Raw genomic sequence first — 54,128 nt, forward strand, 5'->3', positions numbered from 1 at the left:
GGCGCGTACGACGAGCTCGTCGATTTCTACGCAGAAGACGTGGTCATCGAGATACCTTTTGCCCCGCCCGGTTTTCCGCGGGTTTCGGACGGCGGCCGGGAGGAGTTCCGGGCCCGTACCAAGACGATCGAGGGCCTGTGGACGATTGATGGCATCGACCCGGTACGAATCCACGAGACCGCCGATCCGGAGGTCGTCATCGCCGAATTCACTATGCACCGGACAGTCACCGCGACCGGGAAGCCGATGAGCGGTGACTACATCATGGTGATAACAGTCCGGGACGGCCTGATCGCACATTCTCGCGACTACGCCAATCCGATGGCGAGCGCGGTGGCATTCGGTCGGCTACAGGAACTGGTTGACGCGTACGAAAGTCAGTGATGTTCCAAAAAAAAAGGCGAGGGTGACGTTTGAGCAATCAAACGTCACCCTCGCTGCGGGGATTTTCTATCGAGCGGCAGGCGGCAGTGGTGCCGCCGAGTCGCTGGCCGGCGGAGGTGCCGGCGAGTCGGTGGCCGGCGGCGGCGCCGGGGAGTCCGAAGTGGACGGTGGCGGCGGCGAGGCCGGCGGGCACGGGCTGCCCGGGGCCGACGGCGGTGCACTCACGGGCGGAGCACTGACCGGCGGGGCCGAGACGGGTGGGGCACTCACCGGCGGTGCACTCACCGGCGGAACGCTCTCGGGCGGCGCTGGCGGTGCGCTGACCGGCGGCGCCGACGGGTCGTCGCTGTCCCGGAGCCTTGGCATCGCGGACGCCGGGGTGCTGTCGGTCGGCGCCGGAGCCGCCGTGTCAGTCGGTGGTGGTACGGGGCAAGGCTGGCACGCGCCGGGTGGCGGGCAGGGGTCGTACGCCGCTCCCGCGCGGGACATTCCCGCGCCGACGAGTGCCGCCAGCACCACAGACGCGCCGGCCACCACAGTGATGGACGTGACGATCCTGGGCCACCGCTTTCGTTCCGTGCCTTCCATCGGTCCTCCCTGGTTCTCGGTCTGGATACGTCGGCCGCCGCACGCTCAAAACACGCTTACCGCAGCTCACAGCCATATCCTTGACCAGGTCAGCGTCCCATTAGTACCGATTTCTGGCAAATTGTCCTTATCCCATTAGTCCCATTGACCCGTACCGCCTCACCCGACACGCGCTTAGCGGCTCAGGGTCGTCTCGTGCTCCATTCGGGACAGCTTGGCGGGATTGCGTACGGCGTAAAGGCCGGTGATGAGTCCGTCGTCGACACGTACCGCGATGACGGTGTCGATCTCGCCGTCGAGGTGCAGGAGCAGCGCCGGGCAACCGTTGACCTGCGCCGGCCGCAGCGACATCGTGGTGGCGATCCGCCCCAGCCCGGCCGCCAGCAGCCGGCCCACCTTGTCGGCGCCGACAATCGGCAGGCGTACGGCCTGTACGACGCCGCCACCGTCGCCCAGGAAAACCACGTCGTCGGGCGCGAGGACGTCCAGCAGCTGTTGCAGATCGCCGGTTTCCACCGCCCGCTGGAACGCCTCGAACGCGTCCTTGGTCTCGGCCCGGGAAACCGCCCCACGCGGCCGGCGCGCGGCGACGTGTTCGCGGGCCCGATGGGCGATCTGGCGAACCGAAGCCGCGTTCTTGTCGACCGCTTCGGCGATCTCCTCGTACCCCAGCCCGAACACCTCACGCAGCACGAACACCGCCCGCTCGGTGGGCGTGAGGGTCTCCAGCACCAGCAGCATCGCCATCGAAAGGCTGTCCGCCAACTCGACGTCCTCGGCCACGTCGGGGGTGGTCAGCAGTGGCTCGGGCAGCCACGGGCCGACGTACGACTCCTTCGGCGGCGACCCAGCGTCCGCAACCGTCCGAGCGCCTGCCGGGTGGTGATCCGGACCAGGTACGCGCGCTGGTTCCGGACGGTGTCGAGATCGACGCCGGCCCAGCGCAGCCAGGTTTCCTGAAGGACGTCCTCGGCGTCAGCGGCCGAGCCGAGCATCTCGTACGCGACGGTGAACAGCAGATTGCGGTGCTCAACGAATGCCTCGGTGGCCCCATCCATAAGTGGCTCCTTCGCTTTCCCATCAGACGCCGAGCACCAGCGTCTTGTGACAGTGGCGTAGGTCACCGTCACAACCGTCGAACAGCCGGCATCTCATGTTCGTCCACCGCACACAAAGACCACGAGTGAGGACGAGTCATGGACCCCCGATTCAACCTGTTCGACAACGAGCTCGCCGCCAAGTTCGGCAAGCGGTTCGCCAACACCAGCATGGTCATCGGCCAGTCGCCGCTGCCCAAGTCGACCCAGGCGCTGGTCAGCCTGCGGGCCAGCCAGATCAACGGCTGTGGCTTCTGCACCGACATGCACACCAAGGACGCGCGGCGGCCGCCGGCGAGACCGCGGTCCGGCTCCACCTGGTCGCCGCCTGGCGGGAGGCCACTGTGTTCACCGACGCCGAGCGGGCCGCGCTGGCGCTCACAGAGGAGGGCACTCGGATCGCGGATGCCCACGTCGGCGTGTCCGACGAGACCTGGGCGCAGGTACGCAAGCACTACGACGATGACAGAGACCGCCGCGCTGCTGTGCCTGGTCGCGCTGATCAACGCGGCTAACAGACTCAACGTCATGGTGCGTACGCCGGCGGGTTCGTACCAGCCGGGGATGTTCGACACTCTGGTCAGCTGACCGGATCATGGTGCCGCCGAAACGCCGCCGGCGGCATCCCGCAGGTGGTGGTGAACGCCGTATAGAAGCGGCTGATAGAGCCAAAACCCGACCGAGTGGCCACCCGCTCGATCGGTAGGTCGGTGGTGACCAGGAGGCGGCGGGCCTCGGCGAGCCGCCGCCGAACCAGGTAGTCACCGATCGTCATGTGCATGACCTTGCGGAACTGCGGCATCGCGTAGTTGGAATGCAGGCGTACGGCGGCGGCGATGTCGGCGATCGTGAGCGGCTCCCGGAAGTGTTCGGCGATGTGCCGGACCATCGCGACGACCTGGCGCAGCGTCGGGTCCGCCCCGGAATACTGGCGTACGGGCTGGCCGACCGTACCCAGCGCGAGGCGACGGACCCGCGCCTGGACCTCCAGCAACGCGATCTGCCGGCGCTCGACCTCGGCGCTGGCCAGGTCCGCAGCCCATTGGGTGAAATGCGACGGATCCGTGGGGGTGGCGGCCGCCGGCGCGGACACCAGCGGGACGCCGGACAGCAGGCGGGTGACCAGCTGATCCGGCAGTCCCCAGCCCAGGAACGTCTCGAACGGGACGTAGATCCAGTGCGCGCGGGTCGCGGAATTCGCCACCAGCTGATGGGGCACGGCGGCCCAGAACGCGGCCAGCAGCCAGCCAGGCCCGACCTCGACCGGGACGCCACCGAACAGGTAGAGCATCGTGCCGCCGTCGGCCACCAGGTTGAGCTCCAGGTCATCGTGCTGGTGGGCGGCATGCATCACGGCCGGCTCGCCGGCCCACCCGACCAGTCCCCCGGACGCGACCTGAGGATCCAAGACCTTCTCGCTTTCATCGCTGAAGACTTCGCGGATCATAGGCTCCTAGCGTCAAGGGCGTCCACGATTCGTTCCCCAGCGAGGAGCTCAGCGTGTTTTCTCTTGCTGTCGTTGGAGCTGGCCAGTTCGCCGGCCAGTTCGCGCGGCTGTGGCGCCTACATCCGGGTGTGGGCGACATTTTCGCGACCGACCTGTTGCCCGAGCGCGCCGAGCGACTGGTCGCCGACCATGGTTTGGCCGGGGCCTTGCCGTCATTCGACGTGGTGCTGGACTCCGAGGTCGACGCGGTGGCGATCTTCACCCAACGCTGGTTGCACGGCCCGCTGGTCGTACGGGCACTACGGGCCGGCAAACACGTCTATTCCGCGGTGCCGATGGCGGTGACGGAACAGGAGATCGCGGACATCATCGACGCCGTACGCGACACGGGTCTGACGTACATGATGGGCGAGACCAGCCACTACAACCCGGCGACCGTGCATGCCCGCAACCAGGTCGCGGCGGGTGCGTTCGGACGGCTTTTCTACGCCGAAGGCGACTACATCCACGACATGGATCTCGGATTTTACGAGGCGTACCAATACAGCGGCGGCGAGCAGTGGAAGTCAACCGCGAGCTATCCGCCGCTGATGTATCCGACGCATTCCATCGGCGGCATTCTCGGTGCCTGGCAGACGTACGCGACCAGTGTGTCCGCGATCGGTGTCGTGGACCAGCGCGGCGACGGCGTCTTCGACCAGAAAGTCAGCATGTTCGAGAACGACTTTTCCAACGCCACCGGACTTTTCGAGGTAGCCGGCGGCGGATCCTTTCGTACGAACGAATTCCGCCGGGTCGGCTATCCGTCTCTCACATCAGGGAATCCCGTTTTCGGTTCTTCGGCACCGAGGGCAGCATGGAGCAGTTGGCGACAGTCAGCCTCTGGCAGGACAAGAACGGCGTCGAGGACATCACCGATCAGCTTTTGCCCAGTGCCGTACGAGATGTCAACGACCCCTCCCTCGCCCACGTCGCGCCCGCTCTGCGCGACGCCTTCACGTCGGGCTCCGCACCCGTACACGACCGGTCGCGGTTGCCCACGGAATTCGCCACCGCGGGCAACGGCCACGAAGGCAGCCATCATTTCCTCGCCGACGATTTCGTGACGGCGGTGAACACCCGATCGTTGCCGCCAGTCAACGCCTGGGTTTCGGCCCGCTACACCTTGCCGGGCATCATCGCGCACCAGTCAGCGCTCAAAGGCGGCGTCCGCCTGGACATCCCGGAGTTCGGCGAAGCCCCTGCCTGACCTACCCGAGGTCGACGGTGACTCGAGAGTCGGCGCCGGTGGCGCCGCCGCGCGTACGAGGACGGAATGTTCGAGGGCGGTTGCCCGATAGAGCCGGTAAAGCCCTGAATCACGCAGCTCAGCGAGGGTGAAATGTTTCTCGCGCGGAAGTCGGCGGTGGTAGATCGCGGCCGCTTCCTCGATTTCGTCGTCGGGCACTTTTGTGGCTCGCGCGCTGAGGTACACGGCTTCGGCCTGCCCGATGGGTACCCGCGAGTCGTAGATCGCCATGCTGACCTGCGGACGCAGAGCGATGTTGCGGGAATGCCGGGTGTCCGGTCCGGAGACCCAGAAGAATTCGCGACAGTCCTGATGGGAAAAGAAAATGGGGCTAACCCACGGCGTTCCGTCCGCGTCGGCGGTGCCCAACGCCAAGTATTTATGGTCGGCGATCAGTTCACGTACACGGTCCGCGGTGGTCACATGACTACCGGCAGCGAGTGCCATCGCTCCTCCTTCGGTTGGTACGCCGACGATCTCCGCCACCGGGCGTACCGGCATCTGTGGCACCACGGATTCTGCCCCAATCTGTCGGTGGCCGGCCAGCGACTCCGCGACCACGCCGGCTTCCAGCTGCTGCGCGCCGCGTCGCGATGAGTTTTGTGGTCGGTGGCAGTCTGTTCCACTGTCGACGATCACCGGAGGGTTCCATGGGCAAGGTCTTCACCCACATGACGATGTCGCTAGACGGATATATCGCCCAGCCAGATGACCAAGTTGGGGAGTTGTTCGAGTGGTACGACGCCGGCGAGGTGGTGGTGCCCAGCGGCAACGAGGGAATCGGGTTCGCCCTTGATCCGGCGAGCGCCGAAATGCTCAGCGACATCATCGCGAACACCGGCGTACTGGTCGCGGGTCGGCACCTTTTCGACATCACCAACGGCTGGGGGGAGACCACCACCCCGTCGGCGCGCCGGTCGTGGTCGTGACGCACTCACTGCCGTCCGACGCGGGCAAGTGGCCCCGGGCGACTTTCGTCAACGGTGTCGGGGCGGCCGTCGACCGAGCCAAGGAGATCGCCGGCGACAAGAATGTCTGCATCGCGAGCACGACGGTCGCCCGGCAGGCGCTGGAACTCGGCCTGGTCGACGAAGTGTGGGTGAGTCTCGCACCGGTCATTTTCGGGGAAGGTATCCGCTATTTCGGCGCGCTGGCCGGCGGCCACCAACTGCTCGAGGATCCGACCGTCATTCAGGGCAAGCGCGCCGTACACCTGCGCTATCCCGTACGCCGGTGATCTTGTCGTTGTCGACTCCCCTGCATCTGGTTCAACAGGCTCCTGGTTCCAGGCGTAGCCCGGGAGCCAGAAGTCAGCTGGGTTGCCACAGCTCGAGCCGATTGCCCTCCGGATCGGTGACCCAGCCGAACTGCCCGACACCCTCCATCTCCTGAGTTTCCTCGGCCACGTCCGCGCCCTTGGCGCGCAACTGAGCGAGCATCGCGGCCAAGTCACGGACCCGGAAGTTGAGCATCGTGCGTTGGTCGCGAGAACCGAAATAGTCTGTCCCGGACTCGAAAAGTCGCGAAGACCGTCTCCCCGGCCTCCGGACGCCAGATGCCGTTCTCGTCGGTGTCCAAGCCCAGGCAGTCGCGATACCAGGCACCCAGCGCCGCCGGATCGGTGGCCCGGAGGAAGTATCCGCCAATTCCCAGCACATGTTCCATGTCAGTATCATGCCAGGACCGCGCTCGTACGATGAAGCGACACATAGCCGGGTTGTGTTGTGCTTAGGCCTTGAACGCGCACGCTCTACGTTTTGTTGGGGGCATTGAGAAAATGAGCATGTCCTGATAGGCGAAACGCGGTCAAACTGTCAGTGGTGACGGTAGAATTAGTGTCATGGCCGCTGGCGAGGAAGTCCCCACTCCAGAGCTCTGGATGTGTCGCCCCCGGCAACTGGCCGACCTGCTGCGCGAAGCTGAACAGGACGTCCGGCGCCGGCAAGCGCGGGTGCTGGATATTGTCGCGGCGATTCACCAGAACAAGGTCGGGAAGGCTCTCGGGCACGAAACCACCATCGGCATCGGCATGCTCCAAGACAACCTGCTGCTATCGCCCACCGAAGCCGGTCGACGTCTCAAACGAGCCCTGAACCTGTGCAACAGCGAAACCCTCACCGGTGAAACACTCGCACCCAAGCTTGGCATTGTCAGTGAATCCATGCGTCGAGACGAGCTCGCGGACTCCCAAATCGACACCATCATCGGCATCGTCAACAAACTCCCCGCCCGCGTCAACATCAAAGAACGCGAAGACGCAGAGACTTCCCTGGTGGAACACGCGAAAAGCTACCCCGCCCGCCGGCTCGTCGAACTCGGCCAACGCATCCACGACCACCTCGACCCCGACGGCCCCGCACCACCGAACCGAACGCGAAAACGAGAAACCCAGGCGCGAACTAAACCTGCACACCGGGAGAGACGGACGGCTGAACTTCAGCGGCTCCTTCGACGGCGAAACCGGCACCCTGTTCAGCGAGATCCTCAGCCCCCTAGCCAAACCTCGTCCCGCCGAAGACGGCCGCCCCGACCAACGATCAGTTTCCCAACGCAATGGCGACGCACTCGCCGATGCGCTGAACCTCATCGCGGACTCCGGGAAACTCCCCATCCAAGGACAAGAACGCCCCCACCTCACCATCACCATCACCATCACCATCACCATGGACTGGGAACTACTCCGCGAACGCCTCGGAGTCGCATACGCGCACACCGGCACCGCCATCTCCCCCGAATCCGGCCGCCGCCTCGCCTGCGAAGCCGACATCATCCCCATGATCCTGGGCCGCAACAGCGTACCGCTCAATGTCGGACGCACCGAACGACTCATCCCCATACAACTCCGCAAAGCGCTGATAGCGCGAGACAAAGGCTGCGCCAAATGCGGCAGACCACCCCGCTGGTGCCGCGCCGCCACCACGTGGTCCACTGGGCCGACGGTGGCCATACATGCCTAGAAAACTGCGTACTTCTCTGCGACGCCTGCCATCGCCTCATCCATCACAGCGACTGGGAAGTACGCATCATCGACGGAACCGTCGAATTCATACCGCCAGCGTACAGAGACCCCGAACGAAGACCCATCCGCGGCATTAACCAACTCGCCGCATAAATACACCCGGCCGCCAGGCACCACCACGCCCGGCGGCCCAGACCCTGCAAACGGGGAGGATGGACCGACTCAAACCCCTTACTGTAAGAGCATTTTCCCCATGGGTACGACAAGTCATTGGTTCGCGGTTTCGGCGACTGTGCGGTAATAGGTACGAGCGTCATCCAACACCGCGACCAACTCACCGAGGCGCTCGTCGCGTGTCTCCGGCGCGAAGTGGCCGTGCTCAGTGGCAAACGCCTGCAATGTGTCGAGAAAATCCAGGCACCAGCTGGCGTCCGCCAGTCGCGCGACCCGACGACCGGCGATATCCACGTATATCGGCGATGTATGCGCCAACACGCTGCTGTCCAGCACGTCCAGGTGCTTCGGGCCACGGGCGATCGCGGCATACCAGCCCGGCTTGTCCACTGTGGACTCGAAAGTGAGCTCGCCGGATTCTCCAGCCGCCAATACGCCGTCCGGTCCGACGATCGTCAGCTCCTTTACGCCCGGACCAGTGACGGTCGCGGTCATCGTCAGCCGGTCGCCAGATCCGAGATCCAGCACGTCGCCCGGGCCATGGCCATTGACCGCGAACGTCAGCCACGGACCGTTGGTGACGATCGTACGGCCGGCCCGAATGGCGGTTTGAAAGGCGGCTACCGACAGTTGTTCGTCGCCGAGATGGGCATAGACCCGCGCCCAGCCGGGCGGGTTGGACGCTACCACCGGGCCGTGCGAGAAGGACAGAAACACGTCCGTACCCGCCGTGGCCGCGAGCCGGATACCGCAGGAAAGCAGCCGGTGGTAAAGGAAAATCGCGCCTTCGTGCATCAACGGCGACAACACGTCCACCGAGTCGACGACACCGAGCGCCGCGTCCGCGACGAGCTCGCGCGCCTCCACCGACCGTGGGTAGCCAAAGAACTGGTCGGTCGACCAGTCCGGCGGAAATGCCGAATGCGACGGATGCGCATATCCGACGGTCGCGGAAAGGGACCGCAGTTCCTCGCTCGCGCGCGGCCTTGTTGGGTGGCCAATCATCAGCGTGCTCGGTGCCTTCGAAACCGGAGAAATACTTTTTCGGCGGCGCGGTCACGCCGAGCCCATGGACGTGTCCGAGCAGGTTGTTCCGGTATTCCACACCCATCCTCGCCACCGCGTCACTCGACGACCAGGGCAGGTCGACACCGGCGAAGGATTCGAGCATTTCCCGGTCGTAGACGTGTGCGCCATGGAAGTTTCCGGCCACCAGGTTCATCAGATGTAGACCTTCGCCGACCTGCATTCGGGCCGCATCCCGCGGATGACAGACCAGATCGCCACTGTAGTTCTGGTGAACGTGCAGATCGCCGCCGTACCAGCCGCCCGCCGCCGGATCGATCAGCCGGTGCGGCTCACAGTCCACCGGTACGGTCTGGCCCGGCTCCGGTCGAACCTCGATTTCGGTACGGTCAAACTCCATCCCGCGCGTACAGACGACACGTAGGTCATCGACCGGGACGCCAAGAGTGACGGTGCCGGCATGGAAAAACGGCCGATGATGGATGTCCCATTTCTTCAGGACGTCGTCCGGAAACCAGGCGCCACCAGTCGAGTCGGTCACCGACCAGCGAGCACATTGCGAGGCGGAGAGCCGCAGCTCGGCCGCCGTGCACGGACGTACCGCATCCGTCACGTCCAGTTGCACCCCGCCGAACCGGACGACCAGAATATTTTCCACGTCTGTGACGACAATAGCCGCGGCACGCGGCGCGATCGTCACGTCCTGGCCAGCCACCGCAAGCGTGATTTCCCGATCCAGAGCCGAATCCACGATGACATCGATCTGTCGCCGGTGGCCGGCGATCACCGGGCGCGCCGGCCCACAGCGCGCGGCGAGAACCCCGGACTCGCTCACACCGACCACCACGATCCCGGCCGGAACCTGGGTCACCGATCAACTGCCGAACCGCCGCCGCCGAGTCTCCGCCGGTCTGTTCAAGGGCCTCAAAAAATGGCCCGATCAGTGAGAACCGTGCCCACCGGAAAATATCCGGCATGACCTCATCGCCCCAGTCCCAGCCGTTGCGGTCCCGCAGACGCCGATAGTGGGCCAGCGCCTCGATGACCTCCGCCGGCAGATCGAGCGTCATGGTTTCGTGGCAGCACATGATCCGACCCTGTCAGAACAACCGCGATATCGCACGCATGCTGTCAGTGCAGGGCGAGGGCGATGTCCCCTTCGCTGGTGGGGCCGCAGGTCCGATCGCCCGAACTGATCCGCCGCGCCAAAACACCGGCCGCCTGCGCCCCGACGTCGTCCTGGACGACCTCATCGTCAGCACGAATGGCGGCCTCCCGGCGCTTTGTCGTACTCATGCTCCAAGCGTGCCAAACCTCATTGACGGAGACTGAACAGATGGCTACCGACGAGGAGTTGTTCCACGCATTGCTGGCGCTCGACCATTCCCGGCAGCCGCCGTGGGGACCGTTGCACGGCGCGGTGGTCGCGGCGTACGTCCTCCAGCACGAGACGGCGACGCGGATCCCGCGCGACGACCAACGGTTGGAGACACTGCGTGCCTTCGTCGGCGGGCGGCTCGGGGAATTCACCGCGGGCTTGGTACGGCGCAATTCCCATCGCCGTCCCCCAAGCGCCAAGCGGACAGCGTCGGCAGAGCTGGTCGGGCCGCCGCGAGGCTTCACCGTCACGATCGCGGACGTGGCGGTCGACGGCACCTTCCCGGCTGACGGCTACGAGGACCGCCTTCGCGCTTGGGCCACCGACGTACTGAGCGCTTGGTCAGGATGACGATGAAGCGGCCAGGCAGCGCATTCGCGGCAGTGATCAGTCGGTGCAGATGGTCCCGCGGGCGGGCAGCTCGCGATCGATGAGGTAGTCGTTCATGGCGTTCTGAACGCACGCGGAGAACAGGAACATCGAGTAGTCATCGCCGTCCCGGGTCAGTACGACGCTGCCAGGCAGCTGGCGTGACAGGCCCAAGGCCCAGGTGTACGCGGTCGAGGACTGGTGTGTCGACTGGATGATCAGTGCGGGTGCGCGCGCCGCGCGCCGGAGTCGTGTGGGGCCGGTCCGCGGGCACGGGCCAGCCCAGGCAGCCCGCCATGGTGGTCCAGCCCGCGACCGCACCACCCAGGTGTGGAGACAGCTGGGCGGCGAGCCGTTCGAGCTGGTCCAGCTGCCGGTAGGAGGTGGCGACGGGCGGGGTGTCCAGGCAGGCGTGAGTTTGCGCCTCGACCCGATTGAGGGTCTTGTCCTGGACGACAGTGAAGGCGCTGGCGTCGCCGTTCAGTGCGGCGAGAATCGCGGTGGCGAGTCGCGGCCACTGCGGAAACCTGATGTTCAGGTAGTCCTGTACGGCCGCGCGGATGTCCTCACCGGACAGCGCGCGCCGCGAATCGCTGGTGGGGATCGGGTGCCGGTCGGCCTTCCGCGACGAGTCGGTCGAACAGACCCGCCACATCCTGGCCGGCCAGTGCGCAGGTTCCGGTGGTCTGCGTACGGCACCAGTCGGCAAATCGGTCGAACGACTCCTCGGCCGTACGGATTTCGGTGGTCAGGCGGTCAAGTGGCGACAGGTTGTCCGCCAACGCGCTGTCGGCGATCATCGTTCGCAACCGGCCGGGGTAGAGCTGAGCGTACGTCTTGCCCAGCAAGGTGCTGTAGCCGATGCCGTACCAGCTCACCTGGCGCTCACCAAGCCCGACGCGGACGGCCTCCACGTCACGAGCCGCACTGACAATATCCAGATGAGCCAGCAAGGCCTGCTGCGACTTTCCGCACGAGGCCGCCAGCGCCCTGTTGTTGGCCTCCAACACCTCGAACTGCGCCTCGCTGCGCGGAAAGTAGGTCACGCCAGGTCCGCGTTGTGGCCGGCCGGCGCAGGTGGTCGGGTCGCTGTGGCCGACACCTCGCGGGTCGACCGCGACGAGGTCGAACCGCTGGGCCATGGCGGAATTGCCGACGCCGAATTGCAGCGCGTAGCCCAGTTGCTCGATGCTCGACCCGCCCGCGACGTCGTTGAGCAGCAGGCTGCCGATCCGGTGCGCCTGATCGCCGGCCTTTCGGCGTACCAGGGAGAGTTCGGTCTCCCCAGACCGGGGACGCGTCCAGTCCACCGGTACGCGCAGGGTGCCGCAGTCCAGTCCGGCCAGGTCCTGCTGGGTGCAGGACTGCCACCCGATTCGCTCGGGCGCCGGTGGCACGTGCGCGGTCGCCGGCGATGACGCGGTCATCGCCAGTGCGATGGCCATTCCGGCCGCGGCCAGGGTCGCGATCTTCATACGATTTCTCCTACTGTGATGTGAGTGGTTGACCACTCACTTATCGGTCAGAAAGAAGGCCGCCGAAGCGGCTTCGGGGTTGATCAGAAGTGCCGGATGCCCGCTCCGAGGGTCTTCGCCCACGGGGCGTCCACCGCCGCGGTATCCAAGGCGATCAGCAGGTTGCACAGCAGTCCGACCGCGAAGAACCGCTGGATCTCGGGGTCGGCGGCACCGGAAACGGCCCGTACATATTCGACCTGCTTGGCGTAGTAGGCCCGGACCGCGTCGCGAATCGCGGGCTCGCTGGTGGCACAGTTCGCCTGCATGAGCACCATCAGCAGGTCCCGGTCGGCGATCAGCCGCGCGTACGCCTGCCCCAACGCGTCGAGCACCTCGGCGGGGCCGCTGCCCCGCGCGGCGGCCGCCGCGGTGGCGAAGCACTCGGACATGCGCAACGAGCAGTGCCCGATCACCTCGACGAACAGCGATTCCTTGTCCGGGAAGAGCCGATACACGTACGCCTGCGAGATGCCGGCCCGAGCAGCGACCTCACTGGTTGTCGTTCCGTAATATCCCTTCGCCGCGAAAGCGTGGATCGCCGTCCGCAGCACGGTCTCGCGACGTTCGTCCGCGGTGGACAACTGGCGGGACGTTGATCCTCTCGGCATGTGAGTAATAAACCACTCACACCTTGCCGAAGTCAACCTATCGCTCCGGTCAGTGGGGTAGTGCCGTCAAAACCACCGCGCGAGCATCGACCAGGACGAGGAGTAGCGACTTGGCCGTGCATTTGCCGTAGACAGCCGTACAACACCGGATACAGCTAGCGCCAGTCGAACGTAGGCTCGACTGGCGCTTGCCGTATCTCGGCTGGTCAGCGCCATATTCGCGCTGGTCAAACCCTGCTTCACAGCTTGTAGCCCCGACGGGATTCGAACCCGTGCTACCGCCTTGAGAGGGCGGCGTCCTAGGCCGCTAGACGACGGGGCCCTAGAACCAACTCCACACGTGCCCCCGGCACCGATACTGCCGGTGCCGGGTGGTGGTTCCCTGGTGGAACCGGAACCGCTGGGGTACCAGGACTCGAACCTAGACTAACAGGGCCAGAACCTGCCGGGCTGCCAATTACCCCATACCCCAATGCGCTTTTCAGCGCCCTGACTGCGCTGTGAACAATACCGGACGGTGTTCCAGCCTTCCAAAGCGGGGCGCCGTGACGCGGGACTCAGCTCTGCGCGCGGCGCAGCCGCGACAGGCTGCGGTCGCGGCCGAGCAACTCCATGGATTCGAAGAGCGGCGGCGAGATCGTACGACCGGTGACAGCCACCCGGATCGGCGTATATGCCTTGCGGGGCTTGAGGCCCAGGCCGTCGATCAGGGCCGCTGAAAGGGCCCCTTCGACGGCGGCGGTGTCCCAGGTCTGCAGCGGCTCCAGGGCCGCGACGGCGGCGGCGAGTACGGGCTGGGCGTCAGTGCCGAGGTTCTTCGCGGCCACCTCCGGGGCCGGTGCCGCGTCCTCGTCGCTGACGAAAAGGAAGCTGAGCATCGTGACGGCATCGGACAGGGTGACGATCCGCTCGGCGACCAGCGGGGGTGGCGGCGGCCAGCACGGCCGGGTCGTACGTCAGGCCGGCGGCCGTCAGGTGGGTCCGCAGGCGGCTGGCGAGGTCGTCGACGGAGAGCAGCCGGATGTGCTGGGCGTTGATCGCCTCGGCCTTCTTCTCGTCGAAGCGGGCCGGGTTGGGGCTGATGCCGGTGCCGTCGAAGGCGGCGGTCAGCTCGGCGGGGCTGAACACGTCGCGGTCCGGGCCGATCGACCAGCCGAGCAGCGCGAGGTAGTTGATCAGGCCTTCTGGTACGAATCCGCGCTCGCGGTAATACCACAGGTTGGTCTGCTCGTCGCGTTTGGACAGCTTCTTGTTGCCTTCACCGCGGACCAACGGCAGGTGCCCGTACGTCGGCATAACCGTCGCTACACCGATGTCGGCAAGCGCGCGATAGAGACCGATCTGGCGAGGGGGGGTGGACGGCAGCAGGTCCTCACCGCGCATGATGTGGGTGATCCGCATCATCGCGTCGTCGACCGGATTCGTCAGCGTGTAAAGCGGCTTCCCGTTCGCGCGTACGAGCACCGGGTCCGGCACCGACCCGGCCGGGAAGGTCACGTCACCGCGAACCATGTCGACCCACGAGATGTCCTGGTCGGGCATCCGCAACCGCAGCACCGCCTCGCGGCCCTCGCCCTGGTACGCGGCTCGCTGCGACTCGGTCAGCTGCCGGTCGAAGTTGTCGTAGCCGAGCTTGGGGTCGCGACCGGCGGCACGGTGCCGGGCCTCGACCTCCTCGTTGGTCGAATACGCCTCGTAGACGTGACCGGCGGCCCGCAGCTTGGCGACCACGTCGGCGTAGATCTCGGAGCGCTCACTCTGCCGGTACGGCCCGTACGAGCCGCCCAGCTCCGGGCCTTCGTCCCAGTCCATGCCGAGCCAGCGGAGCGCTTCCAGCAGCTCCTGATACGACTCCTCGGAGTCGCGGGCGGCATCGGTGTCCTCGATCCGGAACACCAGCTGGCCGCCGTGATGGCGGGCGAAGGCCCAGTTGAAGAGGCACGTACGCATCATGCCGATGTGCGGGTGGCCAGTGGGCGACGGGGAGAAGCGGACCCGTACCGCGGGATCAGTAGTCATAGCCTCCCTAGCCTAACGAGCGGAGGCGTACTAGCTTTAGCGGTGTGTAATTCAACACAGGCTGAATTAAGTGAGGTGGCCAAGTGACTGATTGCATCGTGGTAGGAGGCGGCCCAGCCGGAATGATGCTGGGACTCCTGCTGGCCCGCGCCGGCGTCGGGGTGACCGTGCTGGAGAAGCACGGCGACTTCCTACGTGACTTCCGTGGCGACACCGTGCACGCCTCGACGCTGACCCTGTTGGACGAGCTGGGGCTCGGTGAGCGGTTCGCCGCGCTCCCGCACCGGCACATGTCCAAGATGAGCCTCACGTACACCGGAACGGTCGCGACGCTGGCGGACTTCAGCCTGCTCAAGGGGCCACACAAGCACATCGCGATGGTGCCGCAGTGGGATCTGCTGGACCTGCTCGCGGATGAGGCGGGCACCGAGCCAACCTTCGAGCTGCGGATGAACACCGAGGTCACCGAGCTGATCACGGCAGGCGAGAAGGTGCTGGGCGTACGGTTCAAGACCGCCGACGGCGAGACCGGCGAGCTCCGGGCGCCGCTCACGGTCAGCTGCGAAGGCCGGCATTCCAGGTTGCGCCGGGGCGCTGTCCGCGACTACCCCGTACCGATGGATGTCTGGTGGTTCCGGCTGCCGCGGCTGACCGACGACATCGACGGCGGGGTCATGAGTTTCACCACCGGCCACGCGATCGTGGCCTTCGATCGGGGCGACTACTTCCAGGCCGCTTACATGATCCCCAAGGGCTCCGACGCCGAGCTGCGGGCGAGGGGCCTGCCCTGGTTCCGGGAGACCGTCAAGGAGCTGTTCCCGTGGACCCGCGACCAGCTGGACACCATCACCAGCTGGGACGACGTGAAGTTCCTCAACGCCAAGCTGGACCTGCTGAAGACCTGGTACGCGGACGGGCTGCTGTGCATCGGCGACGCGGCGCACGCGATGTCACCGGCTGGTGGCGTGGGCATCAACCTCGCGATCCAGGACGCGGTCGCGGCCGCCGCCATCCTGGCCGGCCCGCTGCGCCGCGGCACGGTGTCCACCGGAGACCTCGCGCGAGTGCAACGCCGCCGGACCTACCCGACAGTGGCCACCCAGGCCGTCCAACGGCTGATGCACCGCGTCGCGATCAACCACGCGCTGACCGGCGCCATCGGCGACAAACCGCCAGCGCCCGTACGGCTGATCTCCCGGACGCCACTTCTGCGGCGGCTGCCGGGCGAGATCGTCGGCCTGGGCTTTCGGCCCGAACACATCCCCGCCTTCGCCCGCCGGAAGCCAGACCAGCTGTCCCGCTGACGATGCCCTTTTGTCCGCTTTGGGTGGTCGGGTCTTCGCGGGTGGGGGCGAGATTGTCGTCGAGTGTGGGACTTTGTTCCGCGCTCGACGTCGAGTGTGGGTTAAAGTCCCGCACTCGGCGTCGGGCCTGTGACTGGCGGGGCTGATGTGGCACCGCGGCCAAACGCGCTAGCGGCGGACGGCGACGGCGATCGCGACGACGGACACCGCGAGTTGGGCCAGCAGCAGGTTCGGGTTGACCTCGCCGAGGCCGACCGCGATCCAGGCCGGCAGCGTCACGAGGGCGGCCACGTCCAGGCCGGTGACCAGCCACAACGGCGGGCCGGTGGGGATCAGGCCCATCGGGGTGGACAGCACCGGCAGGTCGTTGCGGACCGGGCCGCGGCTGGCCGCCCGGATCGCGCCGAGCGCCCAGCCGGGCGCGGCCAGCAGGCCCATCAACATCCACAACAACAACGGCCCATGCAGCAGTGCGCCGAGCACCGCGGTCGTACCGATCCCCCACAACGCCCCGATGATCGCCGGCACAATCATCCGAACGCTGCGCAGCGAGGTCTTCGGCACCGCAGCAGCAGCGCGCGCGAGGCCCGCCGCGTTGGCCTCCCGGCCGGCCGGTCCGGTGGTCAGGCCGGCCGCCCAGGTGCCGGTCAGCAGCAACACCAGCCCGGCGAAGATCGCGGACGGCCGGCTGCCGCCGGTCAGCGCGAGCGCGAGGCCGGGGCCGAGCGCGATGACCACGGATGCGGCGAAGCGGTCCAGCCGGCGCCGGAGTACGAGCAGATCCTGGCCCACCAGCGCGGTCAGGCCGCGCCACTTCGGCAGCCGGCCACGCGGCCGGCGACGGCCCACCCGGCGGGCCTCGGCGGCCGGCGCGAGCGCGCCCGGGTCCAGCACGGTGGCCGCGCCGACGATGATCGCCGTACGCGCCGAAGCGTCGGCGACCGCACCATGGCGTACGCGCGGCGCCACCAGCACCAGCGCGACCACCGCGGCCGCGGCCAGCAACAGGGCGCCGACCAGGCCAATCAGGGCCCCAGAGCCGCCGTGCGCGGCGAGCACGAACCACCCCCAGGGTCCTGACCAGTCGAGCACGTCCCGCACCGAGCCGAGCACCGAAGCCGACGGCAGCAACACCGCCGCGGCCGCGATCACGCCGATGCCGGAGAGAGCAGCCCGCCGACACCGCTGCCGATCCGCTCGGCCGCCTCACCGACGTACTGCAACACCACCCCGATAGCGACCAGCGCGAGGCCGGTCGCGATCCCGAGCGCGCCCACCGCGACCACACCCACCGGCGTGATCGGCGGCGACACCGCGGCGACGACGCAGGCCACGGTGGCCATGAAGATGGCCGACACCATCGACACCGCGAGCAGCCGGCCGAAGAACAGGCCACCGCGCCGGACCGGCGCCCGCAGCAGCCACGCGACCTCGACCGACGGCAGCCAGATCGGCCCAATCCGCAGCAGTACGCGCAGAATGGCGCCGGTGATCGCCATCGCGGCGGCCGGCGCGACCACGCTGGAGAACACCCGCGCCACTCCGGCGGCGGCTGTCGTCCCACTGAGCACGACGTCGAAGAACCCGAAAATCGTCTGCCCGAAGACAAGCAGCGCGATGCCGACCACGACGATCGCGTAGTAGATCGCGCCGGCGATCTTGATGATCGAGCGCTGTTCGTTCTGGTACGCGTGGATCTGCCGGCGGACCTGCCGGGCCGAGACCGGCGCGACCACGGGGACGTCGACCACCGTCACTCCGACACCTGGTCCAGCGACCGTACGCGCGCGCCCACGCCGTCTATCAGCGTCTTGTCGTGGCTGGCAAGCAGCAGCGCCGCGCCCGCCTTGACCCGCTCCGCCAGCAACTCGGCGAGGATCGGCCGGATGTCGGTGTCCAGCCGCTGCTCCGGCTCGTCCAGCATCAGCACCTTGGACGGCCGGCAGAGCGCGGTCGCCAACATCAGCCGCTGCCGCTGGCCGGACGACAACACGGCTGGTACGACGTCGGCCCGCTCGGTCAACCCAAAGGCTTCCAGCAGGTCAGCGGGCCGTGGGATGTCGTCGGGCACGGGCGCGTGGACGGCTCGGAGCAGCTCCAGGTGCTCGATCACGGTGAGGTCCGGATACCAGGCCTCGTCGCCGAGCAGCATCACCACGTCCCGCCACAGCGCCGGTCCGGTGCGGGCCGGGTCGACGCCGGCCACCCGGACGGTCCCAGAATCGGGCTGCAGCAGGCCGCCGATGCAGCGCAGCAGCGTCGACTTGCCGCTGCCGTTGCGGCCGACCAGCGACACCGCCTGCCCGTACTCGACCCGGACCCCGACCTTGTTGAGCACCGGCGTACCGCCGAACGAGACGACGACTCCGGACGCCTCGATGGCCGCCGGTGGGCCGGCGGGCTTGCGCGTACGGGCCTTAGGCATGGGCCACCACCGGGTTGGTGAGCGATCCGATGCCCTCCACCTCCACTGTGACCTTCTGGCCCGCTTCGATCGGGCCGACGCCGGCCGGCGTACCTGTTAACAGGACATCGCCCGGCAATAACGTCATCACCGAGGACACATATGCGATCAGGGTGCCGATGTCGAAGATGAACTGGCTCGTACGCCCGTCCTGCTTGATCTCACCGTCGACGCTCGCGGTCACCCGCAGATCCGACGGGTCGACAGACGTGTCGATCCAGGGGCCGAGCGGGCAGAACGAGTCGAAGCCCTTCGCCCGCGTCCACTGGCCGTCGCTGCGCTGCAGGTCACGGGCGGTCACGTCGTTGGCAACGGTGTAGCCGAAGACCGACTTCATGGCGTCGTCGCGGCTGGTCATCCGGGCGCCCGGGACACCGATCACCACCGCCAGCTCGGCCTCGTGCTCGACCCGCTTGGACTGCACTGGCAACCGGATCGGATCCTCCGGGCCGATGATCGAGGTGGACGGCTTCAGGAACAGCAGTGGCTCCTTCGGCACCTCGTTGCCCAGCTCGGCCGCGTGCGCCGCGTAGTTGCGGCCAACGCAGACGATCTTGCTGGGCAGGATCGGGGCGACCAGTCGCACGTCGCCGATCGCCCAGCGTTGTCCGGTGAAGGTGACCGTCCCGAACGGGTGTCCGTCGATCTCGGCCACCGTGAGGGCGTCCGCGCTGGCCCCCGCCTCGCCTTCGACCACTCCGAACCGAACGACATCCCGCCCTGGTGGGCGAAGCGCGCAATCCTCATGGGTCGTCAGCGTACGCAGCCCGTACGTGGCGGCTGGCCACGGTCCTCATCCCGCCGCTTCGGCGCTCTGGTTGTGCTGGTCGCCGCGCGGATTGTCTGCCCAATGCCCAGCGCATGAGTTCATCGCCGTGATCGCCTACGTGGCTCTGCGACGTACCCCCCAACTGGGCACGTTTCGGTGTACCCGATGGCGCCCGTTCGGATTACCAGGGAAGGGTGCCCTCAGCGTCGAAGTAGCCTCCGGTGGGGCCATCAACGCCCACCCGCGCCATGCGCACGATGATCTCGGCTCCCTGTTCGACGGTCTGGAGGCCGTTGTTCCCGTTCAGATCCGTCTTGGTGAAGCCAGGCTCTACCGCGTTGATCCGCATGTTCGGGAACGCCTTCGCATACTGCACGGTGATCATGTTGACCGCGGTCTTCGACGCCGGATAGGCGACGCCCGGGTAGGCCGGGGGGCGCCAGGGGTAGTGGCCCGGGTCAGCGAGGCCAGGCCGCTACTGACGTTGACCACGACCGGGGCGATGGAACGCTGCAGCAGCGGGAGAAATGCATGCAGGACGCGCACCGTGCCGAAGACGTTCGTCTCGAATGTCTGCCTCATGACCTCGGCTGTCACGTCCGCGGCGCCGATCACGGCGTTGGTGTCACTCCATTCCACCGCGATGCCAGCGTTGTTGACCAGCACATCCAGCCCTCCGTCGGCCTCGATCGTCTTCACCGCGGCCTCAACGGACGTTTCGTTGGTGACGTCGAGTTGGACCGCCCGTGCGCCCAACTGCTCGGCGGCCCGGCGCCCGCGTTGGGCGTCCCTACTTCCGATGTAGACGGTGTGACCCGCGGCGACGAGTCGGCGGGCGGTCTCGAAGCCGAGCCCCTTGTTTGCTCCAGTGATCAGTGTTGCTGTCATGACCACAACGCTAGGATTTAGAGCGTGCTCGAAGTCAACAAGACGCAGGCAGCGCCCAGATCTACTCGCATAGCCTCCGAGGCGGGCCTGAGCATCGCCGAGGCCGCCAGTCGCACCGGGGTCAGCGTGCACACCCTGCGCTACTACGAACGCGCCGGCCTGGTCATCACCCCCGTCGATCGCACCGCCGCCGGTCGACGCCGCTACCAGCAGCTCGACCTGGACTGGATCACCGTCTGCGCCAGGCTGCGGGCCACCGGCATGCCCATCAAGACCATCCGACGCTACGCCCAACTCGTGTCCGCCGGGCGCGGCAACGAGCAGGAACGACTCGCCCTCCTGGAGGCCCACCGCGCCGACGTGGCCGTCAAGCTCGCCGAGACCCGGGAAAATCTCAAACTCATCGACCACAAGATCGACGTCTACCGAGGCCGACTCGCCGCCGGCGACGCCGACCAACTATGGGCGCCCGACCGCCAAGCGGACGCCCGCTGATCAATCGGCTCACCGAACAGCCGCGTCGAGCGGATCGGTCCATTCGTCAGGTGCGTGCGGACTACTTCGGACATCCGTGCAGAAAGACTCCGAACAGACCGCGATGTATAACGGTTCAGTGATAATTCGCTGCCAACTCGGGCGGATCCGCATATGGTCACCTTCGACCACCCGGCCTTTTGAAGGAGATCGGATGAAACGCCGAAAATCCCTGCTCGTCGCGGCGGTGGGCACCGCGGTGATCCTGCTTGCCCCGGTCGCCGCGACCGCCGCGCCGGACAGTGGGAAACCGTCGCCGGGGGCGCCGGGCATCGGAGACCCGTACTATCCGGGTTACGGCAACGGCGGGTACGACGTGGCCAACTACGACATTCACGTGAAATACGAGCCGACCACCAAGGTGCTCACCGGCACCACCACGATTGTCGCGACCGCCACCCAGGCACTGTCCAGCTTCGACCTGGACTTCGCCCTCAAGGCCAGCAAGGTGACGGTCAACCACCAGCCGGCGAAGACCAGCGTGAACGGCTTCGAGTTGGTCGTCACGCCGTCGCGGCCACTGCGCGAGGGGGTGCCCTTCGTTGTCACCGTGGACTATTCGGGCGTACCAAGCTCGATCAATATTCCCGGTTTCTCGTCCTCGCCGTGGGTGACCACCGCGGACGGCGCCGTCGGACTGGGCGAGCCGGAGAACTCGGCCTGGTGGTTCCCGGCCAACGATCATCCGCTGGACAAAGCCTATTACCAGGTCTCGATCACCGCACCGAACGGTCTTTCCGCGCTCAGCAACGGAAACCTGGTGTCCAAGCGGTCCGCGCCGGGCGGCGAGACAACCTGGAAATGGGCCGAGCTGCGGCCGGAGGCGACCTACCTGGCGTTTATGGCCGTCGGTAAGTACGACGTGAAGTCGGGCGTCAGCAAGTCGGGACTTCCGTACACAACCGCGGTGGCGCAGGGCACCGACCCGGAACTGGTGGCCGCGACCAAGGACATCGACCGGACGCCGGAAATCGTCGACTGGCTGCAACAGCAGTGGGGGCGGTATCCGTTTCGACGCGCGATCGGCGGAGTGGTCCCGAACGGCAACATTGGCTATGCGCTTGAAGACCAGACCCGACCGGTCTACGACCCGGGTTTCTGGGCGGGCGGAAAATCCAACATCTCGGTGGTCGTACACGAAAACGCCCACCAGTGGTTCGGCGACAGCGTGTCCGTGCACCACTGGCGGGACATGTGGCTGAACGAGGGCTTCGCGAGCTTCTCGGAATGGCTGTGGGCCGAGACACATGGCGGCGACAGCGCGCAGAAATCCTTTGACGCGCTTTACGCGAGCCACCCGGCCGCCGACGACTGGTGGAAGTTCATCGTCGCCGAGCCGGGCCCGCACCACGAGTTCGACAGCCCGGTCTACGACCGCGGATCCCTTGCCCTGCAGGCATTCCGGAACAAGGTCGGCGACGCCATGTTCCACCAGGTGCTGCGTGGTTGGGCGGTCGCGCATCGGTACGGCAACGCCACCATCGAGGACTTCGTGGCGTACGCGTCGAGGGTTTCGGGGCAGGACCTGAAGAACTTCTTCCAGGTGTGGCTGTTCACCGGCGCCCGGCCGGCGCCGACGGTGGCGAACGGCTTCCCGGCCAACTATCCTACGACCAGCAAGCTGGCAGCGCAGACCAAGAGCGCACTGCGTAAATAAACAGCGAGTCGTGGCGGTGGCCGGTTTTCCCGGCCACCGCCACGATTTTTCTACTCGACCGACTGCACGACCCAGAAGTCGCTGGCGAGGCCCTGGTGGGTCAGGTAGTCGTACGGCAGCGTGAAGTAGCCCTGCTGGCCCCATCCGTCGCCCCACGAGTTACGCACCAGGAAACGGCTCGTCGCGTCGTCATAGCCGACCGCGAGAACGGCGTGCCCGCCGAGCAGTTTCTCGCCCTTGGCCGGCATCGGCGCGTCACCGGTCTTGGCCACGTCCGGGCTTTCGAAGCTCTCGTAGACCGAGAACCCGAACACGAACGGCAGCCCGGAAGCGAGGCAGCCCTTCATGTCATCGACCGTTTGGGTGACTCGCTGGTATTTCAGCGCCTGGTGCTTCGCGGCGTCGTCGTACGCCTGCTGCGGCGGCTTCTGGGTGAACTTGGTGATGTCGTACGCCCAGTCCGTCTCCGGCGGGGCGCCCAACTTGTTCACGCATTTGATGCCGTCCCGGATCATCGCGCCGCTGTCGCTGCCGACGGTCCCCTCGACTTCCCGCTCGCTGTAGTAGATAAACAGGCGGGAAGGCGCGAAATCGGTCTCCTGCTGGCGAATCTGGTCGAACTGCAGGGCACCGCCAATGGCGTTGGCCGTGCAGGAACCCAGGTGGCCCTGGTCGTACACGGCCGGGCAGTGTTCGCGAAGATCGACGCTGGCCGGCAGCGCGGTGGCCACCAGGTCGGCGACCGTGAACTCCAGGTCGCGGAAATCGGGTAGATCCGGAATCCAGCCGTAGCCGGCAATCGGGCGGGTCATCTGACACCTCCGGTAAAGGAAAGAAGAACGTGAGAATGCGAGGTGGTGGGTGCTTTCCGAGCTAGTGTGGAACTCCTGCGGTGGGCAACTACCGAATGCCTTGGTCCGGTGACCGAGAGCACTCGGCAATGTGCCCTATAGTGCGCCACCGAAGCCCGGAAGGAGATCAGCCGCTCGTGCATGAATGGGAGCCGATCGTCGACCGGCAAAACCGCATTCTTGCGGCATTTGCTGAGGATTCCGGGGAAAGCCCGCTGCTGCCACCGAGCCTGCACGCGGTCGCGCCACTGACCGAGCCGGCGGCCGAGCTGGCCGCGAAACTCGGCGCCCGATCGGGCCAGGAGCTGGCTCTCTCGGATCATCCGCGCGGCCGGCAGTGGCACCGAGTGGTCGTGCCGGCCGGCACGGTGGCATTTCTTTGCGCCGCCGCCACCGGAGTTTTCGCGGTGGCCGGCGGATGGGTGGGAATCGCGCTCGCCGGCAGCGGCACCATCGCCACCACCGTGACCGCGGTTTGGTCCGCAGTTTACGTTCTGCGCGACCCGTTGCGCCTTTCGGCGCGCGAGCGCCGGGATTGGCAGCGCGCTCGGTCATGGCATTCCGGCCAGCCGTGGAGTGCCACCCTGTCCGCCGGCCCGGAGCGCCGGCTGGTGTCGGCCGCCTGCCTGGCCGTGGGCCGCATTCTGGCCAGTCCGGCGTGGCACAGGGACACCCTCGACGAGCACCGGCTCCAGCTCGACCTACGGGCCGAGCTGGACGGCATCGACCAGCAGGCCTTCACGCTCGCCACCGCGAAAACGCCGCTGCCCGCGGCATTGACGGACGCGCTGATCGAGCGGGTCACTGCCCTTGGCGCGTATGCGGACCAACTGGACGCCGTCAAGCCGCACCACCCGGTGTCCACCGAATTACCGGCCAAACAGCCGGCCGAGCTGCCGGAGCAGCAAACGACCGAACTGCTGGCCGGCTCGGTGCGAGACGAGTACGCGACCGGTCAGCTGACCTCGCTGACCGCCGACCTTCGGGGCATCACCAGCTCCGGCGAGTCGCGTACGAGTGCCGACTGATCACCTCGTGCGTTTCCGGCCGTTCGAAAATCGACTGGACGGCGACCCGGCCAGGGCCAAGCAGCCGTAGCCAGACGTGCCGGTAGTCGTAGGCCCTGGACGAGTAATAGGAAATGCCGGCGGTCCGCGGATATTCCAGATGCAGGTGCATTTTTACCGACAGGTCATGGTAAAGCAGCGCGGTCGGCTGAATAAGCAACGTCTCGTTCGGTTCCAGATCCCGAAAGAAGACATTGCCGGGCGCGTGCAGGAGCAACAGGCCGGGCGCGTGCTGGGCGGTGAAGATGTCCCCATACGCGCCCATCGGGTAGTGCATTTCGCGATCGTCGCCATAGCCGGTCTGGAACCACACTCCGGCCGCCGACCAGGTGTAGGTGACATTTCCGCTGGCGACCAGCAACCGGTGTTCGCGTACGGCCACGGCCTGGTTGTGCTGCAACGGAAGCGCGATCACCTCGCCGGCGTGGTTGTCCGAGATCGCGATCCGGCCCGGTCCCTGGCCCTGCATCATGATCAGTGGCAGTCCGGCGAGCACGCGGTTCCACCCGCCGCCGAGATTCATCGCGGCCAGCTGCGCGTTGGGCTCGGCCCAGAGCAGTTTGTGGTGCGAGAAGTAAATCCACTCGCTCTGCGCCAGGGTGAAGTCGGCGACCGGCACGGTGGTGCCCTCGATCTGCACGTGCGACCGGCCGAACTGGATCCTCGCCATGTCCTTGATGCCGGGCTGCTTTTCCCAGCCGGACTTGCTGATCGCGCGTCGTACGTCGACCGGCGCGCCGCAGTGCGGGCACGACTCGCCGCTCGCGTCGCTGGCCTGCCGGCAGTATCGGCAGGTGTAGGCGGAAACACTGGGGGTACTCATCTATCAGCCCCCTCAGTCCGAGCCGTGGTGCACGTACATGGACTGGATACCGACTCGTCCCGGACCGGTCATCTCGGCGAGATACATGCCGTGTCGCAGCAGGCCGGTCTTGACGTTCATTTGGAAGGCCTGCATCTGGACGGTCGAGTCTTTGTAAAGAAATGCCCCCGGTTCGACCATGATTTTTTCACCCGGACGGAGCACTCGTTCAAAGACGTTCCCGTTTCCGTGCAGCAGAAGCAGGCCTGGCAGCTGCGCGGCCACGAACCGGTCCATGTACATCCCGTTGCCCCCATGCAACAGGTTTACTAACCCTTTGATCCGCACGAAGGAGTAGGAAATGTTGCCCGTTGCGACCAGGAACGCGTGCTCTCTCACGTCCAGTTCCTGGTTGGGGTGCAACGGCAGGACCACCATCTCGCCGGGCGCGTCCCGGGAGAAGGCGACCCGGCCGGGGCCCTGCGCCACGGACAGCACAAAGGGAATGCCGCCGAGCGTACGTTTGAAACCACCGCCGGTGTTCATCGCGGTCAGCGGCACCCGCTCGTCTTTCCACAGCAGGATGTGGTGCTCGAAATACACCCAGTCCTGCGGGCCTAGGCTGAGCTCGGCGACCGGCACCAGCTCGCCCTCCACCTGACAGGTGCTTTGGGAGAACCGAAACTCGGTCATGTCCCGCAGCCGGGGCGCCTCCCGCCATCCGGAGTCGCTGACCTTGTCGCGCTGGTCCTGCGGCGCACCGCAGGTCACGCAACTGGTCGCACCCGGCGGATTCTGGCTGTGACACCACTGACATTCGATCCGATCCACGCCCGCCTCCGTTTCACCCCGGCGACCCCCGCCATACCCGGCCGCGGGGAAACGCTAGCAACCAATTGCCAGCCGCATATGTATAGCCGAGGAGTTGTATGGTGGGCGCAACGGGACACAGTGGAGGCCGGAGTGGCAATTTTTGGGCGGGAGTTCATCGCGGTTCCGGACGACCGCAAAGGTCAAATTGTCTTTAAGTGGCCGGACATCAGTATCCGTCGTTTCACCCAGGCAATCGTCAATGCCGACGAAATGGCGCTTTTCGTCAACACCGGCCGGGTCGTCCAGACAATGGGACCCCCGGACGCCACCAGGTCGACGCGGACGAGCTGCCGGGCCTGGGCATCCTGATCGACGCGGCGACCGCCGGTCGCGCGTATCGGGCCGAGCTCTATTTCGTCGGCACCCGGGAATTCACCGGTTTCACCTTCGGCGGCCGGATCGACGAGGTGCAGGACGCCCAGACCGGCCTGATCGTCACCCTCCGGGTTTTCGGTGACTACGCGATGCGCGTCGTCGACCCGGTCCGGCTGATCACCAACCTGGTCAGCACGGTGGACGTACGAGACAACAACAAGATCGCCAGCTGGGTCAGCGACCAGGTGCTCAAGGTGATGCGCAGTGACATCACCACCCAGATCGTCCGCAACGGCTGGCCGATTCTGGGTTTGATGGCTTATTCGGCCGATATCGAGCAGGCGGTCATCGGTGGCGCGAACCACCAGCTGCAGGCGTATGGCGTGGCGCTGACCCGAATGGGCAACTTCGACATCAACCTCGCGCCGGAAGACGCCGCACAGCTCAAAACCCTCGCGAAGGACACCAGTTATTCGCGGCTGGCCGGCAGTTTCAACCAGTACGCGGCTGGTGAGATGGCGCTCGGCGGGCAGGGCATGGGGCATGGCGAAGGGCGGAAACGCCGTCGGCGGCGCGTTCCTCGCGGCCGGGTTGGGCGCCGGTGCGGCCGCGGCCGCGGGGCCGGTGCAGGGCACTCCCCCGCCGACCGGATTCGTCGCCGCCGGCGGCTACGCCGGTCCCCCGCCGGGAGCTCCGGCCGGCCAGCCCGCCGGCACCGGAACGGCCTGTTCTTCCTGCCAGGCGACCAATCCGCCGGGCGCGAAGTTCTGCATGGGCTGCGGGGGCCAGCTGACGGCCACCTCGCCGCACTGCACTAATTGCGGCACCGAGCTGGCGACCGGCGCCCGGTTCTGCTCTGGGTGCGGCACCGCGTCAGGCTGACGACTCGGCAGTCGCCGCCGCGGCCGTGTCCCTGGACCGGTCGCGGCGGCTGATTTCCAGGGTGAACCCGGCAGGTTTGACGGTGAGCAGTTCGGTGACCCGCAGCTGATAGCCCGGATCGGGCTTCAGCTCGTACCGATGCAGCAGAAGCCCGAGCCCGAGCACCAGCGTCGCCTCGTGAATGGCGAACTGCCGTCCGATGCACGCCCTTTCCCCGGTGCCGAAAGGCTTGTACGCGTGCGGGGGCCGTTCTTTCGCGCGGCCAGGGGCAAAACGGTCCGGCTCGAAGGCCTCCGGGTCGTCACCCCAGACGGTCGGATCGCGGTGCAGCAAGGGAAGCGGCACGATGACCCAGTCGCCCTTGTTCATTTTCAGCCGGCCGCCAATGACGGTGTCCTCGCGTGCTTCGCGGAAATACGCCGGAGCCGTTGGCCAGAGCCGCAACGACTCGTCGAGCACCCGCCGGACGTACCGGAGTTTGGTCACCTGCTGGAAAGTCGGGTCCGGCTCCGGGTCGTCGCCCCACACCCGGTCCACCTCGGCCTGCGCCTGCGCCAACGCGGCCGGGTGCCGAGTCAGATAGTAGAGCGCGAAAGACAGCGCACCAGACGTGGTTTCGTGGCCAGCGACCAGAAAAGTGTGCACCTGATAGCGGATGTTCAGCGGGTCCAGCCGCTCGCCGGTCTCCGGATGGCGTACGGACAGCATCAGCCCCAACAGGTCCTGCGCCTGCCCAGCACCGGGTTTGCTGCGCTCGGCGATCACGTCGTCCACCAGCGCGTTCATGGTGGCGAGGTCGACGGCATTGCGCTGGATCGCCTTCCGGCCCAGGATCTTACTGATCCCCGGCAGGTAGAAAACCTGCCGCTGGGCGAACCGCAGCGCGCCGACCATCGCTGACACGTACGGATGCGGCTCCGATCGGTCGAACGACCCAAAAGAGTAGCCAAAACCGGTCTGGCCGATGGTCTCCAGCGTCAGCTTTGTCATGTCCGCGGCCACATCCACCGGCGGCCCACCCGCCCGCGCATCCCAGGCGGCGGTCAGTTGGCGGGCCACGTCGACCATCACCGGGTGATAGCCCTGCATGGATTTCTGGGTGAACGCTGGCATCAGGATGTCGTGCGCCCGCTGCCAGTTGGGTTCGTCGTTATGTGCGGTGAAAAGTCCGTCGCCGCCAATCTGGCGGAGCTCTCGTACGCCGAGCCCGACGTGCTTGGCGAACCGCTTCTCGTCCGCCAGTTCGCCCACCAGGTCGGCACCCTGCACGATCACGATCGGGCGGCTGAAGAACTTCCGAGTGAAGATCGGCCCGAGCCCGCGGCCGAACCGGAGGGTGTCCTGCACCGGAGTCCGCGGATGGACCCCGATCAGATCTCCCAGAAACGGGATCCGCCATGGCGGGTGCGGCAACCCGGTGGTGTCCACAGCTCCACTCCCCACTATTGAACTCAATTCCAATAGTGTCAGCATTCGCCCGTACTGAACCCGTGTCAAGTAGAGTTCCGAAGGTGCGTACCAGACTCAGCACGCAGGACCGGCGGCGACAGCTGATCGCCATCGGCGCTGAGCTGTTCGCCAGCCGGCCGTACGAGCAGGTCTGGATCGAGGAGGTCGCCGAGATCGCCCAGGTCTCACGCGGCCTGCTCTACCACTACTTCGCCACGAAAAAGGACTTCTTCATGGCCGTCGTCGAGGTCGAGGTCGAGCGGTTGCTGCGGCTGACCGCGCCCGACCCTGGACTGCCGTTGCCTCTGCAGTTGAATGCCGGGCTTGAGGCATATCTGGACTACGCGCAGAACCACAAAATCGGTTTCCAACTGATGCACCGGTCGGCCATCAACGTGGACGAGGAAATCCGGGCCATCTATGACAAGACGCTGGCCACCCACGAGCGCCGGATCGTGGCCGCCCTTGGCGCCAGCAACGCCACCGCCGGGATCGCCGTGCGGGGCTGGTTGGCCTTCATCGAGTCGGTTTGCCTGGACTGGCTGGACAATCCAGACCTCACCCGCGACCAAGTACGAGACCTGTGCGCCCGCACTTTGCTGGCCGCCGTCGGTTTCCCAGGAAACATAGACTCTTCGAATGTAACGATACGGCTCGGCTTTGTGAGCCGTATCGTTACATTCGCGTACAGCAGACCTACTTCTCCGCGGGTTTGTAAGACAGGACGAGAGCGCCGGAGCCGAGGTCACGGGTACCGATCAGTTCCAGCGTGGTCGGGTCGATACCTTCGTCGAACAGCCGCCGTCCGGTGCCCTGCACGACCGGCGCGAGCCAGAGCCGGTATTCGTCGATCAGGCCGTGTGGGAACAGTGTGTTGACGAGGCCGGCACTGCCATAAATGAGGAGGTCCTGGTCGGATTCCTTCAGCGCCCTTACGCCTTCCACCACGTCTCCCGCGATGCCGGTCGCGTTCCATTCGAAGTCGGTGAGAGTGGAGCTGGCGACATGCTTGGGAATGCTGTTCATTCGTTCGGCGAACTCACCCTCGTGGGTCATCGTCGGCCAGGCTTTCGCCATGCCTTCGTACGTCAGCCGGCCCAGCAACAGAGCGTCGCTGGCGAAAAGCAGCTCGTGTGCGTGTTCGCCGGCCTTGTCGTTGAAATACGGCCCGGTCCAGGCCGGGCTCTCCACCACGCCGTCCAGCGTGACGTAAATCGAAGCGGTGATCTTTCCCATGATTGTTCCTTACTTGACAGGAGAAACGGCGAGGAATTCCTCGACGATCGGGACGAGCCAGGCGGCTCGGTCCATAATGGACAGATGGGTGGTGCCGGGCAGGATGGCGAGCTGGGACGGTGGGAGCCCGACCTCGTCGCCCGACGCGCCGCCGCCGAAGAGGCGGAACAGTTCGACGGCATGCTCGGGCGTCACGATGTCCGAGTCGCCGACCACCACCAGGGCCGGTGCCGCGATGGCGCGCACCTGCTCCGCCGTCCAGCCGGTGAAAGCCTGGTCCATGATCTTGGTCTTCTGTACGAAAGCCGGCCAGTCCTGCGGGCGCGGCGCGATTTTCGCGTACGCCTGCTGGTAAATCGTGCCGTCCAAGGCCGCCGCGGTGAGGTCGGCCAGCCCGTCCATAAAGCCCGGATGGAAGCCGCCCAGGTGATATGCCGGCGTGATCATCACCAGTTTTCGTACCAGTGCGGGGGTGATCGACGGCCAGCTGCAAACCGAGGCCGGCGCCGTTGCTGTAGCCCAGGACATCCGCGGAGGTGGGGTCCAGGTGCCGCAGGAGGGCAGCGGTGTCATCGGCCATCTGCTCGTACGAAAGCGGGCGGTCGAGGTCGGCGGTCCGGCCGTGTCCCTGTTGCTCGGCCGCGATCACCTGGTGATTTTCGGCTAGTACGCTCAAAATCTTGCTGAACGAGGTCTCGATAGTGGAGACGCCGCCATGCAGCAGAAGCAGCGGGTCTCCACGTCCGTGGACCTCGTAGTACATCCTCAGGCCATTCACAGTGGCGTACATATCAGTTCTCACTCCCGAAATATGGTTGCCGGGCACGGGCCTCGCGCAGCGCGCAGGCCCACCACGTCAGCTGGTCGAGCATCGTTTTCACCATCGTGTGACAGGCCGCGGACGGCTTCGGCCAGCTGCCGTCGGCGGCGAATAGGTCCCAGTAGTAGTCAGGCAGGGTGACCGCGGCCCGGATGGCGGTAGCGTTCAATTCCGCGAAGACGAGTCGCAGCTGGGAAACCGCGTGCAGACCACCGGATTCCCGGCCGTACGCCACGAAAGCCACCGGCTTCGCGGCCCATTCCTCATAGAACCAGTCGAGAGCGGTCTTCAGCGGCGCCGGGAAGCTGTGGTTGTATTCCGGTGTCACCACCACGAACGCGTCCGCGGCAGCCAGCCGGAATCCGAGCTCTCGCACCGAAACCGGCAGCTCCTCGTCCACATCGGTGAGGACTTCGGGCAGCCGGGTGACGGCCAGGTCGACGACATCGACCTCCAGGTCGCCGCGCCGGCCGGCCCGGCCGGTGAACCACTCGGCGACGGTAGGGCCGAAACGGCCGCGCCGAGTGCTGCCAATGATGACCACCAGCCGCAGTTTGGCGTTCCCTGACATCCGTCTCACCTCCTGGCTCGTTCGCTGGACACAGCTTGACCGCAGCGGTTTACGGTTTCCTTACCGTCACCTTCGAAAGCGACGGAACCGCAGGTCAGGCCAGTTGTCGAGCCTGCGCCGGGGTGAGTTCGCGGCCGGCCTCGAAGGCTTCTTCGAAGGCCTTGTCGCCCAGCGCCTCGCGGGCGAGGGCGGTGATCCGGTCAACGTCCATGAGCTCGGCCGGCGCGGCCGGCATGGCAGCGGCCGTACGAGCGGCCGCCGCGGCACCCAGCACCTGGGCGGCCGCCGTCTGCTCACCGGCGATGGCGAGGGCGCCGGCGAGCCCCTCCAAGGCCCAGGCGGTGTCCCGCGGCGCATCCATTTTTTTTCGGCTAGTTCAAGGGCTTCCAGGTGCAGCGCCCGGGAGGCCGCCGCTTCGCCGCGCTGTTCGGCGAGGAAACCGAGCTCGACCAGGACCATCGACAAGTAGATCGGCGTGCCCTCGTCCCGCGCTTGGTCCAGCAACTGGTTCAGATGCAGCTCGGCGAGCGCGAAGTCGCCGGATTTGCGGCCAGCATACGCAAGACCGGTCCTGGCCATGATCTGGCCAAGCAGCGAATTCTGTTCGGTGGCCAGCCGCAGCGCCCGCCCGCCGAACTCGATGGCCTGCGGGAAATCCCCGGTCTGCATGGAAATCCAGCTCAGCCAGCCGAGCCGGGTCGCCACGTCCGGCCACAGGCCAAGGTCCTGCGCGATCGGCAGCGCCTCCTGGTGCAGCCGGGCGGCCCGCCGGTGGTCGCCGACCAACTCGGCCAGCGCGGCCAGCCACTCGTTGGCCTGCAGCTGACCCCACCGGTCCCCGAGGTCCGCGAACAGCCGACTGGCCCGAGTCGCGTCCCGCTTGATCGCGTCGAGATCTCCTCGTACGTGCGCGAATTTGGCTCGCGTGAGCAGCGCGGCGGCGGTCCCCCACCAGTCGCCGTCGGCTTCCAGGCCGGCCATCGCTCGGCCAGCGACGCACCGCCCGGCGACCCGGCGGTCTGGCTGGACACCAGGAACCAGCGCAGCCGCGGCTGGCCCTTCAGCTGCCCCAGCGCTTCCTCGACGTCACCTTCTTGGCCCTGCAGAAGAGAAAATCCGGTGTACCAAGCGAATGCGACCGGGTCGTCGGCAACCGACAGCGCGGTCCGCAAGAACCGTTTGGCCTCGGTCAGACGACCGCGCAGGAACCAGTACCACGTGAGCGCGGTAGCTAGTCGTACGGCCATCTCACCGTGCTGGTCGGCGACCGCGCCATCGAGCGCGCCGCGGAAGTTGGCGGCCTCGTCGTCCAGCCGCTCCAGCCACTCGCGTTGATCTGGACCGCGCAGCAGCGGGTCGGCTTTTTCCGCCAGGGCAACGTAATATCGCTGTTGGCGGGCTCGTAGGGCCGGCAGCTCGGCGGCATCGGCCAACCGGTCCTGGCAGTAGGCCGCGACCGACTCCAGCATTCGATAGCGTGGCCGTATGGGCCGTGCACCGCGACCACCATGCTGCGATCGACCAATCGGCCCAGCAGCTCCAAAATCTCGTCCTCGGGCAAGTCCGCGACGGCTCGGGCGGCCTCCACAGTGCAGCCGTCCGGATGGACCGCCAGCCGGCGCAGCACCAGGCGCTCGGGCTCGCTGAGCAGCTCCCAGCTCCAGTCGATCATCGCCATCAGGGTCTGCTGGCGCGGCGGCGAGCCGCGATGCCCGGTGGCGAGCAGCCGGAACCGGTCGTCCAACCGGGCGACCAGCCCCTGAACGCCGAGCGCCGGCACCCGGGTGGCGGCCAGTTCCAGCGCCAGCGGAATGCCGTCCAACCGGCGGCACAGCACCGCGACCGGGCCAGCGTTTTCCTCGTCCAGCGCGAAATCCCGCGACGCGGCGGCCGCACGGGCCGCGAAAAGCCTGACGGCGCTGGCATTTTCCAGTGGCGGCACATTCCAGACCACCTCGCCGGGCAACGCCAGCGGCTCCCGGCTAGTGGCCAGCACTCGTACGCCCGGAGCCGCCCGCAACACCGCATCGACCAGCTCGGCGGCCTCGTCGATCACGTGCTCGCAGTTGTCCAGCACCAGCAGCAGCTCCCGCTCACGCAGCGCGGCGGCGAGCCGGTCGACCGAGCGCTGCGTGTCACCGGACGTGTCACGGACGCTCAACGCGTTCATCACCACGTCCGCGAGCGCGTCGCTGCAGGTCTGGTGGTAGCCGGCGAGCTCCACCAGCCAGCCCCCGCCAGTGAAGCGTTTTACCAGTTCACCGGCTATCTGTACGGCCAATCGCGTCTTGCCGACCCCGCCCGGGCCGGTCAGCGTCAGCGTCACCCGGTCGGTGGCCAGCCGGGCCTGGATCCGGGCGATCGCGTCGTCGTCGCGGCCAATCAGCTCGCCCAGCGGCGCCGGCAGATTGCCGCTGGACCGGGGCGCCTCAAGGCCCGCGTCCTGGGTCAGAATGGCCTGCCGGAGGTCGGACAGCTCCGGGCTCGGATCCAGGCCGAGGTCCTCAGCCAGCCTTTCTTGCAGTTCTTGGAAACTGTCCAGCGCCTCGGTCTGCCGGCCAGAGCGGTAGAGCGCGCGCATGTGCGCGGCCCGCCGCAACCGCTCGCGCAGCGGGTGCTCGGCCAGCAGATCGCTCAGCTCGCCGACCAGCGCCGCGTCCTGCCCCATCGCGAGCCGCGCCTGCGCTCGATCCTCCAGCGCGGTCAGCCGCTGCTCGGCCAGCCGCGCGATGGCCGGGCCGGCGAAAGACTCATCGACGAAATCCGCGTACGCGGACCCGCGCCACAGCTCCAACGCCTCCGTGAGGATCGCGTCCGTACGGCCGGATTTCTCCGTCAGGGCAACAAACCGGAGCGCGTCGACCTCATCCGAGCGCAACGCGTACCCGGCCGGTCCGGACACCACCAACGCCTTGCCGCCGGCCTCCGCGTCCTCCAACACCCGGCGCAGCTGCGACACCTTGACGGCGAGCGCCGCGCCGGGATTGCTCGGCGGTCGGTCGCCCCACAGATCCTCGGCCAGCCGGTCCGCGGACACCGGCCGGCCCTGCGCGATCAACAGCACCGCGAGCAGCGCGCGAACCTTGGCGCCGGGCACCTGCACGACGTCACCGGCGGTCGTCCAGACCGTCAGCGGCCCCAGCACTCCAAATCTCACCGGCCCACCATAACCGGTCCCCGACCTGGTGATTTACCGATCGCATACGCTGGACGAGTGCAGGAGCAGGAGTGGCGAGCGCGGCGCGCGGCCTACGAGAGCGCCGTCGACGCGCTGACGGCCGGTCACCGCGAGCGCTCCCGGCGGCAGCAGAAACACCCGGTTTTCGACTTCCTGTTCACGTATTACTCGCTTCGCCCCGGCAAGCTGCGCCGCTGGCATCCCGGCGCCGGCGCGGTCCTGGAAAACGCCGACGAATTCCTCGCTACTGCGGGCTATGTCCGCAGGCCAGAAGGGGTATCGGTGGATCCGGCAGCGCTGCCCGAGCGGCAGCTCACGGCGGCTCGCAATGTCCACCGGCTGCTGAAGGCGACCGCCGGCCGGCCGCCTCGGCTGGGTTGCTCCGGGCTGCACGAGTGGGCGATGGTCTACCGGCAGCCAGCCGACCGGCGACACTCGTACGTGCCGTTGCGGCTCGGCTCCGAGGGCACCGACACGGTCGTCGAAACACTGCCGATGAAATGCAGCCATTTCGACGCTTTCCGTTTCTTTACTGACGAAGCTCGGCCGTTGAATCCGATCCAGCTCACCCGCGAGTCCACAGTGGACAATGAACAGCCGGGCTGTTTGCACGCCACCATGGACCTCTACAAATGGGCGTACACACACTCTCTCCGCTGACGCCGTCCGAGCTGGTGTTGGACTGCTTCGGGCTGGCGATGGATGCCCGGGAGCTGGACATGCGGGCCTCGCCGTACGACCTCAGCGCGTACGGTTACCAGCCGGTCCACATCGAAACACCGGCCGGTCGCCGGGAGTACGCGCTGGCGCAGGGCGCGCTGGCCGAGCGGGCGGCTCCGCTGCGCGACCGGCTGATCACGTTTTCGGAGGTCTAGACATGCCAGCGGCATGGCCGCTCGTCGGGCGGTCGAAGGAGTGGGAGTTCGTCGCCGACGCGATGGGCCGCCAGCGCGGGATCGTGCTGGCCGGCGCGGCCGGCGTGGGCAAGACGCGGCTCGCGCGGGAAGTCCTGCAGGCCGCCGCCCGCCGCGGCTCGACCACCCGCTGGGCCTTCGCGTCCGCCTCCGCACGCGGCCTGCCACTGGGCGCTCTCAGCCCGATTATCTCTGTGACGGACGGAAATCCCGCACAGTTGCTACGACACGCCACCGACGCGCTGGCCGCCGGCACGGACGTGGTCGTCGGCGTGGACGACGCCCATTTGCTGGATGAGCTGTCGGCGCTGGTGCTTTACCAGCTGGTGGGCGCCGGCGCGGCCAAGGTGATCGTGACCGTCCGCACCGGCGAGCCGGCGCCGGCCGCCGTGACGGCATTGTGGGAGGGCAGTTTGTTGCCACGGCTGGAAATCCAGCCGCTGCCCGAGGCAGCCACCGCCGAGTTGGTGGCGGCCGCGCTCGGCGGCCCAGTGGACAGCAATGGCACCGCGAAGCTGTGGTCGATGACGCACGGGAACGCGCTTTTCCTGCGGCAGCTGGTGCTTGGCGAGCTGGACGCCGGCCGGCTGGTCGATGTCGGCGGGGTGTGGCGATGGTCTGGCGCGGCCGGAGTCTCGCCCGTACTGGCCGAACTCGTACGCGCCAGAATGGGCGGCCTCACCGACCAGGCCCGCGAGGTGGTCGACGTGCTCGCCCTCGGCGAGCCGCTGGGCACCGAACTTCTGGTTGACCTGACGGGGAAAAAACAGCCGTACGGACGGCGGAAGCGGCCGGCCTGGTGGGCATCGAGCAGGACGGTCACCGGCGGCAGGCGCGGCTTGCGCACCCGCTTTATGGGGAAGTACGCCGAAACGGCATTGGTCAGCTGCGCGCCCGCCGGCTGCGCGGCGCGATCGCCACCGCGCGCGCCGCCGACGCCGGCGGCCGCCGCGCCGACGACACCCTGCGCCGCGCGGTCCTCGTGCTGGATTCCGACCTCACCCCGGACCCCGCGCTGCTGACCACGGCCGCCGGCGCGGCGATCGCACTTTTGGACCTACCGCTCGCCGAACGGCTGGCCCGCGCCGCGGTGGCCGCTGGCGGCGGCTATCTTGCGCGGCTCACGCTGGCCGACTCGCTGTCGTGGATGAGCCGCGGCGAAGCGGCGGACGCCGAGTACGTTCGGCTGGCCGAGATCGCGAGCGACGACCAGGAGCGGGTCCGGGCCGCTTTTCCGCGCGCCGCCAACCTTTTCTACGCGCTGCGCCGGCCGACGCAGGCGATCGCCGTGCTGGAGGCCGGTTTGGCCGCGGTCACCGACAAGGTCGGCCAGCAAGCCCTGATCGGCCTCCGATGCACCTTCCAGGTCCACTTAGGACGGCCACGGGATGTCATTCGTGAAGCCGAAATCGCGCTGGCCACGCCGGGACTGCCGGCCCAGCCACTGGTCATGACGTCGTACAGCTATGTCGCCGGCCTCACGGTCCTGGGCCAAGCCGACACCGCACTGCCGGCGGCGGCGATCGCGCGTACGCGGCCGCCGATGTTTCCTTCGACTGCGCGGTGCCCAGCCTCGGCCTCGCGATGACGCACGTCTTCACCTTGCGAATGGCCGGATATCTGGGAAAAAGCCGAGCAGATCGCGATCGAGCGACGCTCCCGCGGCGGCGAGATCCCGGGCACCCCGCAGGCGTACGGCGCCACCCTGATGGGCCTCGCCGCACTTTTTCGGGGTCGCTTGACAGTCGCCGTCCGGTGGCTCCGGGAAGGCCGGGCCGGGTTGCTGACCGACACCGCGGGCTACCAGAACGCGTGCCTGACCGGCCTGGTCGAGGCGCTCGCCAAGCTCGGTGAGGTCGCCGCCGCCCGGGAGGCTTTGACCCAGCTGGACGCGAATCCGCATCCGGTCATGGTGCTGTTCGAGCCGGACCTGCAGCTGTCCCGGGCCTGGGTGGCGGCCGCCGAAGGCACCGTCACCGCGGCGATCGCACTCGCCCACCCCACGACGCGGCGCGTACGGCCCGCGCCGACGACCGGCACGCGCAGGAGATTTTGGCTCTGCAAACCGCTTTGCAGTTCGGCGATGACACCGTCGCGGGCCGCCTCGGCACCCTCGCCACGGTGGCCGACGGTCCCCGCGGCGCGGCCGTCGCCGCACACGCTTTCGCCCTGGCGGCCAACGACGGCGACGCACTGCTGGCCGCTTCCTATGAGTGGGAAAAGATCGGCGACCTGGTGCCGCCGCCACCGACGCCGCCGCGCAGGCCGCGGTGGCATACGAGCAAGGAAAATCCGCCCGAGAGGCGATCGCCCGAGCCGACCGGCTGGCCGCCGACTGCGGCGGCGCCCGTACCCCGGCGCTGCTGGCCGCGACCCGCCCGCTCCCCCTCACGGCCGCGAACGCGAGATCGTCAGCCTGGCCGCACAGGGCCTGTCGAACCAACAAATCGCCGACCGGCTGGCCGTCTCGGTGCGTACGGTCGAGGGGCACCTTTATCGCGCCAGCACCAAACTCGGCACCACCAACCGCTCCGACTTCGCGACCCTGCTCAACCCTCGACCGAAAGAAACCTAGTGGTCATGACGGCTGAATACGACGTGGTTATTGTCGGCGGCGGGCATAACGCCCTGGTGGCGGCGAGTTATCTCGCCCAGGCCGGCCGGTCGGTGATCGTGCTGGAACGCGGTGCCGCGGTCGGCGGCGCGGCGGTGTCCTTCCGGGCTTTCGACGGCGTCGACGTACGCCTGTCCCGGTATTCATATTTGGTCAGCCTGTTGCCGCGGAAAATCATCGCTGACCTCGGGCTCGATGTGACGCTGCGGCGGCGGCGAATCTCGTCGTACACACCGTTGGGCGATCGCGGCCTGCTGGTGGACACCCACGATCGCGAGCGGACTGCCGCGTCGTTCCGGTCGATCACCGGATCGGACGCGGATTTCGCCGCCTGGGCAACACTTCTACAGCCAGACCGAGCTGGTGGCCCAGCGTGTTTTCGACACCCTGACCGAGCCGCTGACCAGCAAAGACGACCTGAAGGCCCGAGTGCGCGACGATGCCGCCTGGTCGATGCTGTTCGAGCGGCCAATAGCGCACACGTTGCTCGAGCGGTTCGCAGACGACACGGTCCGTGGGGTGGTGTTGACGGACGCGCTGATCGGCACCTTCGCGGCCGCCGGCGAGCCGACGTTGCGGCAGAACCGCTGCCTGCTCTACCACGTGATCGGCAACGGGACCGGCGACTGGGATGTCCCGGTGGGCGGGATGGGCGCGGTCACCGGTTCGCTCGCCGGGGTCGCGCGGCAGGCCAACGCGGTGCTACGGACCGATGCCGAGGCGCTGTCCATAACGCCGGACGGCGAGGTGCGTTATCGACACGGCGACGACGAGCATGTCGTACGCGGAGACTACGTACTGGCGAATGTCGCTCCGCCCACGCTCGCACGGCTGCTCGGCGAGGAACCGACGGAGGAGCCCGAAGGCGCGCAGCTCAAAGTGAACATGGTGCTTTCCCGGCTCCCCCGGTTGCGGCAGCCCGGCCTCGACCCAGTCGACGCGTTCGGCGGCACCTTCCACGTCAACGAAGGTTTCGAGCAGCTGGAGACGGCGTACGCGCAAGCCGCCGCCGGCCAGATCCCGACCCTGCCGCCGTCCGAGATCTACTGCCATTCGCTCACCGACCCATCTATCCTCGGCCCAGCCGAGAAAGCCGCTGGGGTCGCCACCCTGACCCTTTTCGGGCTGCACATGCCGGCCCGGCTGTTCGCTGGCCGCAATGACCAGGCCCGGGCGCAGGCGCTGCGCGCGACGCTGGCGTCCTTGGATGCCGTGCTGGCCGAGCCCATCGAGGACTGCCTGCTCCGGGACAGTCACGGAAACCCTTGCATAGAAGCGAAAACGCCGCTGGATCTGGAGGCGGAGGTGGGGTTGCCCGGCGGTCACATCTTCCACCGTGACCTGTCCTGGCCGTACGCGCAGGATCCGGCGCAGGTCGGGCGGTGGGGCGTGGAGACGGCGTACGAACGAGTCCTGCTCTGCGGTGCCGGCGCGGCCCGCGGCGGCGGGGTCAGCGGCATCCCCGGGCACAACGCGGCAATGGCCGTTCTCGGCGCCACCGACAAATAGGCTTTCCGAAGACAGCGCAAAGTCGTGTGATTCTCGTGGGGAAACTGACCTTACGATTCCCCCACAGGGAGTCTCTCTGGGTGCGCTTGCTAGTGGTTCTACGGCAAAACGGCCGGTCGGCGGAGGCTTTGGCGCTCTACCACCACATCCGCACCCGGTTGGCCGACGAGCTCGGCGTGGACCCCGGCCCGGAACTCTACCGGATCCACGCCGAACTGCTGGCCGGCACGTCCGTACGAGTAGACCGCCCAAGGCCCGGACAACTCGTCCGGATGCGAAATTCCCGTTGGCCTTGACAGGTGCAGACCCCGCTTCACGGCCGTTTCGCGGCCAACTCATGCCCGTTCTCTCGCAATGCCAGCACCAACAGTCCGGCCAGTGCGGCGACATTCAGCACGACCTTGGCCAGCAGATCGGTCGCGGTGAAGCGGTTCGCCGGAAACCGGCCACCATGCTCGCGGTCAACGCCCCCGGCGACCAGCGCGAGCCGGTGCCGGTCGGTCCAGCCCTTCGACCATCGACATCCGGCGAAACCCACCGCCGCGGCGACCACGAGCGCCAACGCAGGCGACTCAGACCAAGCCCGTACTATCGCCGCCAGCAAGATCAACGTCACCGAGAGTGTCGTCATCTGCTGGTGGGTCCGGGAGGACGGAGGCCGGGTCGACCGGAAACGGCAGCGGGATGACCGTGCCTTCGAGCTGGCAGTCATCCCGGACCTCGTCGCTTGGCTGGCGACGCGACCCGAAGTCGACTGGGACGACACCCGCCTCGGGAACCGATTCCAGATGACGCTTACCCGTCACTTTTCTTCAGCTCCGATCAGGTGAGGCGCCATTTCCCGTCGCTGAGCATGCCAGCCGCTCTTGTCGCACCGATGTTGCCGAGTTGTCATCACGACACGAGCAGCGACGGCGGAGACCGGCCGACTCCGATGACATCGATATGACAACGTCATGGCATCGGGTCGTGGCACCCTGGTGCGCTCGCGAATTAATCGGCCTGCCATTCACTTTCGGTATTGTGGCGGTGAATGTGACGTCTCTCTTGTGGAATTGCTGGCGAGTCGTATCTTGAGCACTATGGCCAGCGCGCAAATCGCTGATAGGAAAACCCGGGACTCCGCTGCTCCGGACGTGTCGGTCCGGCTACTGGGCGATCTGGAAATCCTGGCGGACGGCGTCCCGGTTCCCGTGGTGGGAGACAAGTGCCGGGTCATCGTGGCATCGCTCGCCCTCGCCGGCGGCCAGCCGCTGAGCGTGCACACCCTCGCGCGTCGGGGTGTGGAACAACGAGCTGCCGGCACGGGTCGCCGGCAGTGTGGCCAGCCTGGTCACCCGACTGCGCCGGCCGCTCGGAGTCGGCGCTATCCAGACCGTGCGGGGCGGCTACCAGCTGCGAACCACCCCGGAGCTGGTGGACGCGCTGCGGTTCCGGTCCCTGCTGACGGAGGCGGCGACCAGCGCGGACACCGAACGGGAGCGGTCGCTGCTCGATGCCGCGCTGCAGCTCTGGCGGGCCGAGCCGTTCGCCGGGCTGCGGTCCGAGGTGCTGGAACGGGACGAGCTGCCCGGTCTGGTGGAGTTGCGGCTCGCCGCGCTCGAACGCCGAGCCGACATGGACCTCGCAGCTGGTACGCCGCTGCCCTGGATCGCCCAGTTTCACTATCTGACCGCCCAACATCCGCTGCGGGAAAGCCTGTGGCAGCGGCTGATCATGGCGCTGGCGGCGAGCGGGCGGCAAGCCGACGCCTTGATGGCGTACGAGCAAGTTCGTACGACGCTGCGGGAAAATCTGGGAGTCAGCCCCGGCGCCGAGCTCCAGCGGTTGCACCAGCGGTTGGTGAGCGGCGCGCCCACGGTCACACCACCACCGGTCGAGGTTCCGCAAGTCGAACCGCTGCGCCAGCTGCCGCCGGCCGGTGGTCATTTCGTCGGCCGCGAAGCCGCCCTGGTCGCGCTGGACGATCTGGTCGCCGCCCGTGCGCCGGAGCCGTGGGCCGGTCCGGCCATCGCGGTGATCGACAGCGGCGGTGGCATGGGCAAGACCACGTTGGCGATCCACTGGGCACATCGGGTGCGGGCCGATTTTCCGGACGCCCAGGTGTATCTCGACCTGCGCGGCTACAGCCCCGGCAAAAGCCTTTCACCACACGACGCACTGGAGTTGGCCCTGCGGGCGCTGGGAATCGCCGGCGATCACCTGCCGGCGACGGTGGAAGGCCTGTCGGCGCTTCTTCGTACGGTCACCGCGGACAAACGCATCCTGCTCATTCTGGACAACGTCCGGAACAGCGAACAGGTCCGCCCGCTGCTGCCCGGTCCCGGCGGTGCCGTGGTGGTGACCAGCCGGAGCCAGCTTCGCGGACTGGTCGCCCGCGATGGCGCCGTTCGGGTGAGCCTGGACCGGCTCGCTCCAGCCGAGTCCGTACGGCTGCTGACCGACATTGTCGGCGCCCGCGCGGCCGACGAACCGGAGCGGGCCGCGGACATCGCCCAGCTCTGTGACCACACTCCGCTGGCTCTGCGCATCATCGCGGACCGGCTGTCCCGCCAGTCCAGCACGTCTCTGGGCACCCTCGTCCACGCCCTGCAAGCGCAGGAATCGGTGCTGGACGCGTTCGACACCGGCGACGACGACAGCACCAACCTACGGATAGTGCTGTCGTGGTCGTACGAACAACTCGACCCGGCGGCGGCCCGCGCGCTGCGGCTGATCGGGCTGTTTCCGGGCGCCAGCATCAGTCTTTCGGCGGCGGCCGCGATGGTTCGGGCCCCCGCCAAGGACGTTCGCGTCGTCCTGGACCGGCTCACCGACACCCATTTGCTGGAACAAAAAGAGCACGACCGCTACGAGCTGCATGACCTCGTACGGGCATTCGCCGAGGAACGGTCGCTGGCCCACGACAGCCAACCGCACCGGGCCGAGGCAGTCGTACGCGTCCTTGAGTGGTACGTCCGTGGGCTCAACATGGTCTATCGGCAACTGGAGCCGAGCCGGCAGCGGGTCGGTGTGGAGTCCGCGTCCATCCTGGTGACACCGCCTGCTTTGGCGGACGAGCGGGCCGCGGATGTGTGGTGTGAGGCCGAATATCGCACTCTGGTCGCGCTCGTCGACTGGGCCGTCCACCAGGATCAGCCCGGATATGCGTGCCGGTTGACCTGGCTTCTGCAGATCATGATCAACCGGAGCAACCGGCCGCAGGACCAGATCGACCTGCACCAGATCGCGATCGCGGCGGCCGCGAGCCTGGACGATCCGGTGTTGGAGGAGGCGCGACTGCTCAACGGCCTCGGCAATGGCTTTGCCGAGCTGCAACGCCCGGACGACGCGGAACGCTGCTACCAGGATGCGCTGGCTCGGTTCCAGGCGGCGGGGAACGAACCCGGCGAGGCGCAGGTGCTGGGAAACCTCGGCCTAGTGGACACCGAGCGCGGAAAGTACGAGCGGGCGAAGACCCGGTCGCAGACCGCGTTGGAGCTCTACCGCCGACTCGGCGACCACCGCGGCGAGGCGGTCAACTTCGACAACCTCGCCATGGCGCATTTCGGCTGCCGGGAATACGCCCCCCCGGCGATCGCGTGCTGGCGGCGCGCGTTCGAGATCAACCGGCGGTGCGGCTGGCGGCACAACGAGGGCTACAACCTGGCGAACCTCGGCCGGGCGTACGCGGCGCTGAACAAGCACGAGCGAGCCATCGCCTATTTCGGGCAGGCGTTGCTGCTTTACCGGCTGGTCGGCAGCCGCCAACGCGAAGCGATAACCCAACTCCACCTGGGATATTCGTTGATCGCCACCGGGGACGTCGATGCCGCGCGAGAGGCCTGGCGGGCTTCCCAGCGCACCCTCGACGCGTTGGGCGACGCCCGGGCCGGCGAAGCCCGGCGGGCCCTGGACACCGCCGACGCCGCCGCCGCGATGTTCTGCTGACCTTTCTGGCATCTGACAAATTGGTCCGGCTGTCCGGTGGACGCGACCTTTCTCGCTACCATCACAGGATGAGCGCGGACGAGATCGACTGGGCCCGCCGGCTGGCGGTGGACGCGAGCCGCGCCATGCCGTTGTATCACCAGTTGCGCGAGCGGCTGCGGATCGCCGTTCGCGAGGTCGAGCCGGACACCCCGATGCCGACCGAGCGGGCGCTGATGGAGTTCACCGGCGTCAGCCGGGCCACCATCCGGCGGGCGGTGGCCGACCTGGTCAGCGAGGGTTTGCTGGTCACCCGGCAGGGCAGCGGGACCTACACCGCGCCGGCCAGGGTGCCCACCGAGCTGGGGCCGGCGCCCACGCGGCTTCACCGACACGATGGCCCGGCTGGGGCGGCAGCCGAGCACAAAAGTGCTCGAAGCGGAGCTGGTCGCTGCTTCGGCGGAAATCGCCGAGCGGCTGGGCCTGGCCGCCGCCGGCGACCAGGTGGTGGTGCTGGAACGGCTGCGACTGCTGGACGGCGAGCCGTGCATGGTCGAGCGCGCGCACCTGCCGGCCGACCTGGTGCCAGGCCTGCTCGACCGGGACCTGGACGGCTCGCTCTATGACACCCTGAGCCTGCAATATGGGCTGGTGCCGGCGCAGGGCACCGAGTCGATCGTGGCGGTCAACGCCGACCAGCGGCTGGCCCGGCTGCTGGACATCCCGATGGCCGCGGCCGTGCTGGCCACCTCCCGTACGACCAGCACGGACAGCGGCACGCACCTGGAATACACCCTCCGGCACGCCCGCGGCGACCGCTGCTCGTTTCTCATCGAGCTGGGTGCGTCCGGCGGGCAGCTCGGCGACCACTCCAGCCTTGATCCGGCATTACGGCCGGCACTGTTCACCTGATTGGGTCGTTGACACGGCCAATCCTCCTCAATAAAGATACGGTTGTACGGACCAATTGAGGTGAGGGTGGCCGGCACGTGACAGGGATAAGACTCGGCGTCGACGTCGGCGGCTCCGCGACCAAGTGGGTGCTACTCGACGAGACCGGCGCCATGCTGGACGCCGGCTCGACGCCCACCCCGCGAGCCGGGCCGGCGGCGGTGATCGAGCTGGTCGCCGAGCTCGCGGCGCAGTCGAAAGAGCCCACCGCGATCGGGGTCGCCGTCCCGGGCCTGGTCGACACGGCCAGCGGCGCCACCCTGTTCATCCCCAACGTGGGCGGTGACTGGGCGGGCTTCCCGTTCACCGAACGGCTGGCGGCGCGTACGTCCACACCGGCCACCGTCATCAACGACGGCCGCGCGTTCGCGCTCGCCGAGCTCCGGCAGGGCGCCGCGAAAGGCCTGTCCGAAGCGCTTTTTTCGTGGTGGTAGGCACCGGAATCGGCGGTGCACTGGCGGTTGGCGGCCGGGTTTTGCATAACCGGCGCGACAATTTCGGGGCGATCGGGCACATGACCGTACGGCCGAACGGCGATCGCTGCACCTGCGGCAACCGCGGCTGCCTGGAAACCGTCGCGAGCGCCCGTGCGCTGGCCACCAAGACCGCGACCGCCGAGCAGGTCGCCGCGGCGGCCGCCCAAGGCGATCCGACCAGCGCGCGGCGGATCCTGCGGGCCGGTCGGGAGCTTGGCCTCGCGATCAGCAGCACGCTCGCCTTTCTCGGCTTTTCCACCGCAGTGGTGGGTGGCGGCGTCGCCGGCGCGCTGCCGCAAATGCTGCCGGCGATAGTCGCCGAACTCGATGACCGGACCGCCATGCTCGGCACCTGTCACGTACACCCCGGCGCGCTCGGCCCGCATGCGGGTGCGGGTGCGATCGGCGCGGCCTTATGGACTTTGGAGGGACCATGACCTGGATCGGGCAGGCCATCGAGCTGCTGAGGACGATCGAGGACACCCAACTGGCGGCGCTGGAGCGGGCCAGCGTGCTCGCGGCGGAGTCCATTGCCGGCGGCGGGGTCGTGCACACCTTCGGCACCGGCCACTCGCGCATCCCGGTCGAGGAGATGTTTCCGCGCTACGGCTCATATCCGGGCTTCCACCCGATCGTCGAGCTGTCGTCGACCTTCCACACCCAGGTCACCGGTTCGAACGGGCTGCGGCAGGCGATGTTCGTCGAGCGGGTGCAGGGCCTCGCGGACGTGATCCTGAGCAACTTCGCCTTGCGGCCAACGGATTCGGCGATCGTGTTCAGCGTCAGCGGCCGCAACGCGCTGCCCGTCGAGATGGCGATCGGCCTGCGAAAAGCCGGCGTACGGGTGATCGCGGTGACCGGCCTCGCCGAGTCGTACGCGGCCGAGCCGACCCATCCAACCGGTACGCGCCTGTGCGATCACGCCGATGTCGTTATCGACCTCTGTACGCCACCGGGCGACGCGCTGTCCACAGTGGACGGTCTGGCCGAGCGGGTCGGTCCGGGCAGCACGGTGGCCGCGGTCGCGGTGGTGAACGAGATCAAGGTGCGGACGGCCCAAAAGCTCGTCGACGCCGGCTGCCCGCCCCCGGTGATCACTGGCGCGAGCGTGGTCGGCCGCGAACGCAGCGACGAACTGTTCGCCGCGGCCTGCGCCGAGCATGCCCGCCGGGCCGCCGCCGTGCTCCGGACTACCCCGTGAACGTGCTGGTGGCGCGGCGCGCGGCCGGCGGGATCGGGTCGGCGTGCGTACGAGCCGTCGAGGCCGACGGCGGCGCGGTCTATGGCGTCGACCGGGACGACACCGACATCACGCTGCCCGGCGGCGCCGAGCGGGCCGTCGCCACCGCGGTGGACAAGCTCGGCCGGTTGGACGGCGTGGTGCACGCGATCGGCATGTCCGGCCGCCGACAGGGCGACGGACCCATCGAGTCGTGTACGGACCAAGCCTGGGCCGAGGTTCTGCGAGTCAACTTGGAATCAGCGTTTCGGCTGCTCAGAGCGGCCGTGCCGGTGCTCACCGAGGCCGGCGGCGGCTCGATCGTACTGATCGGCTCGGCTCGGCGCTCGCGACCGATCCCGATCCGGACTTTCGCACCGTCGCGTACGCGACCGCCAAGGGCGCCCTGCTGTCGCTGGCCCGCGTCGTCGCGCACCAGACCGCACGCGCCGGCGTACGGGTGAACATCGTCTCCGCGGGACTGGTGGACACGGCGATGGCGACGCGCGCGCTCACCACCCAAGCAATCCAGGACCGGCTTCCCGAGCTGATGCCGCTCGGCGGCAACGCCTGCACGCCGGAAGAGGTGGCCGCGGCGGTGTTGTGGCTGTTGTCGCCGGCTTCCCGGCGTACCACCGGAACCTCGCTGCCAGTGGATGGCGGGTGGCACTTATGAGCGATCCGCTGCTGTGGTCAGGTGACGTGATCGTGGCTGGCGCGGCTCGCTCGGCGGGCTGCGCTGCAGCCGTCGCGGCCGCCCGCGAGGGCGCGTCGGTGCTGCTGGTGGAATCGGCCGGGTTCTTCGGCGGCACCGGCGCGGCCGTCCTGGACACGTTCTACGGCTTCTATCCCCCGGGGGCGGCAACGAGAGAGAGTCGTCGGCGGCATTGGCTGGGGGAGGTGTGCGAGGCGCTGTTCGCCAGGGAAGCGGCTTTCGAGCGTCCGAACACCTATGGCGCCGGCACGGGAGTCACGTACGAGCCGGAGATCCTCAAACAGGTCTGGGACGACCTGCTGGCCGACGCCGATGTCACGACCTTGCTGCACGCGACCGTCACCGATGTCCTTATGGACGGCGACAAAGTCAGCCACCTCGGACTGCACACGGCCGCCGGCCCACGGTCGGTGAAAGCGGTCGTCTACATCGACGCAACCGGCGACGCGGAGCTGGCCTGGCGGGCCGGCGCTGCCGTGGACGCGCCGCGCGACCAGGTCCGCCGACAGCCGATGACCGCGACTTTTCGGCTTGGTGGTGTGGATCTGGCCCGTACGTCGGCGGCCGACCTGCATCGCCGAATGGCCGAGGCGACCGGTTATGTGTTGCCACGCCGGGAAGGCTCGACTCACCGGACAATGCTGCCCGGGGTCGTACACACCAACCTGACGCGCGTGAGCGGCGCCGATCCGACCGACCCGTGGCAGCTGTCCGACGCGGAGCGGGAAGGCCGTCGACAGGTCCGCGAATACGTCCGGTTCCTGACCGCCGAAGTGCCTGGCTACGAGCAGGCGTACCTGATCAACACGTCCATAAGGATCGGCGTACGAGAGAGCCGCCGGCTGCGCGGCCGCTACTTGCTGACTCGCTATGACGTCCTGCAGGCACGTGAGTTCGCCGACGCGATCGCCCGCTGCGGGGCGCCGGTCGAGGACCACGACGGCGGCTCGAAGACCGTGTGGGAGTACGTCGGCGGGGCGGCCACCGGACGCAGTTACGGCGTGCCGTACGGCTGCCTGCTGCCGGTCGAGGTCGGCAACCTGCTGGTCGCCGGCCGCTGCCTGTCCGCGACGCACAGCGCGCACGCATCGGTCCGGTCGATGGCCCAGTGCTTCGCCACCGGGCAAGCCGCCGGCACCGCGGCCAGCTTCGGTGAAAACCCGGCTGACCTCGATGTTCAGGTACTGCGCAAGCGACTGATCGACCAGGGAGCATTGCTGTGAGCCGCGTACGTACGGTCATGGGCGATGTCGACACCGACCAGCTCGGTGTCATGTTCGCCCACGAGCACCTGCTGATGACCGGCGGCTGGCCGGTCCTGCACGAGCCGGACTACCGGCTCGACGACCTGCCGGCCGCCGCCACCGAACTGCGCGCGGCGGCGGCACACGGGCTGTCCGCGGTCGTCGAGATGACCCCGCTCGGCTTCGGCCGCAGCCCGCGCGGGCTCGCCCAGCTGGCCCGCGAGACCGGCGTCGCGATCATCGCCACCACCGGCTTCCACAAGGTCGAGTATTACGACGACCTGCACTGGTTACACCGCTACAGCGCGGACCAGATCAGCCGGCTGCTGATCGAGGAGATCACCGTCGGGATGGACGAATACGGCCTTGTTGGGCCGTACGCGGATCGTACGGACGCAAGGGCCGGCGTGATCAAGATCGGCACCCGCTACCACCGGTTGGGCCGCTCGATCGGCAAGCTGATCGAGGCCGTCGGCATGGCGCATCAGGAGACCGGTGCGCCGGTCGCGACCCACAACGACAAGGGCACCTGCGGCCACGAAGTGCTGGACGCGCTGGTCGCGGCCGGTGTCCAGGAACGGCACGTGGTGCTGGGCCACATCGACCACAACGCCGACCCGGGGGCTGCTCGCCGAGCTGGCCGCCCGCGGTGCGTACCTCGCCTTCGACCGGCCCGGCCGGATCAAGTACGCGCCGGACAGCGACTCGGTGGCGCTGCTGGTCGCGGTCGCCGAGCGCGGCGGCGCCGACCGGCTGCTGCTGGGCTGCGCGACCTGGCCCGGCGCAGCTACTGGCGCAGCCTCGGCGGCGGTCCGGGCCTGGACTACCTGCTACGCGTCTTCGCGCCGCGCATGCGCGCCGAGGGCCACGCGGACCTGGTCGACGCCGCCCTCACCGTCAACCCGGCCCGCGCCTTCGCCCTTCGGTAGACCTGCGTCGGGCATGGTGTAGCCGGCCGTTTGACGCTGGATGCCGGCTTCGGATACGGCGTGGCAGTGATCGCCGAGTGTCGGACTTTGTCCCGCACTCGACGTCGAGTGCGGGATAAAGTGCCGCGGTCGACGTCCTCTACGACGGGCAGACATCGCTGTAGTCAGCAGACGGTGACCACATCGTCGCGTACGCGGACGCCAACAGGCCGGCCTCGCCAAGGATCCAGTCACCAAAAATCCCGCCATGCGGCACCCAATCAGCGCCAAAACGCCAAAAGGTGACTTTCCTTAATTCATTAGGACCACCTGATCATATTCGCCAACCAAAACGAGAAAAGCCTGGTGGATCACTTCAGAGGGAGTTAAGTTGTCCGTACAACTTGACGAATTGTGAGGGATGCCACATGGCCGAGGTCACCCGCGCCACCGCCGTGTCCACGACCGAACCCGGCCGGTCGCGGCCGGCCGAGCGGCTCGGCCGGCTGTTGCCGCTCCTGCTGCTGGGCAACGTCGGGATGTTCGCGCTCTACGCCGGCGTCAGTGGGGTTCTGCTGCCATTACAGGTGGCCGCCATCGACCCCGCCAACAAGGTCGCGAACCTCGGGCTGGTCACCGGCGTCAGCGTGCTCGCCGCGGTGATCTTCACCCCGCTGGCTGGCAGCTTCTCGGACCGCACCCGCGGCCGCTTCGGCCGGCGGGCGCCGTGGATCCTTGGCGGCGCGCTGGCCTCGCTGGTCGGCATGGTGATTTTGGGCAGCGTACGAACCATCGCGTTGCTCTTCGTTTTCTGGGCGCTGACCCAAATCACCATGGGCGCCTACCAGGCGTCGATCACCGCGGTGGTGCCGGACCGGGTGCCGGCGACCCGGCGCGGCATCGCCTCGGCGGTCATCGGGATGAGCATTCCGCTGGGCAACGCGGTCGGCGCGATCCTGGCCGCCGCCCTCGCCGCGACCCTGCTGACCGGCTACCTGACGCTCTCACTGCTGGTGATTGCGGTGGCGATTTTGTTCACCACGCTAACAAAAGACCGGCCGGTGGCGGCCGCCGAAACGACTCGGATCCGGACCGGGGAATGGCTGCGTACGCTGCTGTCGAGCCTCGCCCATCGGGACTTTCGCTGGGTTTTCATCGGCCGCGCCCTGTTGATCCTCGGATATTTCCTGGTCGCGACATACAACCTCTATTTGTTGCAGGACTACTACCGGCTGCCGGCCGGTCTTTCGCGCGACCGCCGCGATCGCGATTCTCAGCCCGATCGGCGCGGTCGCCACCGTGGTCGCGACGGTCGTCGGCGGCGCGCTTTCGGACCGGTTCGGCCGGCGTAAGCCGTTCGTCTTCGGCGCCAGTTGCCTCGCCGGCGTCGCCTGCGTCATTCCGTTGATTTCCCCGACCTGGACCGGCGTCCTGGCATTCAGCATTGTTTCGGGCCTGGGCCTGGGATGTTATCTGTCCGTCGACACCGCGCTGGCCACCCTCGTGCTGCCCTCGGACCGCGACAACGGTCGCGATCTGAGCATTCTCAACATGTCCATGGCGGTGCCGCAGATCGTCGCGCCGCTGATCGCCTCCGCCCTCGTCCTGCATGTCGGCGGATATCCGGCGGTCTTCGTCGGCAGCGGGGTGCTCGCCGTCCTCGGCGCGCTCGCCGTGATTCCCATCCGCGGAGCCAAATAACCGCCGCAGAAAGGCAACACTCCGTCATTTTCGACCCTTGAAGGGCAGAGCCATGTCCAAAACAAGCCACATCAGGCTTCGGCACGTACTCACCGTCACCGCGGCCGCCGCCGCGATCCTGCTCGGATCGCTGTCGCCGGCCAACGCCGCCACCTATCCCGTCGAATCCGCCTACACCGCGGCCGGTCCGTACGCGACCACCACCGGCACGGTCGGCAGCACGTACGACCTCTACTACCCCAGCAACTACGCGACGCTCGGCTTCAAAAGCCCGATCATCACCTGGGGCAACGGCACCAACGCCAACCCGACGATGTATTCCACGCTGTTGAGCCATCTCGCCTCGTACGGCTTCACCGTGATCGCCTCCACGCTGCCGAACACCGGCAGTGGCAACGAAATCGACGCCGCCGCGCACTACCTGGTCACCCAGAACAGCACGACTGGCAGTGTTTTCAACGGAAATCTCGACATCCATCACGTCGCCGCGGTCGGACACTCGCAGGGTGCCGGTGGCGCCACCCGGGCCGCCACCAGCGACCCGGCGCTGATCACCACGCTGATGACCTTCTCGCTGCCCAACACCATCTGGGTCGGCTCCAACCCGGACTGTCCGACCGCCAGCGACTGCATGTACAACCCGGCGCAGGTCACCCAGCCGGCTTTCCTGATCAGTACGCACGGCGGCGCGGACGGCATCATCGCCAGCCCTGCCACCGAAAAAGGCTACTTCACCAGTCTGCCGGGCCATGGCGCGCTCGGCATTATCCAGAACTCCGACGGCAAGGCCGCCGACCACTCGGCGTCCCAGGACATCGCCTCCGGCGGCACTCCGGATGGGCTGCTCGGCTACGCGACCGCTTGGCTCACGTACCAGCTTCGCGGCGACACCACCGCCGCCGGTGCCTTCACCGGCGCCCATCCGGAGCTTCCCACCAACACCAACTGGCCTGGCAGCGCCGCGAAATAACCCTACTGGCCGTTCCAGGTGGCCAGCACGCGGAGCTTGTTCCACGGAATGTGGTGCAGTGCGCCGGTGGAGCCGTCCAGGCCGACGTTGTCCAGGATCCCACCGTCGCGCATGCCGTTGCCGGGGCGTTGCCACGGCGACCGGCTCGGGTCGGTGAGGTCGTCACCGGCCACTCCGATGCCACTGATCGGACCCGGGCCGCCACTGTCCAGGATGTAGCCACCGTATTTCTGCATGGCGACACAGATCATCTTCTCTCCGGCGGACGCGCCGGAGAGGGTGTCGCACTGAACCGACGGATCGAGTTGCATCCGGGCGCCCATCGGCAGGCAGCTGTTTCCGGAACCATCGCCGTCTGATTTACCAGCGGGCGCACGGAAAGCGCGGCAGCTCTTGGTGGAGGTGAAATAGAGGGCGTGCTCGATCGAGCCGGTTTGAATCTCGCTGTTGAGAATGAAACCGCTGCCCGCCTGCACCTCCGCGCCGGTGCCAACGCCCTCGGTCTTGGACGCCGCACCGCCACCGCTCGCGGCCGGCCAGTTGCCACCGCAGGAGCCGTTCCACTGCCCGCTGGACTTGCTCGCTCCCCAAATGGACTTGATGGTGCCGTCGTCCTTGTTGTGTACGACGATCCACTCGTCACCTGGAGCCGGCAGCTCGCGAGTCGCGTACGCGGGAATGTGGATGCTGCCGCCGACCGAACATCCCCAGTCGCTTTCGCTGAAAGACGGGTGATAAACCGGATCGCTGTTGCTGGCGTCGTAAATGGTGATCTGCCACTGCGGGCCGTTGACCCGTGGAGTGTTGCTGCCCATGGTGGCGACCATGGAGGCCGAGTGGGAGTCGAGCTTGGGATTGGCCGGGATGGCGGATCGGAAGTAGTTGGTGGACCCGTCCGTACCGGTGAACAACTCGGCCGGGCCGGGCTGGCGCGCATCCCAGGCATCGGCCCCCGCGGTGGTGCCGAAACCGGCCACCAGAGCGATGGCTCCGACGGCGGCCACCGTTCGCGTCCAGCGTCGTACCGTGTCCATACGAACCTCCCTTTTCGTCGCGTACCTCGCTATTCGATCCTTACCGACGCGAGATGGGAGACGTCCCGAGAAACGATTTCCGGCTGCCTGGCACACTGTCCGGGTGGCGAGTGGTCAGCTGATTGCCGGGCGATATCGGCTCGAGAGCGAGCTTGGCGCGGGTGGGATGGGCATCGTCTGGCTCGCCACCGATCTCGAACTTCGCCGGAAGGTCGCGCTGAAGCGATCACAGACCGGTGACGCCGGCCAGATCCGGCGGAGGCCATGATCGGCGCCGGGCTGACCCATCCGCATGTGGTCACCGTGTTGGACGTGGCGGTCGACGGCGACGACCGCTGGCTGGTGATGGAATACGTGCCGTCGCGCAGCCTCGCGGAGGTGCTCGCCAACGACGGGCCGCTGCCACCGAACCAGGTCCGCAGGATCGGGGTCGAGCTGGCCGGCGCGCTCGCGGTGATGCACGCGAAAGGCATGGTGCATCGGGACATCAAGCCGAGCAACGTGCTCATCGCGCAGGACGGCACCGCGAAACTGACCGACCTCGGCATCGCCCGCTGGGCGGAGGCGACGCTGACCGGCGGTGCGTACGCGGGTGGCACCGCAGCGTACCTGGCCCCGGAAGCGGCCGACGACCACGAAGCAGGCCCGGCCTCGGACATCTTCTCGCTCGGCGCCACCCTGTTCGCCGCCGTCACTGGCGGCTCGCCGTGGGGCGGTTCGGGTCCGGCAGCGCAACTGCGCCGGGCCGCCGCGTACGACCTCGAACCGATGCCGCCGACCGGTGGCCTCGCCCCCGTGCTCGGCGCGTTGATGGCCAAACAACCCGCGCGCCGGCCGACCGCCGACCAGGTGCAGGGCCTGCTGAGTGGGGACACCACCGACCGCGTCTTTACCCCGGGGCGTCCGCACCGGGGGCGGTTGGTGCTGGTCAGCGCGGTGGTCGTCGGAGTCATGCTGGTGAGTGCCGGAGTCTTCGCGGCCATTCGGCATCGAACACCCGCGGCGCCTTCGAAGCCAGCCGCCGCCACGTCCCCGGGCGCCCTCGGCGATCCGCGTACGGCCGACCCGTGCGCGCTGCTCGTACCCGGCTCGCTGGCCCGATTCGGCAAGGTGGCGCTGGAACCCAACTACGGAAATTTCAACCACTGCGATCTCACCGTGGACACCACCGGCAAGAGCGACATCATCGACGTGTCGCTGGAATTCCAGCTGCCAGAAGAATATCCGGCTGTGCCACCGGTGCCCGGCAAGCTCGGCCAGGTGCAGCCCGTGCCGCCGACCGAGAATCGCTGCCAGCGCAGCATCGCGTTGCCCAACCTCTATCTCGTGGTGATTTCGGCCCGGCAGGTGCATAACCAACCCGCGCCGTTGTGCGGCGCGGCTGAGGCTGTCGCACTGGGCACGTACGGACTGCTGGCGAACGGGCCCATCCCGCACCGGCCGGCCTATA

61 protein-coding genes, 2 tRNA genes and 11 pseudogenes (2 of these 74 running past the window's edge) are annotated in these 54,128 nt (G+C 67.5%); 42 read left to right on the plus strand and 32 right to left on the minus strand.

All coding sequences use genetic code 11. From position 1 onward, the window contains the following. Positions 1-384: the 3' portion of a nuclear transport factor 2 family protein gene (locus GNX96_RS18900; protein ID WP_163569096.1), read on the plus strand. Its footprint begins 57 nt before the window's first position; only the last 384 of its 441 coding nucleotides appear in the window; its start codon lies off the left edge, out of view; it ends in the stop codon at positions 382-384. A 22-nt stretch (positions 385-406) separates the two neighbouring features. After that, positions 407-1,111: a hypothetical protein gene (locus tag GNX96_RS18905; RefSeq protein WP_163569097.1), complete on the plus strand. Its 705-nt coding sequence runs from the start codon at positions 407-409 to the stop codon at positions 1,109-1,111. 35 nt (positions 1,112-1,146) lie between these two features. Here GNX96_RS18905 and GNX96_RS18910 read toward each other — a convergent pair. Next, positions 1,147-2,030 (minus strand): annotated as a pseudogene (locus tag GNX96_RS18910) (RNA polymerase sigma-70 factor). 138 nt (positions 2,031-2,168) lie between these two features. Between GNX96_RS18910 and GNX96_RS18915 the strand changes: the two are divergent. Next, positions 2,169-2,657, plus strand: a pseudogene (locus GNX96_RS18915) (carboxymuconolactone decarboxylase family protein). Here the strand turns inward: GNX96_RS18915 and GNX96_RS18920 are convergent. Next, entirely contained in the window at positions 2,650-3,516 is an 867-nt protein-coding gene (locus GNX96_RS18920) for a helix-turn-helix domain-containing protein (protein ID WP_163569098.1), read from the minus strand. The pseudogene GNX96_RS18915 and the gene GNX96_RS18920 overlap by 8 nt on opposite strands. A gap of 53 nt (positions 3,517-3,569) precedes the next feature. Here GNX96_RS18920 and GNX96_RS18925 point away from each other — a divergent pair, with 53 nt between their 5' ends. After that, the gene (locus GNX96_RS18925; protein ID WP_279580794.1) at positions 3,570-4,622 is read left to right on the plus strand and encodes a Gfo/Idh/MocA family protein; all 1,053 of its coding nucleotides are present in this window, start codon (positions 3,570-3,572) and stop codon (positions 4,620-4,622) included. Between the two features lie 83 nt (positions 4,623-4,705). On the opposite strand, the gene GNX96_RS18930 is transcribed toward GNX96_RS18925, so the two are convergent. Then, positions 4,706-5,443 carry a pyridoxamine 5'-phosphate oxidase family protein gene (locus tag GNX96_RS18930; RefSeq protein WP_163569099.1) on the minus strand — a complete coding sequence of 246 codons (738 nt, stop codon included), beginning with the start codon at positions 5,441-5,443 and terminating at the stop codon, positions 4,706-4,708. Between the two features lie 11 nt (positions 5,444-5,454). Between GNX96_RS18930 and GNX96_RS53090 the strand changes: the two genes are divergently transcribed. Both GNX96_RS53090 and GNX96_RS53095 read left to right on the plus strand, forming a co-directional pair. Continuing rightward, the gene (locus GNX96_RS53090) at positions 5,455-5,733 is read left to right on the plus strand and encodes a hypothetical protein (RefSeq protein ID WP_279580795.1); all 279 of its coding nucleotides are present in this window, start codon (positions 5,455-5,457) and stop codon (positions 5,731-5,733) included. After that, positions 5,730-6,041: a dihydrofolate reductase family protein gene (locus GNX96_RS53095; protein ID WP_279580796.1), complete on the plus strand. Its 312-nt coding sequence runs from the start codon at positions 5,730-5,732 to the stop codon at positions 6,039-6,041. Before GNX96_RS53090 ends, GNX96_RS53095 begins: the two co-directional genes overlap by 4 nt. Before the next feature lie 73 nt (positions 6,042-6,114). Here GNX96_RS53095 and GNX96_RS18940 read toward each other — a convergent pair whose 3' ends face one another. Beyond that, the gene (locus tag GNX96_RS18940) at positions 6,115-6,480 is read right to left on the minus strand and encodes a VOC family protein (protein ID WP_313885701.1); all 366 of its coding nucleotides are present in this window, start codon (positions 6,478-6,480) and stop codon (positions 6,115-6,117) included. Between the two features lie 74 nt (positions 6,481-6,554). Next, positions 6,555-6,842 (minus strand): hypothetical protein, encoded by a 288-nt coding sequence (locus GNX96_RS53100; RefSeq protein ID WP_279580798.1) that lies wholly within the window; start codon positions 6,840-6,842, stop codon positions 6,555-6,557. On the opposite strand from GNX96_RS53100, the pseudogene GNX96_RS64035 reads away from it, so the two are divergent. The 3 genes and pseudogenes from GNX96_RS64035 to GNX96_RS64040 form a co-directional block, all read left to right on the plus strand. Beyond that, a pseudogene (locus tag GNX96_RS64035) lies at positions 6,756-7,109 on the plus strand (DUF222 domain-containing protein); the annotation flags it as partial. The gene GNX96_RS53100 and the pseudogene GNX96_RS64035 overlap by 87 nt on opposite strands. 73 nt (positions 7,110-7,182) lie before the next feature. After that, positions 7,183-7,761: pseudogene (locus tag GNX96_RS18950) on the plus strand (DUF222 domain-containing protein); the annotation flags it as partial. Next, on the plus strand, positions 7,686-7,916 hold the full coding sequence (locus GNX96_RS64040; RefSeq protein ID WP_163569162.1) for an HNH endonuclease signature motif containing protein: 231 nt from the start codon (positions 7,686-7,688) through the stop codon (positions 7,914-7,916). The pseudogene GNX96_RS18950 and the gene GNX96_RS64040, both read left to right, overlap by 76 nt. A 114-nt stretch (positions 7,917-8,030) precedes the next feature. Here GNX96_RS64040 and GNX96_RS18960 read toward each other — a convergent pair whose 3' ends face one another. After that, positions 8,031-8,942 (minus strand): CehA/McbA family metallohydrolase, encoded by a 912-nt coding sequence (locus tag GNX96_RS18960; RefSeq protein ID WP_163569101.1) that lies wholly within the window; start codon positions 8,940-8,942, stop codon positions 8,031-8,033. Between the two features lie 11 nt (positions 8,943-8,953). On the opposite strand from GNX96_RS18960, the gene GNX96_RS53105 reads away from it, so the two are divergent. From GNX96_RS53105 to GNX96_RS18970, 3 genes are all read left to right on the plus strand, one after another. Further along, on the plus strand, positions 8,954-9,121 hold the full coding sequence (locus tag GNX96_RS53105) for a hypothetical protein (RefSeq protein ID WP_279580799.1): 168 nt from the start codon (positions 8,954-8,956) through the stop codon (positions 9,119-9,121). An 83-nt stretch (positions 9,122-9,204) separates the two neighbouring features. Beyond that, positions 9,205-9,387: a hypothetical protein gene (locus tag GNX96_RS18965; protein WP_163569102.1), complete on the plus strand. Its 183-nt coding sequence runs from the start codon at positions 9,205-9,207 to the stop codon at positions 9,385-9,387. A 328-nt stretch (positions 9,388-9,715) separates the two neighbouring features. After that, a complete protein-coding gene (locus GNX96_RS18970) occupies positions 9,716-9,910 on the plus strand; it encodes a hypothetical protein (RefSeq protein ID WP_163569103.1) in 195 nt (64 codons plus the stop codon). A 184-nt stretch (positions 9,911-10,094) separates the two neighbouring features. On the opposite strand, the gene GNX96_RS18975 is transcribed toward GNX96_RS18970, so the two are convergent. Further along, a complete protein-coding gene (locus GNX96_RS18975; protein WP_163569104.1) occupies positions 10,095-10,259 on the minus strand; it encodes a hypothetical protein in 165 nt (54 codons plus the stop codon). Between the two features lie 40 nt (positions 10,260-10,299). On the opposite strand from GNX96_RS18975, the gene GNX96_RS18980 reads away from it, so the two are divergent. Further along, a complete protein-coding gene (locus GNX96_RS18980; RefSeq protein ID WP_163569105.1) occupies positions 10,300-10,692 on the plus strand; it encodes a DUF5946 family protein in 393 nt (130 codons plus the stop codon). 36 nt (positions 10,693-10,728) lie between these two features. On the opposite strand, the gene GNX96_RS18985 is transcribed toward GNX96_RS18980, so the two are convergent. The 6 genes and pseudogenes from GNX96_RS18985 to gltX form a co-directional block, all read right to left on the minus strand. Beyond that, positions 10,729-11,034, minus strand: a complete 306-nt coding sequence (locus tag GNX96_RS18985) for an alpha/beta hydrolase (protein WP_313885702.1) — start codon at positions 11,032-11,034, stop codon at positions 10,729-10,731. A 242-nt stretch (positions 11,035-11,276) separates the two neighbouring features. Continuing rightward, positions 11,277-12,185 (minus strand): alpha/beta fold hydrolase, encoded by a 909-nt coding sequence (locus GNX96_RS18990; protein WP_163569107.1) that lies wholly within the window; start codon positions 12,183-12,185, stop codon positions 11,277-11,279. 83 nt (positions 12,186-12,268) lie between these two features. After that, positions 12,269-12,808 (minus strand): TetR/AcrR family transcriptional regulator, encoded by a 540-nt coding sequence (locus GNX96_RS18995; RefSeq protein WP_279580800.1) that lies wholly within the window; start codon positions 12,806-12,808, stop codon positions 12,269-12,271. 276 nt (positions 12,809-13,084) lie between these two features. After that, a tRNA-Glu gene (locus tag GNX96_RS19000) sits at positions 13,085-13,157 on the minus strand. Between the two features lie 78 nt (positions 13,158-13,235). Further along, a tRNA-Gln gene (locus tag GNX96_RS19005) sits at positions 13,236-13,307 on the minus strand. An 85-nt stretch (positions 13,308-13,392) separates the two neighbouring features. Next, positions 13,393-14,854: pseudogene (gltX, locus tag GNX96_RS19010) on the minus strand (glutamate--tRNA ligase). Positions 14,855-14,937: 83 nt separating this feature from the next. Here gltX and GNX96_RS19015 point away from each other — a divergent pair. Then, a complete protein-coding gene (locus tag GNX96_RS19015; protein WP_279580801.1) occupies positions 14,938-16,158 on the plus strand; it encodes an FAD-dependent oxidoreductase in 1,221 nt (406 codons plus the stop codon). A 168-nt stretch (positions 16,159-16,326) separates the two neighbouring features. Here GNX96_RS19015 and GNX96_RS19020 read toward each other — a convergent pair whose 3' ends face one another. From GNX96_RS19020 to GNX96_RS19040, 6 genes are all read right to left on the minus strand, one after another. Then, complete coding sequence (locus GNX96_RS19020) at positions 16,327-17,310, minus strand: DUF6297 family protein (protein ID WP_163569109.1); 984 nt, start codon at positions 17,308-17,310, stop codon at positions 16,327-16,329. Beyond that, positions 17,307-17,909, minus strand: a complete 603-nt coding sequence (locus GNX96_RS19025) for a DUF6297 family protein (protein ID WP_163569110.1) — start codon at positions 17,907-17,909, stop codon at positions 17,307-17,309. Before GNX96_RS19025 ends, GNX96_RS19020 begins: the two co-directional genes overlap by 4 nt. A 2-nt stretch (positions 17,910-17,911) precedes the next feature. Next, the gene (locus GNX96_RS19030; protein WP_163569111.1) at positions 17,912-18,583 is read right to left on the minus strand and encodes an ABC transporter ATP-binding protein; all 672 of its coding nucleotides are present in this window, start codon (positions 18,581-18,583) and stop codon (positions 17,912-17,914) included. Beyond that, positions 18,576-19,319 (minus strand): fumarylacetoacetate hydrolase family protein, encoded by a 744-nt coding sequence (locus GNX96_RS19035; protein ID WP_390624063.1) that lies wholly within the window; start codon positions 19,317-19,319, stop codon positions 18,576-18,578. The genes GNX96_RS19030 and GNX96_RS19035 overlap by 8 nt, the downstream gene beginning before the upstream one ends. Positions 19,320-19,572: 253 nt before the next feature. Next, the gene (locus tag GNX96_RS61210; RefSeq protein WP_313885703.1) at positions 19,573-19,776 is read right to left on the minus strand and encodes a Rossmann-fold NAD(P)-binding domain-containing protein; all 204 of its coding nucleotides are present in this window, start codon (positions 19,774-19,776) and stop codon (positions 19,573-19,575) included. Further along, the gene (locus tag GNX96_RS19040; protein WP_313885704.1) at positions 19,773-20,279 is read right to left on the minus strand and encodes an SDR family NAD(P)-dependent oxidoreductase; all 507 of its coding nucleotides are present in this window, start codon (positions 20,277-20,279) and stop codon (positions 19,773-19,775) included. The genes GNX96_RS61210 and GNX96_RS19040 overlap by 4 nt, the downstream gene beginning before the upstream one ends. A 24-nt stretch (positions 20,280-20,303) precedes the next feature. On the opposite strand from GNX96_RS19040, the gene GNX96_RS19045 reads away from it, so the two are divergent. Both GNX96_RS19045 and GNX96_RS19050 read left to right on the plus strand, forming a co-directional pair. Further along, positions 20,304-20,774 (plus strand): MerR family transcriptional regulator, encoded by a 471-nt coding sequence (locus GNX96_RS19045; RefSeq protein WP_163569112.1) that lies wholly within the window; start codon positions 20,304-20,306, stop codon positions 20,772-20,774. 193 nt (positions 20,775-20,967) lie between these two features. Beyond that, positions 20,968-22,470 (plus strand): M1 family metallopeptidase, encoded by a 1,503-nt coding sequence (locus GNX96_RS19050; RefSeq protein ID WP_163569113.1) that lies wholly within the window; start codon positions 20,968-20,970, stop codon positions 22,468-22,470. Between the two features lie 50 nt (positions 22,471-22,520). Here the strand turns inward: GNX96_RS19050 and GNX96_RS19055 are convergent, their stop codons facing one another. Then, complete coding sequence (locus GNX96_RS19055) at positions 22,521-23,282, minus strand: C1 family peptidase (RefSeq protein ID WP_163569114.1); 762 nt, start codon at positions 23,280-23,282, stop codon at positions 22,521-22,523. Positions 23,283-23,458: 176 nt separating this feature from the next. Here GNX96_RS19055 and GNX96_RS19060 point away from each other — a divergent pair, with 176 nt between their 5' ends. Then, on the plus strand, positions 23,459-24,349 hold the full coding sequence (locus tag GNX96_RS19060) for a hypothetical protein (protein WP_163569115.1): 891 nt from the start codon (positions 23,459-23,461) through the stop codon (positions 24,347-24,349). Here GNX96_RS19060 and GNX96_RS19065 read toward each other — a convergent pair. Together GNX96_RS19065 and GNX96_RS19070 are read right to left on the minus strand one after the other, a co-directional pair. Then, on the minus strand, positions 24,312-25,211 hold the full coding sequence (locus GNX96_RS19065; protein ID WP_163569116.1) for an AIM24 family protein: 900 nt from the start codon (positions 25,209-25,211) through the stop codon (positions 24,312-24,314). The two genes, GNX96_RS19060 and GNX96_RS19065, sit on opposite strands and share 38 nt — an antisense overlap. Positions 25,212-25,223: 12 nt before the next feature. Beyond that, on the minus strand, positions 25,224-26,021 hold the full coding sequence (locus GNX96_RS19070; RefSeq protein WP_163569117.1) for an AIM24 family protein: 798 nt from the start codon (positions 26,019-26,021) through the stop codon (positions 25,224-25,226). A 197-nt stretch (positions 26,022-26,218) separates the two neighbouring features. On the opposite strand from GNX96_RS19070, the gene GNX96_RS53110 reads away from it, so the two are divergent. Continuing rightward, positions 26,219-27,196: an SPFH domain-containing protein gene (locus GNX96_RS53110; RefSeq protein ID WP_279580802.1), complete on the plus strand. Its 978-nt coding sequence runs from the start codon at positions 26,219-26,221 to the stop codon at positions 27,194-27,196. Further along, a complete protein-coding gene (locus tag GNX96_RS53115; protein ID WP_279580803.1) occupies positions 27,150-27,260 on the plus strand; it encodes a zinc-ribbon domain-containing protein in 111 nt (36 codons plus the stop codon). Before GNX96_RS53110 ends, GNX96_RS53115 begins: the two co-directional genes overlap by 47 nt. Here GNX96_RS53115 and GNX96_RS19080 read toward each other — a convergent pair. Continuing rightward, the gene (locus GNX96_RS19080) at positions 27,252-28,733 is read right to left on the minus strand and encodes a cytochrome P450 (RefSeq protein ID WP_163569118.1); all 1,482 of its coding nucleotides are present in this window, start codon (positions 28,731-28,733) and stop codon (positions 27,252-27,254) included. The genes GNX96_RS53115 and GNX96_RS19080 overlap by 9 nt on opposite strands. On the opposite strand from GNX96_RS19080, the pseudogene GNX96_RS64045 reads away from it, so the two are divergent. After that, positions 28,658-29,248, plus strand: a pseudogene (locus GNX96_RS64045) (TetR/AcrR family transcriptional regulator); the annotation flags it as partial. The gene GNX96_RS19080 and the pseudogene GNX96_RS64045 overlap by 76 nt on opposite strands. A 157-nt stretch (positions 29,249-29,405) precedes the next feature. Here GNX96_RS64045 and GNX96_RS19090 read toward each other — a convergent pair. The 6 genes and pseudogenes from GNX96_RS19090 to GNX96_RS53145 all read right to left on the minus strand — a co-directional run bounded on the left by GNX96_RS19090 (position 29,406) and on the right by GNX96_RS53145 (position 34,493). After that, complete coding sequence (locus GNX96_RS19090; RefSeq protein WP_163569119.1) at positions 29,406-29,945, minus strand: dihydrofolate reductase family protein; 540 nt, start codon at positions 29,943-29,945, stop codon at positions 29,406-29,408. A gap of 9 nt (positions 29,946-29,954) precedes the next feature. Continuing rightward, complete coding sequence (locus tag GNX96_RS53130; protein WP_279580805.1) at positions 29,955-30,392, minus strand: alpha/beta fold hydrolase; 438 nt, start codon at positions 30,390-30,392, stop codon at positions 29,955-29,957. Between the two features lie 82 nt (positions 30,393-30,474). Continuing rightward, a pseudogene (locus GNX96_RS64050) lies at positions 30,475-30,735 on the minus strand (alpha/beta fold hydrolase); the annotation flags it as partial. Between the two features lies 1 nt (position 30,736). After that, a complete protein-coding gene (locus GNX96_RS19100) occupies positions 30,737-31,336 on the minus strand; it encodes an NADPH-dependent FMN reductase (RefSeq protein ID WP_163569120.1) in 600 nt (199 codons plus the stop codon). A 66-nt stretch (positions 31,337-31,402) separates the two neighbouring features. Then, complete coding sequence (locus tag GNX96_RS53140) at positions 31,403-32,317, minus strand: tetratricopeptide repeat protein (protein ID WP_279580807.1); 915 nt, start codon at positions 32,315-32,317, stop codon at positions 31,403-31,405. Between the two features lie 250 nt (positions 32,318-32,567). Then, positions 32,568-34,493, minus strand: a complete 1,926-nt coding sequence (locus GNX96_RS53145; protein ID WP_279580808.1) for an AfsR/SARP family transcriptional regulator — start codon at positions 34,491-34,493, stop codon at positions 32,568-32,570. 39 nt (positions 34,494-34,532) lie between these two features. On the opposite strand from GNX96_RS53145, the pseudogene GNX96_RS19110 reads away from it, so the two are divergent. The 6 genes and pseudogenes from GNX96_RS19110 to GNX96_RS53150 all read left to right on the plus strand — a co-directional run bounded on the left by GNX96_RS19110 (position 34,533) and on the right by GNX96_RS53150 (position 39,847). Beyond that, positions 34,533-35,389: pseudogene (locus GNX96_RS19110) on the plus strand (3-methyladenine DNA glycosylase). A 2-nt stretch (positions 35,390-35,391) separates the two neighbouring features. Further along, positions 35,392-36,450, plus strand: coding sequence for an AAA family ATPase (locus GNX96_RS19115; protein ID WP_163569121.1), 1,059 nt, complete (start codon positions 35,392-35,394; stop codon positions 36,448-36,450). Continuing rightward, positions 36,411-37,016, plus strand: coding sequence for a hypothetical protein (locus GNX96_RS19120; RefSeq protein ID WP_163569122.1), 606 nt, complete (start codon positions 36,411-36,413; stop codon positions 37,014-37,016). Before GNX96_RS19115 ends, GNX96_RS19120 begins: the two co-directional genes overlap by 40 nt. Before the next feature lie 120 nt (positions 37,017-37,136). After that, a complete protein-coding gene (locus tag GNX96_RS19125) occupies positions 37,137-38,003 on the plus strand; it encodes a helix-turn-helix domain-containing protein (RefSeq protein ID WP_279580809.1) in 867 nt (288 codons plus the stop codon). 5 nt (positions 38,004-38,008) lie between these two features. Then, positions 38,009-39,551, plus strand: a pseudogene (locus GNX96_RS19130) (phytoene desaturase family protein). A gap of 35 nt (positions 39,552-39,586) precedes the next feature. Then, positions 39,587-39,847 carry a BTAD domain-containing putative transcriptional regulator gene (locus tag GNX96_RS53150; RefSeq protein WP_279580810.1) on the plus strand — a complete coding sequence of 87 codons (261 nt, stop codon included), beginning with the start codon at positions 39,587-39,589 and terminating at the stop codon, positions 39,845-39,847. A gap of 17 nt (positions 39,848-39,864) precedes the next feature. Here the strand turns inward: GNX96_RS53150 and GNX96_RS19140 are convergent, their stop codons facing one another. Together GNX96_RS19140 and GNX96_RS19145 are read right to left on the minus strand one after the other, a co-directional pair. Further along, a complete protein-coding gene (locus GNX96_RS19140) occupies positions 39,865-40,263 on the minus strand; it encodes a hypothetical protein (protein ID WP_279580811.1) in 399 nt (132 codons plus the stop codon). 436 nt (positions 40,264-40,699) lie between these two features. Beyond that, positions 40,700-40,888 carry a hypothetical protein gene (locus GNX96_RS19145; RefSeq protein ID WP_163569126.1) on the minus strand — a complete coding sequence of 63 codons (189 nt, stop codon included), beginning with the start codon at positions 40,886-40,888 and terminating at the stop codon, positions 40,700-40,702. Here GNX96_RS19145 and GNX96_RS19150 point away from each other — a divergent pair. The 14 genes and pseudogenes from GNX96_RS19150 (at position 40,872) to GNX96_RS19205 (ending at position 51,644) form a co-directional block, all read left to right on the plus strand. Beyond that, complete coding sequence (locus tag GNX96_RS19150) at positions 40,872-43,481, plus strand: AfsR/SARP family transcriptional regulator (protein WP_163569127.1); 2,610 nt, start codon at positions 40,872-40,874, stop codon at positions 43,479-43,481. The genes GNX96_RS19145 and GNX96_RS19150 overlap by 17 nt on opposite strands. Positions 43,482-43,675: 194 nt before the next feature. After that, positions 43,676-43,735: pseudogene (locus GNX96_RS64055) on the plus strand (hypothetical protein); the annotation flags it as partial. A 121-nt stretch (positions 43,736-43,856) separates the two neighbouring features. Then, positions 43,857-44,372, plus strand: coding sequence for a GntR family transcriptional regulator (locus GNX96_RS19160; protein ID WP_279580813.1), 516 nt, complete (start codon positions 43,857-43,859; stop codon positions 44,370-44,372). 77 nt (positions 44,373-44,449) lie between these two features. Beyond that, positions 44,450-44,845, plus strand: a complete 396-nt coding sequence (locus GNX96_RS19165) for an ROK family protein (protein ID WP_163569130.1) — start codon at positions 44,450-44,452, stop codon at positions 44,843-44,845. Next, positions 44,839-45,324: an ROK family protein gene (locus tag GNX96_RS19170; RefSeq protein ID WP_279580814.1), complete on the plus strand. Its 486-nt coding sequence runs from the start codon at positions 44,839-44,841 to the stop codon at positions 45,322-45,324. Before GNX96_RS19165 ends, GNX96_RS19170 begins: the two co-directional genes overlap by 7 nt. After that, positions 45,321-46,088, plus strand: coding sequence for a sugar isomerase domain-containing protein (locus tag GNX96_RS19175; RefSeq protein ID WP_163569132.1), 768 nt, complete (start codon positions 45,321-45,323; stop codon positions 46,086-46,088). The genes GNX96_RS19170 and GNX96_RS19175 overlap by 4 nt, the downstream gene beginning before the upstream one ends. Next, a complete protein-coding gene (locus GNX96_RS19180; RefSeq protein ID WP_163569133.1) occupies positions 46,085-46,570 on the plus strand; it encodes an SDR family oxidoreductase in 486 nt (161 codons plus the stop codon). Before GNX96_RS19175 ends, GNX96_RS19180 begins: the two co-directional genes overlap by 4 nt. Continuing rightward, positions 46,522-46,782, plus strand: coding sequence for an SDR family oxidoreductase (locus GNX96_RS53160; protein ID WP_279580835.1), 261 nt, complete (start codon positions 46,522-46,524; stop codon positions 46,780-46,782). Before GNX96_RS19180 ends, GNX96_RS53160 begins: the two co-directional genes overlap by 49 nt. Further along, on the plus strand, positions 46,779-48,044 hold the full coding sequence (locus tag GNX96_RS19190; protein WP_163569135.1) for an FAD-dependent oxidoreductase: 1,266 nt from the start codon (positions 46,779-46,781) through the stop codon (positions 48,042-48,044). Before GNX96_RS53160 ends, GNX96_RS19190 begins: the two co-directional genes overlap by 4 nt. A gap of 17 nt (positions 48,045-48,061) precedes the next feature. After that, positions 48,062-48,670: pseudogene (locus GNX96_RS64060) on the plus strand (phosphotriesterase family protein); the annotation flags it as partial. Continuing rightward, positions 48,633-49,016, plus strand: coding sequence for a phosphotriesterase family protein (locus GNX96_RS64065; protein ID WP_390624065.1), 384 nt, complete (start codon positions 48,633-48,635; stop codon positions 49,014-49,016). The pseudogene GNX96_RS64060 and the gene GNX96_RS64065, both read left to right, overlap by 38 nt. 385 nt (positions 49,017-49,401) lie before the next feature. Then, positions 49,402-50,325: an MFS transporter gene (locus GNX96_RS19200; RefSeq protein WP_279580816.1), complete on the plus strand. Its 924-nt coding sequence runs from the start codon at positions 49,402-49,404 to the stop codon at positions 50,323-50,325. Beyond that, positions 50,273-50,674, plus strand: a complete 402-nt coding sequence (locus GNX96_RS53165) for an MFS transporter (protein WP_279580817.1) — start codon at positions 50,273-50,275, stop codon at positions 50,672-50,674. Before GNX96_RS19200 ends, GNX96_RS53165 begins: the two co-directional genes overlap by 53 nt. 52 nt (positions 50,675-50,726) lie before the next feature. Then, the gene (locus tag GNX96_RS19205) at positions 50,727-51,644 is read left to right on the plus strand and encodes a poly(ethylene terephthalate) hydrolase family protein (protein WP_163569137.1); all 918 of its coding nucleotides are present in this window, start codon (positions 50,727-50,729) and stop codon (positions 51,642-51,644) included. Positions 51,645-51,646: 2 nt separating this feature from the next. On the opposite strand, the gene GNX96_RS19210 is transcribed toward GNX96_RS19205, so the two are convergent. After that, positions 51,647-52,678: a hypothetical protein gene (locus GNX96_RS19210; protein ID WP_163569138.1), complete on the minus strand. Its 1,032-nt coding sequence runs from the start codon at positions 52,676-52,678 to the stop codon at positions 51,647-51,649. Between the two features lie 103 nt (positions 52,679-52,781). On the opposite strand from GNX96_RS19210, the gene GNX96_RS53170 reads away from it, so the two are divergent. Next, entirely contained in the window at positions 52,782-52,946 is a 165-nt protein-coding gene (locus GNX96_RS53170) for a hypothetical protein (RefSeq protein ID WP_279580818.1), read from the plus strand. Continuing rightward, positions 52,943-54,128, plus strand: partial view of a serine/threonine-protein kinase gene (locus GNX96_RS19215; protein WP_163569139.1) — the 5' portion only. Its footprint extends 515 nt past the window's final position; 1,186 of the gene's 1,701 nt are visible here — the first part of the coding sequence; its start codon is at positions 52,943-52,945; the stop codon falls past the right edge of the window. Before GNX96_RS53170 ends, GNX96_RS19215 begins: the two co-directional genes overlap by 4 nt.

It is taken from the genome of Fodinicola feengrottensis (assembly GCF_010993775.1).
In the GTDB taxonomy this organism is placed as follows: domain Bacteria; phylum Actinomycetota; class Actinomycetes; order Mycobacteriales; family HKI-0501; genus Fodinicola; species Fodinicola feengrottensis.

What these genes read in the sequence shown, in the direction of transcription:
- GNX96_RS19055 (WP_163569114.1), bottom strand. Translation starts at nt 23,282, where the DNA reads ATGACCCGCCCGATTGCCGGCTACGGCTGGATTCCGGATCTACCCGAT.
- GNX96_RS18980 (WP_163569105.1), top strand. Translation starts at nt 10,300, where the DNA reads ATGGCTACCGACGAGGAGTTGTTCCACGCATTGCTGGCGCTCGACCAT.
- GNX96_RS19200 (WP_279580816.1), top strand. Translation starts at nt 49,402, where the DNA reads ATGGCCGAGGTCACCCGCGCCACCGCCGTGTCCACGACCGAACCCGGC.
- GNX96_RS18960 (WP_163569101.1), bottom strand. Translation starts at nt 8,942, where the DNA reads ATGATTGGCCACCCAACAAGGCCGCGCGCGAGCGAGGAACTGCGGTCC.
- GNX96_RS53090 (WP_279580795.1), top strand. Translation starts at nt 5,455, where the DNA reads ATGGGCAAGGTCTTCACCCACATGACGATGTCGCTAGACGGATATATC.
- GNX96_RS53115 (WP_279580803.1), top strand. Translation starts at nt 27,150, where the DNA reads ATGGGCTGCGGGGGCCAGCTGACGGCCACCTCGCCGCACTGCACTAAT.
- GNX96_RS18990 (WP_163569107.1), bottom strand. Translation starts at nt 12,185, where the DNA reads ATGAAGATCGCGACCCTGGCCGCGGCCGGAATGGCCATCGCACTGGCG.
- GNX96_RS19090 (WP_163569119.1), bottom strand. Translation starts at nt 29,945, where the DNA reads ATGGGAAAGATCACCGCTTCGATTTACGTCACGCTGGACGGCGTGGTG.
- GNX96_RS19210 (WP_163569138.1), bottom strand. Translation starts at nt 52,678, where the DNA reads ATGGACACGGTACGACGCTGGACGCGAACGGTGGCCGCCGTCGGAGCC.
- GNX96_RS19205 (WP_163569137.1), top strand. Translation starts at nt 50,727, where the DNA reads ATGTCCAAAACAAGCCACATCAGGCTTCGGCACGTACTCACCGTCACC.
- GNX96_RS18920 (WP_163569098.1), bottom strand. Translation starts at nt 3,516, where the DNA reads ATGATCCGCGAAGTCTTCAGCGATGAAAGCGAGAAGGTCTTGGATCCT.
- GNX96_RS19100 (WP_163569120.1), bottom strand. Translation starts at nt 31,336, where the DNA reads ATGTCAGGGAACGCCAAACTGCGGCTGGTGGTCATCATTGGCAGCACT.
- GNX96_RS19175 (WP_163569132.1), top strand. Translation starts at nt 45,321, where the DNA reads ATGACCTGGATCGGGCAGGCCATCGAGCTGCTGAGGACGATCGAGGAC.
- GNX96_RS19080 (WP_163569118.1), bottom strand. Translation starts at nt 28,733, where the DNA reads ATGCTGACACTATTGGAATTGAGTTCAATAGTGGGGAGTGGAGCTGTG.
- GNX96_RS19115 (WP_163569121.1), top strand. Translation starts at nt 35,392, where the DNA reads ATGCCAGCGGCATGGCCGCTCGTCGGGCGGTCGAAGGAGTGGGAGTTC.
- GNX96_RS19065 (WP_163569116.1), bottom strand. Translation starts at nt 25,211, where the DNA reads ATGAGTACCCCCAGTGTTTCCGCCTACACCTGCCGATACTGCCGGCAG.
- GNX96_RS18970 (WP_163569103.1), top strand. Translation starts at nt 9,716, where the DNA reads ATGACATCGATCTGTCGCCGGTGGCCGGCGATCACCGGGCGCGCCGGC.
- GNX96_RS19190 (WP_163569135.1), top strand. Translation starts at nt 46,779, where the DNA reads ATGAGCGATCCGCTGCTGTGGTCAGGTGACGTGATCGTGGCTGGCGCG.
- GNX96_RS18965 (WP_163569102.1), top strand. Translation starts at nt 9,205, where the DNA reads ATGACAGACCAGATCGCCACTGTAGTTCTGGTGAACGTGCAGATCGCC.
- GNX96_RS19030 (WP_163569111.1), bottom strand. Translation starts at nt 18,583, where the DNA reads ATGCCTAAGGCCCGTACGCGCAAGCCCGCCGGCCCACCGGCGGCCATC.
- GNX96_RS19160 (WP_279580813.1), top strand. Translation starts at nt 43,857, where the DNA reads ATGGCCCGGCTGGGGCGGCAGCCGAGCACAAAAGTGCTCGAAGCGGAG.
- GNX96_RS61210 (WP_313885703.1), bottom strand. Translation starts at nt 19,776, where the DNA reads ATGATCACCGTGCAGTATGCGAAGGCGTTCCCGAACATGCGGATCAAC.
- GNX96_RS64040 (WP_163569162.1), top strand. Translation starts at nt 7,686, where the DNA reads ATGCGGCAGACCACCCCGCTGGTGCCGCGCCGCCACCACGTGGTCCAC.
- GNX96_RS53140 (WP_279580807.1), bottom strand. Translation starts at nt 32,317, where the DNA reads ATGGCCGGCCTGGAAGCCGACGGCGACTGGTGGGGGACCGCCGCCGCG.
- GNX96_RS19140 (WP_279580811.1), bottom strand. Translation starts at nt 40,263, where the DNA reads ATGACTGCCAGCTCGAAGGCACGGTCATCCCGCTGCCGTTTCCGGTCG.
- GNX96_RS18975 (WP_163569104.1), bottom strand. Translation starts at nt 10,259, where the DNA reads ATGAGTACGACAAAGCGCCGGGAGGCCGCCATTCGTGCTGACGATGAG.
- GNX96_RS19125 (WP_279580809.1), top strand. Translation starts at nt 37,137, where the DNA reads ATGGGCCTCGCCGCACTTTTTCGGGGTCGCTTGACAGTCGCCGTCCGG.
- GNX96_RS19040 (WP_313885704.1), bottom strand. Translation starts at nt 20,279, where the DNA reads ATGACAGCAACACTGATCACTGGAGCAAACAAGGGGCTCGGCTTCGAG.
- GNX96_RS18940 (WP_313885701.1), bottom strand. Translation starts at nt 6,480, where the DNA reads ATGATACTGACATGGAACATGTGCTGGGAATTGGCGGATACTTCCTCC.
- GNX96_RS53130 (WP_279580805.1), bottom strand. Translation starts at nt 30,392, where the DNA reads ATGATCACGCCGGCATATCACCTGGGCGGCTTCCATCCGGGCTTTATG.
- GNX96_RS19050 (WP_163569113.1), top strand. Translation starts at nt 20,968, where the DNA reads ATGAAACGCCGAAAATCCCTGCTCGTCGCGGCGGTGGGCACCGCGGTG.